This is a genomic window from Streptomyces sp. NPDC001156 (genome assembly GCF_053598275.1).
This window is the reverse complement of the sequence record NZ_JBSFJX010000014.1, coordinates 1-56,397: the sequence shown is the minus strand read 5'-3', so window position 1 is coordinate 56,397 and position 56,397 is coordinate 1. Positions and strand designations below refer to the sequence as shown.

General features: G+C 70.8%; 50 protein-coding genes, 5 tRNA genes and 2 pseudogenes (1 of these 57 only partly in view). 18 read left to right on the top strand and 39 right to left on the bottom strand.

Annotation, left to right across the window (positions count from 1 at the left end; translation table 11 throughout):
* The 5 genes from ffh to nsdA form a co-directional block, all read right to left on the bottom strand.
* Positions 1-823 carry the 5' portion of a signal recognition particle protein gene (gene ffh, locus ACWDA7_RS10325; protein WP_360998383.1) on the bottom strand. The gene continues 725 nt to the left of window position 1, outside the view, so only the first 823 of its 1,548 coding nucleotides appear in the window; its start codon is at positions 821-823; its stop codon lies off the left edge, out of view.
* A 133-nt stretch (positions 824-956) separates the two neighbouring features.
* Positions 957-3,404 carry a [protein-PII] uridylyltransferase gene (locus tag ACWDA7_RS10320; protein ID WP_450603703.1) on the bottom strand — a complete coding sequence of 816 codons (2,448 nt, stop codon included), beginning with the start codon at positions 3,402-3,404 and terminating at the stop codon, positions 957-959.
* Positions 3,405-3,429: 25 nt separating this feature from the next.
* Complete coding sequence (locus ACWDA7_RS10315) at positions 3,430-3,768, bottom strand: P-II family nitrogen regulator (RefSeq protein ID WP_359397163.1); 339 nt, start codon at positions 3,766-3,768, stop codon at positions 3,430-3,432.
* Positions 3,765-5,102 (bottom strand): ammonium transporter, encoded by a 1,338-nt coding sequence (locus tag ACWDA7_RS10310; RefSeq protein WP_359397161.1) that lies wholly within the window; start codon positions 5,100-5,102, stop codon positions 3,765-3,767. The genes ACWDA7_RS10315 and ACWDA7_RS10310 overlap by 4 nt, the downstream gene beginning before the upstream one ends.
* 424 nt (positions 5,103-5,526) lie before the next feature.
* On the bottom strand, positions 5,527-7,002 hold the full coding sequence (gene nsdA, locus ACWDA7_RS10305; protein ID WP_450603702.1) for a transcriptional repressor NsdA: 1,476 nt from the start codon (positions 7,000-7,002) through the stop codon (positions 5,527-5,529).
* A gap of 449 nt (positions 7,003-7,451) precedes the next feature.
* On the opposite strand from nsdA, the gene ACWDA7_RS10300 reads away from it, so the two are divergent.
* The gene (locus ACWDA7_RS10300) at positions 7,452-8,114 is read left to right on the top strand and encodes a bifunctional DNA primase/polymerase (RefSeq protein WP_450603701.1); all 663 of its coding nucleotides are present in this window, start codon (positions 7,452-7,454) and stop codon (positions 8,112-8,114) included.
* A gap of 103 nt (positions 8,115-8,217) precedes the next feature.
* Here ACWDA7_RS10300 and ftsY read toward each other — a convergent pair whose 3' ends face one another.
* Positions 8,218-9,420, bottom strand: a complete 1,203-nt coding sequence (gene ftsY, locus ACWDA7_RS10295; RefSeq protein ID WP_450603700.1) for a signal recognition particle-docking protein FtsY — start codon at positions 9,418-9,420, stop codon at positions 8,218-8,220.
* A gap of 138 nt (positions 9,421-9,558) precedes the next feature.
* On the opposite strand from ftsY, the gene ACWDA7_RS10290 reads away from it, so the two are divergent.
* Positions 9,559-10,530: an LLM class flavin-dependent oxidoreductase gene (locus ACWDA7_RS10290; RefSeq protein ID WP_450603699.1), complete on the top strand. Its 972-nt coding sequence runs from the start codon at positions 9,559-9,561 to the stop codon at positions 10,528-10,530.
* A 147-nt stretch (positions 10,531-10,677) separates the two neighbouring features.
* On the opposite strand, the gene ACWDA7_RS10285 is transcribed toward ACWDA7_RS10290, so the two are convergent.
* The 4 genes from ACWDA7_RS10285 to ACWDA7_RS10270 form a co-directional block, all read right to left on the bottom strand.
* Positions 10,678-12,096, bottom strand: a complete 1,419-nt coding sequence (locus ACWDA7_RS10285) for a sugar porter family MFS transporter (RefSeq protein WP_450603698.1) — start codon at positions 12,094-12,096, stop codon at positions 10,678-10,680.
* 266 nt (positions 12,097-12,362) lie between these two features.
* On the bottom strand, positions 12,363-16,091 hold the full coding sequence (locus tag ACWDA7_RS10280; protein ID WP_450603697.1) for an AAA family ATPase: 3,729 nt from the start codon (positions 16,089-16,091) through the stop codon (positions 12,363-12,365).
* Between the two features lie 217 nt (positions 16,092-16,308).
* Positions 16,309-16,512: a hypothetical protein gene (locus tag ACWDA7_RS10275; RefSeq protein ID WP_450603696.1), complete on the bottom strand. Its 204-nt coding sequence runs from the start codon at positions 16,510-16,512 to the stop codon at positions 16,309-16,311.
* 379 nt (positions 16,513-16,891) lie between these two features.
* Positions 16,892-17,173, bottom strand: coding sequence for an acylphosphatase (locus ACWDA7_RS10270; protein ID WP_450603695.1), 282 nt, complete (start codon positions 17,171-17,173; stop codon positions 16,892-16,894).
* 142 nt (positions 17,174-17,315) lie between these two features.
* Between ACWDA7_RS10270 and ACWDA7_RS10265 the strand changes: the two genes are divergently transcribed.
* A complete protein-coding gene (locus ACWDA7_RS10265; RefSeq protein ID WP_450603694.1) occupies positions 17,316-18,290 on the top strand; it encodes a CAP domain-containing protein in 975 nt (324 codons plus the stop codon).
* On the opposite strand, the pseudogene ACWDA7_RS10260 reads toward ACWDA7_RS10265, so the two are convergent.
* A pseudogene (locus tag ACWDA7_RS10260) lies at positions 18,245-18,590 on the bottom strand (hypothetical protein); the annotation flags it as partial. The gene ACWDA7_RS10265 and the pseudogene ACWDA7_RS10260 overlap by 46 nt on opposite strands.
* A gap of 115 nt (positions 18,591-18,705) precedes the next feature.
* On the opposite strand from ACWDA7_RS10260, the gene ACWDA7_RS10255 reads away from it, so the two are divergent.
* Positions 18,706-19,005: an antibiotic biosynthesis monooxygenase gene (locus ACWDA7_RS10255; protein WP_450603693.1), complete on the top strand. Its 300-nt coding sequence runs from the start codon at positions 18,706-18,708 to the stop codon at positions 19,003-19,005.
* A gap of 21 nt (positions 19,006-19,026) precedes the next feature.
* Here ACWDA7_RS10255 and ACWDA7_RS10250 read toward each other — a convergent pair whose 3' ends face one another.
* Positions 19,027-19,611 carry an N-acetyltransferase family protein gene (locus ACWDA7_RS10250; RefSeq protein ID WP_450603748.1) on the bottom strand — a complete coding sequence of 195 codons (585 nt, stop codon included), beginning with the start codon at positions 19,609-19,611 and terminating at the stop codon, positions 19,027-19,029.
* A gap of 159 nt (positions 19,612-19,770) precedes the next feature.
* Here ACWDA7_RS10250 and ACWDA7_RS10245 point away from each other — a divergent pair, with 159 nt between their 5' ends.
* Positions 19,771-20,157, top strand: coding sequence for a winged helix-turn-helix transcriptional regulator (locus ACWDA7_RS10245; protein WP_450603692.1), 387 nt, complete (start codon positions 19,771-19,773; stop codon positions 20,155-20,157).
* On the opposite strand, the gene mutM is transcribed toward ACWDA7_RS10245, so the two are convergent.
* From mutM to recG, 8 genes are all read right to left on the bottom strand, one after another.
* Positions 20,154-21,038, bottom strand: a complete 885-nt coding sequence (gene mutM / locus ACWDA7_RS10240; protein WP_450603691.1) for a bifunctional DNA-formamidopyrimidine glycosylase/DNA-(apurinic or apyrimidinic site) lyase — start codon at positions 21,036-21,038, stop codon at positions 20,154-20,156. The genes ACWDA7_RS10245 and mutM overlap by 4 nt on opposite strands.
* 177 nt (positions 21,039-21,215) lie before the next feature.
* The gene (rnc, locus tag ACWDA7_RS10235; protein ID WP_432932995.1) at positions 21,216-22,031 is read right to left on the bottom strand and encodes a ribonuclease III; all 816 of its coding nucleotides are present in this window, start codon (positions 22,029-22,031) and stop codon (positions 21,216-21,218) included.
* 19 nt (positions 22,032-22,050) lie between these two features.
* Positions 22,051-22,224 (bottom strand): 50S ribosomal protein L32, encoded by a 174-nt coding sequence (rpmF, locus tag ACWDA7_RS10230; RefSeq protein ID WP_003951102.1) that lies wholly within the window; start codon positions 22,222-22,224, stop codon positions 22,051-22,053.
* A gap of 2 nt (positions 22,225-22,226) precedes the next feature.
* Entirely contained in the window at positions 22,227-22,871 is a 645-nt protein-coding gene (locus ACWDA7_RS10225) for a YceD family protein (protein ID WP_450603690.1), read from the bottom strand.
* 169 nt (positions 22,872-23,040) lie between these two features.
* Positions 23,041-24,117, bottom strand: coding sequence for a cell division initiation protein (locus ACWDA7_RS10220; RefSeq protein WP_450603689.1), 1,077 nt, complete (start codon positions 24,115-24,117; stop codon positions 23,041-23,043).
* Between the two features lie 122 nt (positions 24,118-24,239).
* Positions 24,240-24,719: a pantetheine-phosphate adenylyltransferase gene (gene coaD / locus ACWDA7_RS10215; RefSeq protein WP_359397239.1), complete on the bottom strand. Its 480-nt coding sequence runs from the start codon at positions 24,717-24,719 to the stop codon at positions 24,240-24,242.
* 26 nt (positions 24,720-24,745) lie between these two features.
* Complete coding sequence (gene rsmD / locus ACWDA7_RS10210; RefSeq protein ID WP_450603688.1) at positions 24,746-25,333, bottom strand: 16S rRNA (guanine(966)-N(2))-methyltransferase RsmD; 588 nt, start codon at positions 25,331-25,333, stop codon at positions 24,746-24,748.
* Positions 25,334-25,424: 91 nt separating this feature from the next.
* Positions 25,425-27,623, bottom strand: a complete 2,199-nt coding sequence (gene recG, locus ACWDA7_RS10205; RefSeq protein WP_450603686.1) for an ATP-dependent DNA helicase RecG — start codon at positions 27,621-27,623, stop codon at positions 25,425-25,427.
* A gap of 167 nt (positions 27,624-27,790) precedes the next feature.
* On the opposite strand from recG, the gene ACWDA7_RS10200 reads away from it, so the two are divergent.
* On the top strand, positions 27,791-29,638 hold the full coding sequence (locus ACWDA7_RS10200; protein WP_450603747.1) for an HSP90 family protein: 1,848 nt from the start codon (positions 27,791-27,793) through the stop codon (positions 29,636-29,638).
* Entirely contained in the window at positions 29,635-32,532 is a 2,898-nt protein-coding gene (locus tag ACWDA7_RS10195) for a tetratricopeptide repeat protein (protein WP_450603685.1), read from the top strand. Before ACWDA7_RS10200 ends, ACWDA7_RS10195 begins: the two co-directional genes overlap by 4 nt.
* A gap of 82 nt (positions 32,533-32,614) precedes the next feature.
* Here ACWDA7_RS10195 and ACWDA7_RS10190 read toward each other — a convergent pair whose 3' ends face one another.
* On the bottom strand, positions 32,615-34,291 hold the full coding sequence (locus tag ACWDA7_RS10190; protein WP_450603684.1) for a DAK2 domain-containing protein: 1,677 nt from the start codon (positions 34,289-34,291) through the stop codon (positions 32,615-32,617).
* A gap of 282 nt (positions 34,292-34,573) precedes the next feature.
* Here ACWDA7_RS10190 and rpmB point away from each other — a divergent pair, with 282 nt between their 5' ends.
* A complete protein-coding gene (gene rpmB / locus ACWDA7_RS10185; RefSeq protein WP_003993230.1) occupies positions 34,574-34,759 on the top strand; it encodes a 50S ribosomal protein L28 in 186 nt (61 codons plus the stop codon).
* 187 nt (positions 34,760-34,946) lie between these two features.
* On the opposite strand, the gene ACWDA7_RS10180 is transcribed toward rpmB, so the two are convergent.
* The gene (locus ACWDA7_RS10180) at positions 34,947-35,912 is read right to left on the bottom strand and encodes a thiamine-phosphate kinase (protein WP_450603683.1); all 966 of its coding nucleotides are present in this window, start codon (positions 35,910-35,912) and stop codon (positions 34,947-34,949) included.
* Between the two features lie 206 nt (positions 35,913-36,118).
* Here ACWDA7_RS10180 and ACWDA7_RS10175 point away from each other — a divergent pair, with 206 nt between their 5' ends.
* A complete protein-coding gene (locus ACWDA7_RS10175) occupies positions 36,119-36,352 on the top strand; it encodes an Lrp/AsnC family transcriptional regulator (RefSeq protein ID WP_017947604.1) in 234 nt (77 codons plus the stop codon).
* A 20-nt stretch (positions 36,353-36,372) separates the two neighbouring features.
* Positions 36,373-36,855 carry a DUF3515 domain-containing protein gene (locus ACWDA7_RS10170; protein WP_450603682.1) on the top strand — a complete coding sequence of 161 codons (483 nt, stop codon included), beginning with the start codon at positions 36,373-36,375 and terminating at the stop codon, positions 36,853-36,855.
* 19 nt (positions 36,856-36,874) lie between these two features.
* On the opposite strand, the gene ACWDA7_RS10165 is transcribed toward ACWDA7_RS10170, so the two are convergent.
* The 3 genes from ACWDA7_RS10165 to ACWDA7_RS10155 are packed head-to-tail and all read right to left on the bottom strand — an operon-like array spanning position 36,875 to position 39,869.
* Positions 36,875-38,032, bottom strand: a complete 1,158-nt coding sequence (locus ACWDA7_RS10165) for a D-alanine--D-alanine ligase family protein (protein ID WP_450603681.1) — start codon at positions 38,030-38,032, stop codon at positions 36,875-36,877.
* A 59-nt stretch (positions 38,033-38,091) separates the two neighbouring features.
* Positions 38,092-39,102, bottom strand: coding sequence for an NAD(P)H-dependent glycerol-3-phosphate dehydrogenase (locus tag ACWDA7_RS10160; RefSeq protein ID WP_450603680.1), 1,011 nt, complete (start codon positions 39,100-39,102; stop codon positions 38,092-38,094).
* Positions 39,099-39,869, bottom strand: coding sequence for a lysophospholipid acyltransferase family protein (locus tag ACWDA7_RS10155; protein ID WP_450603679.1), 771 nt, complete (start codon positions 39,867-39,869; stop codon positions 39,099-39,101). Before ACWDA7_RS10155 ends, ACWDA7_RS10160 begins: the two co-directional genes overlap by 4 nt.
* A gap of 232 nt (positions 39,870-40,101) precedes the next feature.
* Here ACWDA7_RS10155 and cofC point away from each other — a divergent pair, with 232 nt between their 5' ends.
* Both cofC and ACWDA7_RS10145 read left to right on the top strand, forming a co-directional pair.
* A complete protein-coding gene (gene cofC, locus ACWDA7_RS10150; protein ID WP_450603678.1) occupies positions 40,102-40,749 on the top strand; it encodes a 2-phospho-L-lactate guanylyltransferase in 648 nt (215 codons plus the stop codon).
* Between the two features lie 64 nt (positions 40,750-40,813).
* Positions 40,814-41,017 (top strand): hypothetical protein, encoded by a 204-nt coding sequence (locus ACWDA7_RS10145; protein ID WP_360998371.1) that lies wholly within the window; start codon positions 40,814-40,816, stop codon positions 41,015-41,017.
* 76 nt (positions 41,018-41,093) lie between these two features.
* Here the strand turns inward: ACWDA7_RS10145 and ACWDA7_RS10140 are convergent, their stop codons facing one another.
* The 4 genes from ACWDA7_RS10140 to leuC form a co-directional block, all read right to left on the bottom strand.
* Positions 41,094-41,729 carry an HU family DNA-binding protein gene (locus ACWDA7_RS10140; protein WP_450603677.1) on the bottom strand — a complete coding sequence of 212 codons (636 nt, stop codon included), beginning with the start codon at positions 41,727-41,729 and terminating at the stop codon, positions 41,094-41,096.
* 126 nt (positions 41,730-41,855) lie between these two features.
* On the bottom strand, positions 41,856-42,086 hold the full coding sequence (locus ACWDA7_RS10135) for an SCO5555 family protein (RefSeq protein WP_359397093.1): 231 nt from the start codon (positions 42,084-42,086) through the stop codon (positions 41,856-41,858).
* A 264-nt stretch (positions 42,087-42,350) separates the two neighbouring features.
* Positions 42,351-42,944: a 3-isopropylmalate dehydratase small subunit gene (gene leuD / locus ACWDA7_RS10130; RefSeq protein ID WP_359397091.1), complete on the bottom strand. Its 594-nt coding sequence runs from the start codon at positions 42,942-42,944 to the stop codon at positions 42,351-42,353.
* A 5-nt stretch (positions 42,945-42,949) separates the two neighbouring features.
* Positions 42,950-44,374, bottom strand: a complete 1,425-nt coding sequence (leuC, locus tag ACWDA7_RS10125) for a 3-isopropylmalate dehydratase large subunit (protein WP_450603676.1) — start codon at positions 44,372-44,374, stop codon at positions 42,950-42,952.
* Between the two features lie 188 nt (positions 44,375-44,562).
* On the opposite strand from leuC, the gene ndgR reads away from it, so the two are divergent.
* On the top strand, positions 44,563-45,279 hold the full coding sequence (gene ndgR / locus ACWDA7_RS10120) for an IclR family transcriptional regulator NdgR (protein ID WP_039656563.1): 717 nt from the start codon (positions 44,563-44,565) through the stop codon (positions 45,277-45,279).
* A gap of 196 nt (positions 45,280-45,475) precedes the next feature.
* Here the strand turns inward: ndgR and ACWDA7_RS10115 are convergent, their stop codons facing one another.
* On the bottom strand, positions 45,476-46,009 hold the full coding sequence (locus ACWDA7_RS10115) for a DUF4188 domain-containing protein (RefSeq protein WP_450603675.1): 534 nt from the start codon (positions 46,007-46,009) through the stop codon (positions 45,476-45,478).
* Positions 46,010-46,098: 89 nt separating this feature from the next.
* Here ACWDA7_RS10115 and ACWDA7_RS10110 point away from each other — a divergent pair, with 89 nt between their 5' ends.
* Entirely contained in the window at positions 46,099-46,743 is a 645-nt protein-coding gene (locus ACWDA7_RS10110; RefSeq protein ID WP_450603674.1) for a MerR family transcriptional regulator, read from the top strand.
* A 71-nt stretch (positions 46,744-46,814) separates the two neighbouring features.
* On the opposite strand, the gene ACWDA7_RS10105 is transcribed toward ACWDA7_RS10110, so the two are convergent.
* From ACWDA7_RS10105 to ACWDA7_RS10065, 9 genes are all read right to left on the bottom strand, one after another.
* Positions 46,815-46,887 (bottom strand) — tRNA-Glu (locus ACWDA7_RS10105).
* A 28-nt stretch (positions 46,888-46,915) separates the two neighbouring features.
* Positions 46,916-46,987: transfer RNA gene (locus ACWDA7_RS10100), tRNA-Gln, on the bottom strand.
* 20 nt (positions 46,988-47,007) lie between these two features.
* A tRNA-Glu gene (locus tag ACWDA7_RS10095) sits at positions 47,008-47,080 on the bottom strand.
* A gap of 62 nt (positions 47,081-47,142) precedes the next feature.
* A tRNA-Glu gene (locus tag ACWDA7_RS10090) sits at positions 47,143-47,215 on the bottom strand.
* Positions 47,216-47,254: 39 nt separating this feature from the next.
* Positions 47,255-47,326 (bottom strand) — tRNA-Gln (locus ACWDA7_RS10085).
* Positions 47,327-47,416: 90 nt separating this feature from the next.
* On the bottom strand, positions 47,417-48,172 hold the full coding sequence (locus ACWDA7_RS10080) for an HAD family hydrolase (protein WP_450603672.1): 756 nt from the start codon (positions 48,170-48,172) through the stop codon (positions 47,417-47,419).
* Positions 48,173-48,293: 121 nt separating this feature from the next.
* Positions 48,294-49,769, bottom strand: a complete 1,476-nt coding sequence (gltX, locus tag ACWDA7_RS10075) for a glutamate--tRNA ligase (protein ID WP_450603671.1) — start codon at positions 49,767-49,769, stop codon at positions 48,294-48,296.
* Positions 49,762-50,538 carry a fumarylacetoacetate hydrolase family protein gene (locus ACWDA7_RS10070; RefSeq protein ID WP_450603670.1) on the bottom strand — a complete coding sequence of 259 codons (777 nt, stop codon included), beginning with the start codon at positions 50,536-50,538 and terminating at the stop codon, positions 49,762-49,764. Before ACWDA7_RS10070 ends, gltX begins: the two co-directional genes overlap by 8 nt.
* 299 nt (positions 50,539-50,837) lie before the next feature.
* Positions 50,838-51,026 carry a hypothetical protein gene (locus ACWDA7_RS10065; RefSeq protein ID WP_432932954.1) on the bottom strand — a complete coding sequence of 63 codons (189 nt, stop codon included), beginning with the start codon at positions 51,024-51,026 and terminating at the stop codon, positions 50,838-50,840.
* Positions 51,027-51,627: 601 nt separating this feature from the next.
* Between ACWDA7_RS10065 and ACWDA7_RS10060 the strand changes: the two genes are divergently transcribed.
* The 4 genes and pseudogenes from ACWDA7_RS10060 to ACWDA7_RS10045 form a co-directional block, all read left to right on the top strand.
* Positions 51,628-55,344 (top strand): nitrate- and nitrite sensing domain-containing protein, encoded by a 3,717-nt coding sequence (locus ACWDA7_RS10060; RefSeq protein ID WP_450603669.1) that lies wholly within the window; start codon positions 51,628-51,630, stop codon positions 55,342-55,344.
* Positions 55,345-55,353: 9 nt separating this feature from the next.
* On the top strand, positions 55,354-55,767 hold the full coding sequence (locus tag ACWDA7_RS10055; protein ID WP_037764993.1) for a roadblock/LC7 domain-containing protein: 414 nt from the start codon (positions 55,354-55,356) through the stop codon (positions 55,765-55,767).
* Between the two features lie 111 nt (positions 55,768-55,878).
* Positions 55,879-56,277, top strand: a complete 399-nt coding sequence (locus ACWDA7_RS10050; RefSeq protein ID WP_103838060.1) for a DUF742 domain-containing protein — start codon at positions 55,879-55,881, stop codon at positions 56,275-56,277.
* Positions 56,258-56,397 (top strand): annotated as a pseudogene (locus ACWDA7_RS10045) (ATP-binding protein); the annotation flags it as partial. The gene ACWDA7_RS10050 and the pseudogene ACWDA7_RS10045, both read left to right, overlap by 20 nt.

Sequence of the window (56,397 nt, the reverse complement as noted above, 5' to 3'; positions counted from 1 at the left end):
CGAACATGATCGGCTTGCCGGTGATCTGGCGAATCGACAGAGCCGCACCACCGCGGGCGTCGCCGTCGAGCTTGGAGAGCACCACACCGTCGAAGCCGACGCCGTCCCGGAAGGCCTCGGCCGTGTTCACGGCGTCCTGACCGATCATCGCGTCGACGACGAAGAGGATCTCGTCGGGCGAGACCGCGTCCCGGATGTCCGCGGCCTGCTGCATCATCTCCTGGTCGATGCCGAGGCGGCCGGCAGTGTCCACGATCACGATGTCGTGGACCTTGGTCCTGGCGAAGTCGATGGAGTCCCTGGCGACCTTGACCGGGTCGCCGACACCGTTGCCCGGCTCCGGCGCGAAGACGGCCACGCCCGCGCGCTCGGCGACGACGCTGAGCTGGTTCACGGCGTTCGGGCGCTGGAGGTCGGCCGCGACCAGCAGCGGGGAGTGGCCCTGCTCCTCGAGCCACTTGGCGAGCTTGCCCGCGAGGGTCGTCTTACCGGCACCCTGCAGACCCGCCAGCATGATCACCGTCGGGGGCTGCTTGGCGAACCGGAGGCGGCGGGTCTCCCCGCCGAGGATGGTGACCAGCTCGTCGTTGACGATCTTGAGGACCTGCTGGGCGGGGTTCAGGGCCCGGGAGACCTCGGCGCCGAGGGCGCGCTCCTTGACGTTCTTGATGAAGGTCCGGACGACCGGCAGCGCCACGTCCGCTTCGAGGAGCGCGATGCGGATCTCGCGCGCTGTGGCGTCGATGTCCGCCTCGGAGAGCCTGCCTTTCCCGCGGAGGTTTTTGAAAGTCGCGCTGAGGCGGTCGGAGAGGGTGTCGAACACGGCGGCGTCGGTCCTCGGAGTCGGGGGCGTTTTGGGCTGTCCTCCAGGGTATCCGGACCGGCGGGCAAATCATCCCCGCCGACGGAAGAGCAGGCCGGGGGCCCGCTCCCGGGCCGGTGGAACCGGCCAGGCCTCAGGCCCGCAGCGTCTCCTCCAGCATCCGTGCCACCGTGGCCGCGTCCTCCCCCGGCAGCGGCATACCCGTGGCAGTCGTCACATAGAAGGCGTCCACGGCGTTCGCGCCCAGGGTGCTGACATGCGCGCTGCGCACCCGTACACCAGACTTCTCCAGCGCCCGCCCGATCCGGAACAGCAGCCCCGGTGCGTCCTGGGCGCGTACCTCGATCACCGTGGCGTGCCGGGACGCCGTGGGGGCGACCGTGACCCGGGGCGGCGGCGCCAGCACGCCCCGGCGGCGGGGGTATGCCGCGTCCCGCTCCGCGAGGCGTGCGCCGATGTCCAGGGAACCGTCCAGGGCCCGTACGAGGTCGGCGCGCAGCCGGGCGGACTGTGGCAGCGAGCCGTACTCCGCCGCGACCCGCCAGTCGAGCAGCAGAACCGAGCCCTCGTGGACACCGTCCGGCAGGTCCAGGGCGCGCAGCTCCGCTGTGCGGACGGCGAGGCGGTGCATCGCCAGCACACCCGACACCGCGGGCAGCACCCCGGGCTGGTCCGGTACGGCGATCAGAAGCTCCACGCCGAGAGGTTCCGGTTCGCCGGAGCGCTCCTCGGACGGCGGCTCGGGCTGCGCGCGCAAGGCGAGCACGGGGCCGCCCGTACGGAACGCCTCGATGGCGAGCCGCTCCTGCTCGACGGTGGGCACGGCCGCCTCCGGGGCGGCGGGCTCGTCGCCCGCCAGCACCGCCGAGACCCGCTTGACCAGGTCGTTCACGAGTGCGCCCCGCCAGGACGACCAGGCGGCGGGCCCGGTGGCCAGGGCGTCCGCCTCGGTCAGCGCATGCAGCAGTTCCAGTGTGCTCTGCGAGCCGACGGCCTCGGCGACCGAGCGCACCGTGGCCGGATCCTCCAGGTCGCGCCGGGTGGCCGTGTCGACGAGCAGCAGGTGGTGGCGTACGAGCGCGGCGAGCACGACGACGTCGTCGCGGTCGAAGCCGACGCGCGTCGCCACGTCCCGCGCGATGATCTCGCCCGCCACGGAGTGGTCGCCGGGCCAGCCCTTGCCGATGTCGTGCAGAAGCGCGGCGATCAGGAGGAGGTCGGGGCGGCCGACCCGGCGCGTCAGCTCGGAGGCGCGCACGGCGGTCTCGATCAGATGCCGGTCGACGGTCCAGATGTGCACGGCGTTGCGCTGCGGGCGGCAGCGCACACGCTCCCAGTCGGGCAGCAGGCGGCTGATCAGGCCCTCGGCCTCCAGTGCCTCCCAGACCTCGACGGTCGGGCGGCCGGAGCCCAGCAGGGTGACGAGCTGTTCCCGGGCCTCGGCGGGCCAGGGCGTCGGCAGCGGGCGCCCGGTGGCGGTCATACGGCGTACGGCGTGCAGGGAGAGGGGGAGGCCGGCCTGGGCGGCGGCAGCGGCGGCGCGCAGGGGCAGCACGGGATCCCGCTCAGGGCGCGCGGCCCGGGCGAGCACCACTTCGCCGTCCTGTTCCACCACGCCTTCGGCCAGCGGGGACCGCTCCGCGACGGGCTTGCCACCGCCCAGCATGGCCCGCAGCCGAGGCCGCACCGCGCGTGACCGCAGGACACGGCCCACCTCACGCCATGTCACATCGCTCGCATACGAGATGACCCGCGCCGCCTCATACAACTGGCGCAGCAGCGTGTCGGCGTCCAGCAGGCCGAGCTCGGCGGCGACCTGGTCCTGCTCCTGCAGCGCCAGCCGGTCGGTGGCGCGCCCGGTGGCCAGGTGCAGCGCGTCCCGTACGTCCAGCAGCCGGCGCCGGGCGTCCGCCAGGCCCTCGCGCGGGGCGTCCGCGACCCAGGAGGCGGCGACCGCGCGCAGGGCGGTGGCATCGCGCAGGCCGCCCCGGGCCTCCTTGAGGTCCGGCTCCAGCAGATATTGCAGCTCACCCTGGCGCCGGGCCCGTTCGGCGCACAGTTCCTGCAGCTCGGGCAGGCGCTTGGGGGCCTGGTTGCGCCAGTCGGCGAGGACGGCCGTCCGCAGGGCCGCGGTCAGCCCGAGGTCGCCCGCCAGGTGCCGCGCGTCCAGCAGGCCGAGCTGCACCTTGAGGTCCTCGCCCGCCGTCCTGCGGGCCTCGGACGGGGTGCGTACGGAGTGGTCGAGGGCGAGGCCGAGATCCCAGACGGGGTACCAGATGCGGTCCGCGAGGGCGGCGACCGCCTTGCTGTCGCCGCCGTCGTGCAGCAGAAGCAGATCGAGGTCGCTGCGCGGCGACAGTTCGCCGCGGCCGTATCCGCCGACGGCGACCAGGGAGACACCGCGCAGGCCCTCGGCACCCGCGGTGAACAGCTCGGCCAGCCAGCCGTCGGTCAGTGCGGCCAGGGCCGAACGGCGCGTCGGCCCGGACTGCGCCCCCTCCTGGAGGAGGCGCAGCCGGGCCGCCGCGTAGCCTCTGGGTCCCGAGCCCTCTGCATCCGTACGCACGTCCGTACTCGTCACCCGGCGACTCCTGTTCCTCGGTGCCTTACAGCGCGTCGGGGCCGCGCTCGCCGGTCCGGACCCGGACGGCCGTCTCGACCGGGAGGGACCAGACCTTGCCGTCTCCGATCTTGCCGGTACGAGCCGCCTTGACGATGACATCGATGAGCGGTTCGGCGTCGTCGTCCTCGGCCAGTACCTCGATACGGATCTTGGGGACCAGGTCGACCGTGTACTCGGCACCCCGGTAGACCTCGGTGTGTCCCCGCTGCCGACCGTAGCCGCTCGCCTCGGTGACCGTCAGACCATGTACTCCGAAGGCCTGGAGGGCCTCTTTGATCTCGTCGAGCCGGTGCGGCTTCACGACGGCGGTGATGAGCTTCATGCGTCCACCTTCTTGGTCTGCGCGGCGGTGAGGGCCGAGGCGACGCTCCCGAGGACACCGCCACCGGCGCCACTGAAGTCGTATGCGGTCTCGGCGTGCTCGGCCTGGTCGATACCGGAGACCTCTTCGTCCTCGGGGACCCGCATCCCGATGGTCTTGTCGAGGAGGAAGGCCAGGATCGCGGAGGCGACGAGGGAGTAGGCGAGGACCGCGAAGACGCCGGCGCACTGCTTCCAGAACTGGTCGAGGCCGCCGCCGTAGAAGAGGCCCTTGACCGCGGACTGGCCCTTGCCGCTGGCGAAGAAGCCGATGAGCAGGGAGCCGATGATTCCGCCGACCATGTGGACGCCGACCACATCGAGCGAGTCGTCGAAGCCGAACTTGAACTTCAGGCCGACGGCCGCGGCGCAGGCGACACCGGCGATGGCGCCGACGGCGATCGCGCCGAGCGGGGAGACCGCACCGCCGGACGGGGTGATGGCGACCAGACCGGCGACCGCGCCGGAGGCGGCACCCAGCGTGGTGAACGCACCGTGGCGGATCTTCTCGTAGGCGAGCCAGGCCAGCATGGCGGCCGCGGTGGCGATCTGCGTGTTGACGAACATCAGCGGTCCGACGCCATCGTCGTTGCCGAGCCACGAGCCGGCGTTGAAGCCGAACCAGCCGAACCACAGGAGACCGGCGCCGAGCATGACCAGCGGGAGGCTGTGCGGACGCATCGGGTCCTTCTTGAAGCCGACACGCTTGCCGATGACGAGGATCACGCCGAGCGCCGCCGCACCGGCGTTGATGTGGACCGCCGTACCGCCGGCGAAGTCGATCACGCCGAGGTCGAAGGCCCAGCCGCCGGTGCCCCAGACCCAGTGGGCGACCGGGAAGTACACGATCGTGACCCACAGCACCAGGAAGATCGCCCAGGCCGAGAACTTCACGCGGTCCGCCAGGGCGCCGCTTATCAGTGCGGGCGTGATGATGGCGAACATCAGCTGGAAGACGGCGAAGACGAAGACCGGGATGGTGTAGCCGGGCCAGAGGTCCATCTTGCCGATGCCGCTGAAGCCGACGAAGTCGGAGGTCCAGCCGACGACCGAGCCCCTGTCGGTACCGAAGGCCATGGAGAAGCCGTAGAGCACCCACAGGATGGTGACGATCCCGAGGCTGATGAAGCTCATCATGAGCATGTTCAAAGTGCTCTTGACGCGGACCATGCCTCCGTAGAAGAAGGCCAGGCCCGGGGTCATGAGCATCACCAGGGCGGAGCAGATGAGCATGAAGCCTGTATTGGCGGACGACAGCTTGGGTGCGTCCGCCGCAAGCATGATGGCTGGTGCCATCGGCGTCTCCTCGTCGGTTGGTACGGCCCCGTGCGGGCGAAGCCTGAGCGGTCCGGTCAGTGAGGGGTGGGCCGGTTATGCGCCATGAGATTGGCGCAGCGCCGTTTCCGTCGAAGCCCCTCGATGTTTCGCCGCAGTGACGAAGGCGCCGGGAGTGTTACGCGTTGATGAACTGCAGGATGCCGACCGCGTTGATCGTTATCGTGACGCAACCTGCCGGGAATGGCATCCGCCCGGGTGCATGCGCCGACGTCGTCGCATGCCGGCTGATCATTCGCGTGATTCCGCCCGGGTAGATCACGGAATGCAGACCGACCGCGACAGCCATCCGATGACCTGGCAGGGGGAGCCGAGTCGGGCAGTTCGGGATGGCGGCCGCGGCCGGGGTCGCATGGGGCCCTTCGAGTGACGGGGCCGGAAGGGGTCAGACCGCCTCGGCGGTCTCGGGCAGGTGGGTGGCGAGGTGGTCGGTCAATTCGACGATCTCGGAAAGATCACCGAAATCGCGTACAGCCGTGTCGACGGTCTTTCGGATACGCGTGTTGACACGTTCGGACCGCACGTGCTTGGCGATTTCCATCGACCGCTTCGCCGGCACCGCGCTCTGCTCGGGCTCGCGCTGCAGGAGGTGCACGGTCGCCATGCCGATGAGGTTGAGTGCGTACGACCGCTGGTGCTCGGACTCATCGGCGAAGAGGTCGACGGCCTTGCGCATCAGGGGCTCGGCGAGAGAGGCGTAGGCGGGGCTGCGGCCCGCGACATAGGCGAGGTCGCGGAACGAGTGGGAGTTCTCGGCGTAGAGCTCGGCCTCGGAGAAGAAGCGGATCCAGTCGGGCTCGGGCTCGTCGAACTCGACCGCGTCGGCGAAGGTGTCCTCGGCCATCCGGACGGCCCGCTTGCACTTGCCGGGCTGGCCCATGTTCGCGTACGCGCGGGCCTCCATCGCATACAGCATCGCCTGGGTGCGCGGGCTCGCGCAGTCCCGGCTCCCGTACTGGGCGAGGTGGATGAGCTCCAGAGCGTCGTCGGGCCGGCCGAGGTGGATCATCTGGCGGCTCATGCTGGAGAGGACGTACGAGCCGAGCGGCTTGTCGCCTGCTTCCTTGGCGGCGTGCAGGGCGAGGACGAAGTACTTCTGCGCGGTGGGCTGCAGCCCTACGTCGTAGCTCATCCAGCCGGCCAGCTCGGCCAGCTCGGCGGCGACTTTGAACAGGCGCCTGGCGGTGGCCTCGGTCTGGGGTTCCTGGAGGAGGTCCGTCACCTCATGGAGCTGGCCGACGACGGCCTTGCGGCGCAGACCGCCGCCGCACTGGGCGTCCCACTTGCGGAACATCACCGTGGTGGTCTCGAGGAGGTCGAGCTCGGGCTTGGACAGCCGGCCCCGGCCCCGCGCGGACGGAACGGGCTCGGGCTCCTCGCGCGGGGCGGTGGGCCCGGGGACCAGCCAGCGCTGCATGGGCTCGATGAGGGCCGGGCCCGCCGACAGGGCGAGCGAGCTCCCGAGGAAGCCGCGCCGCGCCAGCATCAGGTCGCTGCGCGAGAACTCGCTGATCAGCGCCACTGTCTGCGGGCCCGTCCAGGGCAGGTCGATGCCGGACACGGAGGGTGACTGGTGGGCGGTGCGCAGCCCGAGGTCCTCGACCGCGACCACACAGCCGAAGCGCTCCGAGAACAGCTCCGACAGGATCCGCGGGATCGGCTCGCGCGGATTCTCCCCGTCGAGCCAACGACGCACCCGCGAGGTGTCCGTCGAGATGTGACTGGCACCCAACTGGCGGGCCCGGCGGTTCACTTGGCGTGCGAGCTCGCCCTTGGACCAGCCGCTGCGCGCGAACCAGGAGCCGAGCAGCTCGTTGGGGCGCTTGTCAGCGTTCGCACCGCTTCCGCCGTTGTCGCCCACTGGAACGCCCCCATCTGTCAATCCACTTGTGCGCTGTGTGCGCAAAGCCTTACCAGAATGCCGGTGAATACGGCCCCGCGTCCGGCGGTTCTCACCTGTCGAACGGGAACCGGGTTGCCTCCGGCATACCCACGAGTGCGTGCGTCTCCAGGAATCGTGCACTCAAAGTAATCCTACGATCACGCGCGCAGCCATGGCGATTCCAGAATCGCCACCATTCGCCACCCCTTCGGATGAACTCAACGTGGCCTGTGCGCGATTCACTTGACACATGACGGGCGGAAGCGGATGGGGCGGTGCACTCACGGGCGCGCGCCGCCCGGCGCACCACCCGGGACGCAACGGGACGCCGCCCGGACGACGCGGCGATCACCGGCGAACCGGGGACACAGAGTCACGATTTGGTTCCATCGCGTAACCGCCGGTGCGTCGGACCCGTTGGAGGGGGCATGGGCTTCACGATCGGCGGCACACGGGCGATCCGCGACATCAGGCCCGGCGCTCGGCGCCGGGGCCGCTCGTCGGAGTGCACTGCCGTGGCCGAGTACACGGGCCTGTGGGGCTGGGACGTGGTGCCCGGCGCCCGGGCGGCCGCGGGAATGTGCTCATGCGGCAAGCGGGACTGCGACGCGCCCGGCGCGCATCCGCTGGACTTCGCGCCGGCGGTGCGAGCGGGCGCCACGCTCGACGAGGCGACCGAGGTCTGGGCTGAGGTGCCCGGTGCCGCGGTGATGCTGCCCGTCGGCCGGGCGTTCGACGTGATCGAGGTCGCCGAGCCGGCGGGGCGGCGTGCGCTCATTCGGCTGGAGCGCATGGGACTCCCGCTCGGCCCGGTGACGGCCACTCCCGACGGCCGGGCCCATTTCTTCGTCGCCCCGGGCTCCGCGGCGGAGCTCCCCGAACTGCTCTACCGGATGGCGTGGGACGACACGGACCTGGATCTGCACGCCCTGGGCCCCGGTGCCCACATCACCGCTCCACCCTCGGACCGCGGCGGCCTCGGGCCGGTCCGCTGGCTGCGCTCCCCCGCCCTGGACTCGGCCACCCGACCGCCGGCCGCGCGCCTGCTGATCGGCACGCTCGCCTACCTGGCGCACCGCTCCCGCGCCTGACCCGCTGGCTTCGGCACAACAGAAGGGCCCTACTCCATCCGTACGATGGAGTAGGGCCCTCGTCGCGCACGGGTTCGTGACGGCGTACGCCTCGCGGGAACCGTCAGTCGCCGATAAGCGCATCCACGAACGCTTCCGGGTCGAAGGGCGCCAGGTCGTCGGCACCCTCGCCGAGGCCGATCAGCTTCACCGGCACACCCAGCTCGCGCTGGACCGCGACCACGATGCCGCCCTTGGCCGTGCCGTCGAGTTTGGTGAGCACGATGCCGGTGATGTCCACGACCTCGCCGAAGACACGGGCCTGAACAAGACCGTTCTGCCCGGTCGTGGCGTCGAGGACGAGCAGCACCTCGTCGAGCGGGGCGTGCTTCTCCACGACGCGCTTGACCTTGCCGAGCTCGTCCATGAGGCCGGTCTTGGTGTGCAGACGGCCCGCGGTGTCGATGAGCACGACGTCGTAGCCCATCTCCTTGCCTTCCTTGACCGCGTCGAAGGCGACGGAGGCGGGGTCGCCGCCCTCGGGCCCGCGCACGGTGTAGGCGCCGACCCGCTCGCCCCAGGTCTGCAACTGGTCGGCGGCGGCGGCACGGAAGGTGTCGGCGGCACCCAGGACCACGGTGCGGCCGTCGGCCACGAGGACACGGGCGAGCTTGCCGGTGGTGGTGGTCTTGCCGGTGCCGTTGACACCGACGACCATCACGATGCCGGGCTTGCTGGCCTCGGGCTCGGTGCGGACGGTGCGGTCCATGTCGGTGCGGATCAGCGTGAGCAGCTCCTCCCGCAGCAGCCCGCGCAGTTCGTTGGGCGTACGGGTGCCGAGCACCCGCACCCGCTCACGCAGCCGCTCGACCAGCTCCTGGGTGGGCTGCACACCGACGTCGGCGGTGAGCAGGGTGTCCTCGATCTCCTCCCAGGTCTCGTCGTCGAGGTGCTCCCGGGACAGGAGCGTGAGCAGCCCCTTGCCGAGCGCGTTCTGCGAGCGGGACAGCCGGGCACGCAGCCGGATCAGACGGCCGGCTGTGGGCTCGGGGATCTCGATCGGGGGCGCTTCGACGGTGGGCGGCTCCTCGACGACCACAGGAGCCGGACCTTGCGGAAGGTCCACCTCCTCGATCGTCCGGCGCTCCTCGTCGTGCGGTGTCTCGGCCTCTTCGCCGACGTGCGGCTCGGCCGGAGGGGCGGTGATGTCGGGCGTCTTGGGGGGCGCCGGAGGCAGCGGCTTTCTGCGCCGGGTGCCGACGAGGAGCCCGCCGAGCGCGCCGATCACGACCACGGCGATGACTACAGCAAGGATGACGATGTCCATAACGCGTCCCAGTATGCGCGACCGGTCACCGGGCCGTTCGGCGGCGGCTCCGGGGTGCGCACTCCTGGTTATCTGACGCATCGTCAGCTACGGTCCTCCCTGCACACCCGCCCGGCGAACGCGAAGGGGGCTCCTCGCATGCCCGTCACGGTCGTACGTTTCAACCTGGTCGAGCCCGGTGCCACCCGCGCCTCCCTCGGCGCCCGCTACCGGGCGGCCCTGGAGATGGCCGCGTACGCCGACGAGCGCGGGATCACCACGGTGCAGACGGAGGAACACCACGGGGTGGCGAACAACTGGCTTCCCTCGCCCCTCGCATTCGCCGGCGCCGTCTTCGGCGCGACCCGGCGTGTCGCGGTCACCGTCTCCGCCTTCATCGGTCCGCTGCACGATCCGCTGCGGCTGGCCGAGGACATCGCCGTACTCGATCTGCTCAGCGGCGGCCGGCTGGTCACCGTCGCCGGGATCGGCTACCGGCCCGAGGAGTACGCCCTCTTCGACGTCGACTGGACGCGGCGCGGGCAGCTCCAGGACGAGCTGCTGGAGACCCTGCTCAGGGCCTGGACCGGCGAGGAGTTCACCTACCACGGCCGTACCGTACGCGTCACCCCGCGCCCGTACACCAATCCGCACCCCCTGCTGCTGGTCGGCGGCTCCTCGAAGGCGGCGGCGCGCCGTGCCGCGCGGCTCGGCCTGCCGTTCTTCCCCAGCGCTCACCTGCCGGAGCTGGAGGCGTATTACAAGGAGCGGCTCGTGGAGTACGGAACCGAGGGCTGGACCCTGATGCCCGCCGAGGAGACTCCCCTGCTGCACATCGCCGAGGATCCGGAGCTGGCGTGGGCGCACTACGGCGAGCACTTCCTGCACGAGGCGCGTACCTACGCCTCCTGGCAGTCCGGAGACGTCCGCTCGGCGGTGAAGTCGGTGGCCACGACTGTGGACGAACTGCGCGCGGAGGGCGTCTACCGGATCCTGACGCCCGACGACTGCGTCGCGCTGGGCCTGGACAACCACGTCCTGCACCCCCTGGTCGCCGGGATGCCCCTCGACGAGGGCTGGCGCAGCCTGCATCTGTTCTGCGAGCAGGTGCTGCCCCGGCTGGCGGACTGATCCTCGTTTGCCACCGCTGACGGGCAGGGGCGAGCGGAGCCGCACACGACACCGCCGCCCGGCTCGGGCGACCGAGTCGGGCGGCGGTGGGTCCGAGGAGAGGGGCAGCGGGGACTTGACCCTTCTCCTCGAGCTCGAAGCGACGGGTCAGCCCATCTCCTCCAGCGCCTTGCCCTTCGTCTCCTTCACGAACTTGAGAACGAACGGAATGGAGAGCGCGGCGAAGGCCGTGTAGATCACGTAGGTCGCGGACAGGTTCCAGTCGGCCAGCGACGGGAAGCTCGCGGTGATGGCCCAGTTGGCGATCCACTGCGCGGCGGCGGCCACGCCCAGGGCGGCGGCACGGATCTTGTTCGGGAACATCTCGCCGAGCATGACCCAGACGACCACACCCCAGGACAGGGCGAAGAAGAGCACGAACACATGGGCGGCGATCAGGGCGACCCAGCCCTGGGTGGCCGGCAGCTTGCCGTCGACCAGGTGGTACGAGAACGCCCAGGCCTCCAGGGCGAGGCCGACCACCATGCCGACCGAACCGATGATGGCGAGGGGCCGGCGGCCGATGCGGTCCACGAAGAGCATCGCGATCACGGTGCCGACGATGTTGATGATCGACGTCGTGAACGAGTAGAAGAACGAGTCCTTCGGATCGACGCCGACCGACTGCCACAGCGTCGAGGAGTAGTAGAACGCGACGTTGATGCCGACGAACTGTTGGAAGACCGACAGGCCGATACCGACCCAGACGATCGGCTTGAAGAAGAAACCGCCGCCGAGCAGATCCTTGAAGGTGGACTTGTGCTCGCTCTTCATGGCGTGCTCGATCTCGGCGACGCGCGCGTCCAGGTCGGCGTCCTTGCTCTCGACCTCGGCGAGGATCTCCCGGGCGCGCTCATGCTTGCCGACGGAGAGCAGGAAGCGCGGGGACTCGGGGATGGCGAAGGAGAGCATGCCGTAGAGGACCGCCGGGATCACCATCACGCCGAGCATGACCTGCCAGGCCTCGAGACCCATCAGCCGGCCGCGCTGGTCGCCGCCCGCCGCGTTCAGCAGGCCCCAGTTGACCAGCTGCGAGATGGCGATACCGACGACGATCGCGGCCTGCTGGAAGGAGCCGAGCCGGCCGCGGTAGGCGGGCGGGGCGACCTCGGCGATGTAGGCGGGGCCGATCACGGAGGCCATGCCGATGGCGAAGCCGCCGATGATGCGCCAGAAGGCGAGGTCCCACAGGGCGAAGGGCAGCGCGGAGCCGACGGCGCTGATGGTGAAGAGGACCGCGGCGATCTGCATGCACCGGATGCGGCCGATGCGGTCGGCTATCCGGCCTGCGGTGGCGGCGCCGATGGCGCAGCCGATCAGGGCGACGGCGATGACCTGGGCCAGCGCTGCGGAGCCGATGTCGTAGCGGCCCCGGATGGCCTCGACGGCGCCGTTGATCACGGAACTGTCGTAGCCGAAGAGAAAGCCGCCCATCGCGGCCGCCGCCGCGATGAAGATGACGTGCCCGAGATGTTCGGGGTGAGCCGTCCTGGTTCCTGTCTGAGGTGCCTGCGCTGTGCTGGTCACGTGTGTAACTCCTCGGGCCACCGGCAACGCCGCCGGGGGTGGGGGCGAGCCCTTTCAGGGCATGGGGGTGGCATCCAAGTACCCAGAGAGCACCTGCTCACGCCGCTCACACCTGAAGGTAAAAGCAACGTTGCAGAGACTATGTGTTCAAGTTTCGAAGTCAAAAGCCAGCGAGTCTGCGGCTGGACCTGAAAACGATCTGCGCTTGAGTTCAGATGTTGAAGTCTTGGAAAGATGCAAGTCAGAACGGTGTACGTCGCATCTATCTATCGCAGCCGCTGGGAGATGACCTTCGACACACCGTCGCCCTGCATGGAGACGCCGTAGAGCGCGTCGGCGACCTCCATGGTGCGCTTCTGGTGCGTGATCACGATCAGCTGCGAGGCCTCCTGCAGCTCCTGCATGATGCGGATCAACCGCTGCAGGTTGGTGTCGTCGAGGGCAGCCTCGACCTCGTCCATGACATAGAACGGGCTCGGCCGCGCCTTGAAGATGGACACCAGCAGGGCCACGGCGGTCAGCGACCGCTCGCCGCCCGAGAGCAGGGACAGGCGCTTGACCTTCTTGCCCGGGGGCCGTGCCTCGACATCGACGCCCGTGGTGAGCATGTTGTCCGGATCGGTCAGCACAAGCCGTCCGTCGCCGCCCGGGAAGAGCCGGCTGAAGACGCCCTCGAACTCCCGTGCAGTGTCCCGATACGCCTCGGTGAAGACCTGCTCGACGCGCTCGTCGACCTCCTTCACCACCTGAAGCAGGTCGGCCCGGGTCTTCTTGAGGTCCTCCAGCTGCTCGCTGAGGAACTTGTGACGCTCCTCCAGCGCCGCGAACTCCTCCAGGGCCAGCGGGTTGACCTTGCCGAGCTGCTGGTACGCCCGCTCGGCGGCCTTGAGCCGCTTCTCCTGCTCGGCGCGGACGAACCGGCGGGGCTGATTGCGCGGGTGCTCGGGGTCCTCGGGCAGCTCCTCGCCCTCGGCGGGCGGCGAGGGCGGAACCAGCTTGTCGGGGCCGTACTCGGCGATCAGACCCCCCGGTTCGACACCGAGTTCCTCCAGCGCCTTGCCCTCCAGCTGCTCGATACGCAGCCGCTTCTCGGCGCCGAGCACCTCACCCCGGTGGACGGAGTCCGTGAGCTTGTCGAGCTCGGCCTTGAGGTCACGGCCCTCGGAGCGCGCCGCGGCGAGCTCCTGCTCGCGGCGGGCCTTCGCGGCCTCCGCGGCGACGCGCTCGGCCTGGGCCCGGCCGAGGGACACCTCGACATGGGCGAGGAGCTGCCGGGCACCGAAGGCGACGGCTTCCGCGACGGCGGCCTCGTGCCGCAGCCGGGCCCGCCGCTGCTCGGCACGCGCGCGTGCCTCGCGTTCGGCACGGGCGCCCCGGTCCAGGGAGTCGGCCCGTCCGGCCAGGCCCTTGACCCGCTCCTCGTGCGTACGGACCTGGAGCCGGGCCTCCATCTCGGTCTGACGCGCGTTCGCCCCGTCCGCGGCGAGCCGGTCGCGTACAAAGGTGTCGGGCTCCTCCTCGACCGGCATCTCCTCGGCGACGGCGAGCCGCTCGGCGAGTTCCTCCACTTCGCCCAGGCCCCTCTCCAGGGCCTCCTGCGCCCGGGCCGCGGCGGCGGTGGAGCGCTCGGCCTCTCCGGCGGCGCCCCGCGCCTGCCCGGCCAGCCGTCCCAGCTGCTGGGCGACGGACGACTTCTCACGCTCGGCCGCACGCCGCCGCTCCCCCAGCTCCTCCACACCGGCGGCGCACTCCTTGCGGCGCTCCCCCGCGAGCCGCTGCTCCTCGGTCAGCTCCTCGCACCTGACGGCGAGTTCCGCGAGCTCGGCGGCGGCCTCGTCGACGGAGGCCTGCACTTCGAGCAGACTCGGCGCCCCGGCCGATCCGCCCTGTGCGAAATGCGCCCCGAGCAGGTCGCCCTCGGCGGTGACGGCGGTCAGTCCGGGCCGCGCGTAGACGAGTTCCTCGGCGTCCTCGAGGGTGCCGACCACGACGATGCCGCGCAGCAGCCGCCGCACGGCGGGCATCAGAGCGGCGGGACCCCGGACGAGGTCGGCCGCGAAGGGCGGCCCGTCCGCGGATGAGGACCCGGACACGCCGCCCAGGGCGCCCCACGCTGCGGGAACCACGTCATGGGTGCCGGCGATGGGCTGCCCAAACGATCCGGCACCGGCCGCCGGCGAGGGGGCGGTGCCCGGCCCGTCAGTCTCTCCGGTCCCCCGCGGGTTCTCCGCGGCGCCCGCACCCGGGCCCTGGGCCTCGTACGCGGGCTCCTCGGGTGCACCCGCCAGCAGCAGCGCAGCCCGCCCCGCGTCCTGCTTGCGCAGCATCCTGATCGCCTCGGCCGCCCCGGCCGGGCTCGTCACGGCGATCGCGTCGGCGGCGGCACCGAAGGCGGCCGCGAGCGGCACCTCGTATCCCGGGGTCACCGTCAGCAGTTCGGCCGCCGGTCCGAGAAGTCCGGAAAGGCGGTCCTTCGCGCCGAGCAGGGCGCCCGAGCCGTCCTTGCGGCGCAGGCCCAGTGCGAGTGCCTCGTGGCGGGCGGCGACCGCGGCGCGCCGGCGCTCGGCGGTGGTGGCCGCCTCGCGGGCCGCCGACAGGGCCGCCTCCGCCTCGGCGAGGGTCCTCTTCGCCGCCTCATGCTGCTCGGCCAGGTCCGCGTCTCCGGCGTCGAGACCGTCGACCTCGGCCTTGAGGGCTTCGTACTCCTCCTGGGCGGCGACGGCACGCTCCTGCGCCTCGTCGCGGGCGGCGGCCAGACGATCGATCTCGGCCTGGGCAGAGGCGGCGCGGGAACGGGCCGCGTTGACCTGGCCGTTGAGCCGGGCCAGGCCCTCGCGGCGGTCGGCGATGGCGCGGGCCGCGTCCTTCAGACGCCGCTCCTCGATCGCCAGTTCGCGTTCCAGTTCGGCGCGGTGCGCGACGGTGTCGTCCAGTGCGCGCTGCGCCGCTTCGAGGGCCGCCTCGAGCTCGGCCTCCTGCTCGCGGATACGCGCGGCCTCGCGTTCCATGTCCTCGGGGTCGCGGCCCCGCCGCTCCTCCGGCGGCGCGGAGGTCGCACTCTTGACCCGGGCGTCGGCCAGCGAGATCGTGCCGCGCACTCGCTCGGCGAGCTGCGACAGCTCGTACCAGGTCTGCTGGGCGCGCTGCAGACGGGGCGTCAGCCGCCGGACCTCGTCCTCCAGGAGTCCCTCGCGCTGCAGCGCCTTCTTCAGTTCGCCCTCGGCGGCCTCCTTGCGCTCCTTGAGCGCGGCCTCGTCGGCGATCTCGGCCTTGAGCGCCTCGCGCAGCCGGACGAGGTCGTCGGCGAGCAGGCGCAGCCGGGCGTCCCTGAGGTCGGCCTGTATCACGGCCGCCCGTCGGGCCACCGCAGCCTGCCGACCGAGCGGCTTGAGTTGACGGCGCAGCTCGTCGGTCAGGTCCTGGACGCGGGCGAGGTTCGCCTGCATGGCGTCCAGCTTCCTGAGGGCCTTCTCCTTGCGTTTGCGGTGCTTGAGGACGCCCGCCGCCTCTTCGATGAAGGCGCGGCGGCCCATGGGGTCGGCGTGCAGGACGGAGTCGAGCTGCCCCTGGCCGACGATCACGTGCATCTCGCGGCCGATACCGGAGTCGGAGAGGAGGTCCTGGATGTCGAGCAGCCGGCAGGTGTCGCCGTTGATCTGGTACTCGCTGCCGCCGTTGCGGAACATGATCCGCGTGATGGTGACCTCGGCGTACTCGATGGGGAGGGCCCCGTCGGAGTTGTCGATGGTCAGGGACACCTCGGCGCGGCCGAGCGGCGGGCGCCCGGTGGTGCCGGCGAAGATCACGTCCTCCATCTTGCCGCCGCGCAGCGACTTGGCCCCCTGCTCGCCCATCACCCAGCTGAGCGCGTCCACGACATTGGACTTGCCCGAGCCGTTGGGGCCGACGACACACGTGATACCCGGCTCGAACCGGAGCGTGGTCGCCGAAGCGAACGACTTGAACCCACGGAGGGTCAGGGCCTTGAGGTGCACGCCGCTGGACTCTACCTTCCGCCGGGTGTCTCACTGCATGAACCCGCGGTTTCACCCCTGAACGTGCAGGGCACACCATCCGTTAAAGAGAGCGGAAAGGGTGCGCGGGGGCAAAGAAAGAAGGGACGCCGAGGCGTCCCTTGCAACTCTGACAACTGAGCGGTTGATACGGGCAGCCGAACCACTGCGTGTGCTGTCGGGTGGAGCGATGCAGTGATCAGGTGAGCGCAGGCTCCGCCTGGTGTGCGTCGATGCTCGCCATGATCCTGTCGTGAGAAGCGGCAGCCGTCAGCGCGTCGTTCTCCGCCTGGATTCGTCCGAGCTCGGACTCGAGTTCCTGGACGCGCTGCTGGAGCCGTCGCATCTCGGCGAGGAGTCGAGGGTCGGAGCCGCCGACGTAACCGAGAAGCGCCTTTGCCATGATGGATGGTCCTCCACACTGAGTGACCGACCGATGCGGTGTGGGTCGTGAGGGAATTCGCACCCGCGGTGCTTGGCACTCTTGAGTTTTGCGCCGTTCTTACATGCCAAACAGCTAAGGTGCGCGGGGCTTTCAGCGTCTCACCAAAAAGTTTGACGGTCAACACGATCACGCCCTGCATTGGGGGGCGACCCGGGGGCGCGCGGCCCTGGACGGGCTGCGCTGCGGCTCCTGCGGGCCCCTGAGGGCGTGGAGATCATCCTTACCGGCGGAGCCTGCCACGGCAAGCGATTCTTGGCAACCACCAGGCCCTTTCTGCTCACAGTGGGTGCCAAGGGCATGCCCTTCCGCTTCCGCGGGCCCGACCCGGGGTCCGGACTCAGCGGACGGAGAAGCCCTCGTAGCACCCACGAGGCGTGTCCCAAATCTCAGTGACTCCGTCCACACGTCCGGGTGTGTCGTCGCCCCGCAGCCAGTCCAGCAGACCCTCGCAGCCGTCCCGCGCACCCTCGACGACCACCTGGACCCGACCGTCGTCCAGATTGACGGCGAAACCGCTCAGGCCGCCGATCTCCAGCGCCTTGGCCCGGGTGAACCAGCGGAAACCCACACCTTGGACACGTCCGCGCACCCACGCGACGAGCCGTGCTTCGTCGTTCATGGGTGCACGCTAACCGGCCAATGTCACACCAGGCACTTCCTCCCCTTGCGCCATGCGATAGCGTCCCCACTCATATGAATCTCATGTGAAACTCACTCGATCGTGTGAGTTGCGCTGACCGCAAGATCAGGAAGGCCAGCAGATGGGACGCCACCGACGCTCCGCCGCCGGACGCGCCGCCACGGGGGGCCGCGCCACTGAAGTCACGCAGAAGCACCAGCCCCAGCCCCCCGCGGAGGGGTACGGCCCGGAGAACCTCTACGGTTTCGCCGCGGTTCTGGAGGCGGAGCGACTCGCGACCCGCTCGCACCGCAAGAAGAGGGCCGCGACGCCGGTCCGTACGGGCCTCCTCGGCGTCTCCGCGGCCGTCGCGCTCGGCACCGTGGCGGTCGCCGCCGGGGTACTGCCGGGCAGCAACCACTTCACCGTGAGCGGGGACTCCGGCGACGTACAGGCCGGGGGCACCAGCCCGTCGGGCTTCGCGACCGAGCAGGGCGGGACGAACGGCACCGCGGACGGCGGCCGCGAGTCCACCCCCACGAGCCGTGACGCCGACCGGACGACCACACCGACCACGGCCCCTTCGGCCCCCGCCTCCCCGGCGGCGTCGGCGCCCGCGCAGGAGCCCTCGCAGTCTCCGTCCCCGACGGCGACGGAGACGGCCCCGGCTGCCCCGCCGGCGCAGAAGGAGAAGACGAAGGAGCCCAAGGCCACCCCGCCCGGGCATGCGACGACCCCCGAGTCCGCGGCCGAGACCGAAGTGCTCAAGCTGGTCAACCAGGAGCGGGCCAAGGTGGGCTGCAGCCCGGTGACCCCGAACGGCACCCTGCGCAAGCTCGCACAGGCGTTCAGCGAGGACATGGCCGCGCGGAACTTCTTCGACCACACCGATCCCAGTGGCCAGGACCCCTGGGACCGTGCGGCCGCGCTCGGCATAACCGACCTCGGCGGCGAGAACATAGCCCGCGGCCAGGCGACCGCCCAAGAGGTGATGGACGCCTGGATGAACAGCCCCGGCCACCGGGCGAACATACTGAACTGCGACTTCCAGACCCTGGGCGTCGGCGTCCACTACGGGGCCGGCGGGCCCTGGTGGACACAGGACTTCGGGTACTGAGAACTTCGCAGGTCAGCGCCCTCTGAAGTCCCCTGGGCCGCCTCGGGGCCGTCATCGGTAGCCCTCGCGTCACCGAAGACGGCATCGACGGCGGCCCGCGTACGGGTCGCGCTGGACGGCATCAGGTGTATGCAGGTCCGCAGAGTTAAGCCTGGATCATGGTGTCCCAGGTACTCGCTCAAGGGCTTGATACTCTCCCGCGTCCAGGAGCACGGACGCGCAAAAGTGCCGTACCGCGTGCATCCCGTTGTCCCGCACTGTCGCCACACCGACGGCGCGGAGTGCAGGACGCCGCTGCCGACCTCGGTTCATCCCATCCCGGGCAGGCCACCGGCCAGAGGCGCCCACGCCCGCGATACGGTGCTGGCCCGATCAAGGAAATGATCACTGGGCGGATGAAAGAAGAGGTCGCGTCATGTTTGCGGTCATCTACCGGTGGCGCCTACATCAAGGCAGAGAGCAGCAGTTCGCATCGAGTTGGCACCGGATGACAGAAGAGATCCACAACCGGTGCGGCAGCTATGGTTCCCGCCTGCACCAAGCCGATGACGGTACCTGGGTCGCGTACGCACGCTGGCCGGACGCCTCAGCCCGCGAGCGGTGCCAGGGCGTCGATCCGGAAGCCCTTTCATCGATGCGTGAGGCGATCGCGGAGTCCTTCCCTGAGATTCGCTGCCAGGTGATCGACGATCTGCTCGCCGAACCGCTCGGCTAGCCGACGCCGCAGCTCAGCGCGCTATGAGCCTCCGCCCGGGAACGCCCGTCCCCGGCGGAGGTCCAGCATGTAGAAGACCTTGTCGTAGCGGCGCTCGCCAACGGCGACGAAATCGGGCAGACGGCCGTATTCGGTGAAGCCCAGCGACCGGTAGAGGCGCAGGGCATTGCTGTTGTCGCCACGGGCGTCCAGGGTGAGGACTTCGATGCCCGCCCACCGGGCGTCAGCGATCAAGGCGGCGGTCAGCGCCCGGCCTACCCCGCGTCCATGGGCGGCGGCATCCACCGCGATCTTCTCCAGATCGGCGTGCGGCCGATGCGTCGGTCGGGCATAGCGCAGCCAGTACCCCAGTCCGACCAGCCGACGGTCGAGGTATGCGGCACGCAGGGACCCGTCCCCGGTCTTTGCTGCACTCACGACGTGGTCCAGGAGTTCCGCCACCTCGAGAAGCGAGGGTGGTTCGACCCAGCCGAGCGCGGCGCCCCGGCCGACCAGGTCCGCAAGGATCCGGTGGGCCGACTCCGCGAAGCGGGCCTCGAGCTCCGGGTCGGATGTCAGCTCCGTCGCGTCCAAGACGGCCGGCTCGGCCCTTCCGCCGCTGACCATGGACGTATGCACAGCCAGGAGCCTATCCAGAGGTCGGCCGAGCACCTTACTGGGCCACCTTCGCGCATTTCGCCGCGATGTCTCCCGTGCACGCAGGAGGCGCTTTCCTTTGGTTAGTGCAACCTGTCGGTCAGCGCTGTGGTCGCGTACGCTTCCGGCATGACCACCGCGCCGGAGCAGGACCTCCCGTACGACGTGTTCTCCAAGGCGTGCCCCTCTCGCGGCACGCTTGAGCACGTCACGGGACGCTGGGGGGCGCTCACGCTCGGGGCACTGTACGAGGGCTCGTTCCGGTTCAACGGGCTGCGTCGCCGGGTCGCCGGCGTCAGCGAGAAGATGCTGTCCCAGACCCTGCACGCGCTGGAGCGCGACGGTCTTGTGCACCGCGAGGCCCAGCCCACAAACCCGCCGCGGGTGGACTACGAACTGACCCCGCTGGGCCGTGAGGTCGCCGAGCAGCTGCTGAGCCTCATCCACTGCGTGGAGGGGCGCATGGACGAGGTGCTCGAGGCCCGTCGCCGGTACGACGAGGCACGAGCCGGCTAGCCGTCCTCGCCTCTCGACAGCGCGGTCGGCAGGCGCGGAGCGCGCTGGCACTTCGGGCAGAAGTAGCTGGACCGGTTCATCCAGGGGCGGCGGCGCATCGGCATGGCGCAGCGCCGGCAGGGCAGCCCCTCGCGGCCGTACGCGTCCAGCGACCGGTCGAAGTAGCCCGACTCCCCGTTGACATTGACGTAGAGGCTGTCGAAGCTCGTACCGCCCACGGCGAGCGCGGCGCTCATGACGTCCCGTACGTGGCCGAGGAGTTCGGCGGTGCGGGGCCGGGTGAAGTTCGCCGTGGGGCGTTCGTAGTGGACGCCGGCGCGCCACAGGGCCTCGTCCGCGTAGATGTTGCCGACGCCGCTGATCAGCGACTGGTCGAGCAGGGCCCGTTTGATGGTCGTGCGCTTGCGGCGCAGCGCCTGGTGGAAGGCCTCGTCGTCGAAGAGCGGATCGAGGGGGTCGCGGGCGATGTGCGCGATGACGTCGGGCAGCCCGTCGGCGGTGGTGTCGTGCAGCGAGAGGCCGCCGAAGGTGCGCTGGTCGACGAAGCGCAGTTCGGTACCGAGGGCATCGTCGAACCGGAGCCGGATGCGGAGGTGCTTCTCCTGTGCGGCCTCGTGCGGCTGGACGAGGAGCTGGCCGCTCATGCCCAGGTGGGCCAGGATCGCCGAGCCGGTGGTCTCCACCGGGACCCAGAGGTACTTGCCGCGACGGCTGGGCGTGCCGAGGAGCTGACCCTTCAGCCGGTGCGCGAAGTCGTTGCCGCCCGCGGTGTGCCGGCGGACGGCACGCGGGTGCAGCACCTCGACGTCGGCGACGGTCCGGTGGGCGACCCAGCGCTCCAGCCCACGCCGCACGACTTCGACCTCGGGCAGCTCGGGCACGGGGCTCCTCCGAAAGGGTGAACAGGGGCGACGTCCGCAGAGTACCTCGTGATCAATGCCCCTCGGAGGGTTCCTGAGGCGGCGGCCCCGGACGGACGACGGGCGGCCTCGGCAGGGCCCCGGGGATGCGGAACACGCCCCGGCATGTGTGCCGGGGCGTGTTCCGTGGTGAAGGATTCAGGCCGTCGCCTGGGCGGAAGCCGTGTCGGTGCCCCCGTCGGGGGACGACTCCGCCTCGGCCGCCGCCTTCGCGCGTTCGTCGGCGGCGGCACGGATGGAGCGCCAGGCCGACTCCGCGGCCTGCTGTTCCGCCTCCTTCTTGCTGCGGCCGGTGCCGGTGCCGTACGAGACGCCTCCGACGCGGGCGGCAGCAGTAAAGGTCTTCTCGTGGTCCGGGCCGGTCTCCGTGACCAGGTACTCGGGCACGCCGAGTCCCTCGGTCGCGGTCAGCTCCTGGAGGCTGGTCTTCCAGTCCAGGCCGGCGCCGAGATTCGAGGACTTCTCGATCAGCGGGTCGAACAGGCGGTGCACCAGCTCCGCCGCCGAGTCCAGGCCCTGGTCGAGATAGACAGCACCGATCACCGCTTCAAGGGTGTCGGCAAGGATGGACGCCTTGTCCCGGCCGCCCGTGCCCTCCTCGCCCCGGCCGAGCCGGATGAAGGAGCCCAGGTCGAGCCCGCGGCCCACCTCCGCCAGCGCACGCGAGTTGACCACCGCGGCCCGCAGCTTGGCCAGCTGGCCCTCGGGCAGGTCGGGGTGGGTGCGGTACAGCGTGTCGGTGACGACGAGGCCGAGGACGGAGTCCCCGAGGAACTCCAGGCGCTCGTTCGTCGGCAGACCGCCGTTCTCGTACGCATAGGAACGGTGGGTGAGCGCACGCACCAGAAGGGCGGACTCGAGCTTGTAGCCGAGCCGCCCTTCCAGAAGCGTGTGGGACGAGGCTGTGTTGTCCGCCTTCTTCCTGGCGTTTGGATCCGCCTTGGCGTCAGACATCAGACCTCTCACCAGCCGCTCAGACCTCGAGGACCTGGCGCTTGTTGTAGGTGCCGCACGAGGGGCACGCAATGTGCTGCTGCTTGGGCTCGTGGCAGCGCTCGCACGCAACCAGAGTGGGGACCGCAGCCTTCCACTGCGACCGGCGGTGGCGCGTGTTGCTGCGCGACATCTTCCGCTTCGGAACAGCCACGGCTACTTCTCCTGCTTCTCGTCGACGCCCGCTTCGGCGCCGCTCATCTCGTCCTTCTCGCCGTCCTTCATGGTGCCGGCGAGTCCCTTCAGTGCCGCCCAACGGATGTCGACGGCGTCGTGGTGGTGGTCCGGGTCGTCCGCGAGCCGTGCTCCGCACTCGGAGCACAGACCCGGGCAGTCTTCCCGGCACACCGGCTGCATCGGCAGTGCGAGCACCACCGCATCGCGCAGCAGAGGTTCGAGGTCGAAAAGTCCGTCCTCGAGGAAGAACCTGTCCTCGTCGTCCTCGGCGTCGTCGCCCGGTTCCGTGATCACACGGCCCCGGTCGTCGGCGTCAGGGTACGAGAACAGCTCCTGGAATTCCGCTTCGAGCTCCAGCTCCAGCGACTCCAGACACCTTACGCACTCCCCCTCGGCCGATGCACGGGCGGTGCCTGTGACGAGCACCCCTTCCATGACCGACTCGAGCCGGAGTTCGAGCTCCACCGGGGCCCCTTCGGGCACCCCGATGACCCCCTGGATACCCAGGTCCTTCGGGGCGTCGACCGTGCGGGACAGGCGCTGCAGCGCACCAGGACGCCGCCCCAGCTCGTGTGTGTCGAACACGAGGGGGTTGCGGTGGTCGAGGCGGGCGTTCAGGGCCATTCCTGCTTTCGGTCTTCGAGTCCTGGGTCTTCAAGGCTCGGAAGGGACGCCGTCCCGTGGTATTCCGGGCAGCGCCGATCGCGGAAGCTACGCGCGACCGAAGTGCCAGGATACTGGACCTTCCGCTCACGGCCCAATCCGGTGCACTCGCACCCTGGGTCCGCAGCCCTCAGTGACCGCCGCGTCCCTGCTCGTAGGCGCGGAGCTGCTCGGCACTGATCATGCTGGTGTCGAAGAGGCTGGTCTCGTCGAGGGCGTTGCCCTGGGTGTATCCGTGCGCCTGCCCGTGCCCCTGGTCGTAGAGGCCCTGCTGGTCGTACGTCTGCTGCGGGTAGGCGGCGTACGGGTCGGCCTGCTGGTAGCCGTAGGCGTCCTGCTGGGCGTACGTCTGCTGGTAGCCGTACTGGTCGACCTGCTGATAACCGTACGGGTCCTGCTGCTGCGCGTAGACCGGCTCGGCCTGCTGGGCCGGGATCTGGGGGCTCTGGGCCGGGACCGCGGGGGCCTCGGCGGGGCTGTCGGCCAGGGCCGCGAGATCGGCCAGGTAGTCGGCGTCGCTGGAGTGCCGGACGGTCGTCGGGTCCGCGGCGAGGGCGCCGAGGTCATCGCTAGCGATCCGGCCGTGCAGCTTCTGGCGGCCCTTGCCGACGGCATCGAGGGTCTTGGCGAGGACCGCCTCGAAGGCTCCGAGCTTGGCGTCCACGTACGCGTCGGCGTCGCGGCGCAGCGTCTCGGGGTCGTGGCTGCGCTCGGGGGCGTCATCTTCCTCGGGGTCCACGTACCCCTGCTCGTCGAATTCCGGGCCGGTGCCAAGGAGCTTCTCCCGGCCGCGGCCGACGGAGCCGAGCGTCTTGGTGAGGACGACCTCGAAGTTGGCGAGCTTGGAGTCGACGTAGTCGTCGGCCTCGGCCCGGACCTCCTCGGCCTCCCGGCGGGCCTCCGCGAGGATGCGTTCGGCCTCGTTCTGGGAGCGGCGGGCGACCTCGGTGTCGGAGATCAGCGAGCCCCGCTCGGCGTGCGCGGTCTCGATAATCCGCTCGGCCTCCTGGCGGGCCCGCTCGACCATCTCCTCGCGGCCGCCGATGAGCTCCTGGGCCTGGGCCAGAGAGTCGGGCAGGGCCGCGCGCACCTCTTCCAGCATCGAGAGCAGCTCGGCGCGGTTGACCACGCACGAGGCCGACATGGGCATCGACCGGGCGTTGGTGACCATCGCGACGATCTCGTCGAGCTTGTTCTGCACGTCCACCGTGTGCTCGCCACTCTCTACAGCTGTGTTGGAGACGGACGGTTCGACTCTACGACCACTGCTGCCCCGCCCGACACCGGTTGACGAGGTGTCAGATTCCGAGGAATCCGCTGGGAGATCGCTCAGCCCTGCCCGAGGCGCTTGCCCAGGGCCTCGAGGACCTGCGGGGGCACCAGGTGAGACACGTCACCGCCCCATGCCGCGACCTCCTTGACCAGCGAGGAGGACAGGAAGCTGTAGGTGGGGTTGGTGGGGACGAAGAGGGTCTCCACACCGGAGAGGCCGTTGTTCATCTGGGCCATCTGCAGCTCGTAGTCGAAGTCGCTGACGGCGCGCAGCCCCTTGACGATGGCGGGGATGTCGCGCTGCTTGCAGAAGTCCACGAGCAGGCCGTGGTGGGACTCCACGACGACGTTCTCGAACTCCGCCGTCACCTCGCGGATCAACTCGATCCGCTCGTCGACGTCGAAGAGGCCCTTCTTGGACTGGTTCACCATCACCGCGACATAGACCTCGTCGTACAGCTTCGACGCGCGGGCAATGATGTCGAGGTGTCCGTTGGTGATCGGGTCGAACGACCCGGGGCAGACGGCGCGGCGCACTTGTGATCCCTCGCTCTCCGGTCCGGTCATCGTGCGTCTTCGCACGTAGAGGCGGCGCGACCGTACCAAAACGTCCCCTCGCCGTAACGACGGGACCGGATCGCGTCGAAGCCCTGTGGCCACCGGAATTCTCCGCCTCTGGTGCTGCGCTCCACGGTGACGAGGGCTTCGGCCGTGAGCCAGCCCCCGGTGCGGAGTGTGAGCAGAATCTCGCGAAGATCGTCGTCCGAAACGGCGTACGGCGGGTCCAGGAACACGATGTCGTACGACTGTTCAGGCGCCGGTGTCCTGATGATCTGTTCCGCTTTACCTGCCCTGACCTCGGCTCCGGGGAGGCCGAGTGTCCTGACGTTCTCGCGGACGATGCGCACGGCCCGGGCGTCGGCCTCGACGAGGAGAGTGTGACCGGCCCCCCGGGACAGCGCCTCGAGGCCCACGGCACCCGATCCGGCGTACAGGTCGAGGACCCGCTCGCCGCGCAGCGGGCCGCCGAGAAGCGCCTGCCAGGTGGAGAAGAGGCCCTCGCGCGCCCGGTCGGACGTAGGTCGGGTGCCGTTCCCGGGCGGGACGGCCAGACGGCGTCCGCCGGCCCGGCCGGCGATCACGCGGGTCATCTTCGGGTCCTTGTCGGTATGCGGGGGTGCCCGGTTCCACGGGGCGGGTGTGCCCCTCCAGTTTCGCAGGCCGCGCGCCGTGGGCGCTCGGTCACCCCTTGTCGAGGTACTGCTCCCGCTCCTCGTCCAGCAGGGCCTCCAGGGCCGTGCGCAGACCGGGCAGCCGGTCGAGGTCCGGGTCGGCGGCGACCACCGCGGCGGCCTCCTCGCGGGCTTGAGCGATGATCTCCTCGTCCTCGATGACCGCGAGCATGCGCAGCGAGGACCGGGCCCCGGACTGGGCCTGGCCCAGGACGTCGCCCTCGCGCCGCTGTTCGAGGTCGATGCGCGAGAGTTCGAAGCCGTCGAGGGTGGACGCCACGGCGCTCAGCCGCTGACGTGCCGCGCTCGCCTCGGGCATCTCGGTGACCAGGAGGCAGAGCCCGGGCGCCGAGCCGCGGCCGACGCGGCCACGCAGCTGGTGGAGCTGGGAGACCCCGAAGCGGTCGGCGTCCATGATCACCATCGCGGTGGCGTTCGGGACGTTGACGCCGACCTCGATGACCGTCGTCGCGACCAGCACGTCCGTCTCACCAGCGGCAAACCGGCGCATCACCGCGTCCTTGTCGTCGGGCGGCATCCGCCCGTGCAGCACCTCGACCTTCAGGCCCTGGAGCGGCCCTTCGGCCAATCGCCCGGCGATGTCCAGCACGGCGAGCGGCGGCCGCTTCTCGGCCTCGTCCTCAGGGGACTTCTTCTTCGGGGCGTCTTCCTCGTCCCCGATACGGGGGCAGACGACATACCCCTGATGACCGCCGGCCACCTCCTCGCGCACCCGCTCCCAGGCGCGCGCCAGGAAGTGCGGCTTGTCGGCCGCCGGCACCACATGGCTGGCGATCGGGGAGCGCCCGGCCGGGAGCTGGTCCAGGACGGAGGTCTCCAGATCGCCGAAGACGGTCATGGCGACGGTCCGGGGAATCGGCGTCGCGGTCATCACGAGGAGATGCGGCGGCTGCTTGCCCTTGCCGCGCAGCGCGTCCCGCTGCTCCACCCCGAACCGGTGCTGTTCGTCCACCACGACCAGACCGAGGTCGTGGAACTGCACCTTGTCCTCGATCAGCGCATGGGTGCCGATCACGATCCCGGCTTCCCCGGTGACGAGATCGAGCAGCGCCTGCCGCCGCGCGGCGGCCCCCATGGACCCGGTCAGCAGCACCACCTTCGTGCCCTGCTCGGCGCCCCCCAGCATGCCGCCCTCGGCCAGCTCCCCCATCATCTCGACGACGGAGCGATGGTGTTGCTGGGCGAGCACCTCGGTGGGCGCGAGCATGGCGGCCTGACCGCCCGCGTCCACGACGGCGAGCATGGCGCGCAGCGCGACCAGGGTCTTTCCGGAACCGACCTCTCCCTGGAGCAGCCGGTGCATCGGGTGTTCCGTGGCCAGATCGCCGAAGATCTCCTTAGAGACCTTCCGCTGGCCCTCGGTGAGAGTGAAGGGGAGCTTGGCGTCGAAGGCCGCCAGCAGGCCATCGGGGGCGGGGACGCGGGCCACCGCCGGGAGTTGGGCGTCCGCGTGCCGGCGGCGGGCCAGAGCGACCTGGAGAACGAAGGCCTCGTCCCACTTCAGCCGGGAGCGTGCGTCGGCGATGTCCGCCTTGGTGTGCGGGCGGTGGATCTTCAGCAGGGCCTCGGGCAGGGAGACCAGACTCCTGCCGTCGCGCAGGGAGTCCGGCAGCGGGTCGACGGCCTCCTGGGCGCTGGGCAGCACCGTCTGCACCGCCTTGGCGATCTTCCAGGACTCCAATTTGGCCGTGGCCGGGTACATCGGGATCAGGGCGCCCGCCCAGCTGTCGACCGTCTCCGACACGTCGTCGCCGCGCAGCAACTCGTACGCGGGATGTGCCAGTTGCAGCCTGCGGTTGAAGACCGAGACCTTGCCCGCGAACAGTGCGCGAGTGCCGGGCAGGAGCTCGTTGTGGGGCTTGTGCACGCCGTTGCCGAAGAAGACCAGTTGGAGGCGGCCGCTGCCGTCGGTGATCGTGACCTCCAGGCGCTGGCCTTTGCCGCGCGGGGCCTTGGCCGAGGCGAAGGTGTGCAGCCGGGCGTCGGCGACCTGGGCGACCACCGTGACGTGCTCGTCCATGGGGAGGTCGGCGAGATGGGTGAGCTGACCGCGCTCCTCGTATCTGCGCGGGTAGTGGTGGAGCAGGTCTCCGACAGTGTGCAGGCCGAGGTGCTCGGCCATCACCTTCGCGGTGGCGGGGCCGAGCACCTTCTTCAGCGGGTCTTCCAGTGCGGGCACGAGATCCATTGCACACCACCGGACTGACAATGCCGTATACGTCTCGCAAATCCGCTGGTCAGCGGGGTGGCTCCCGTCCTAGGATGGCGCGCCCCGGCTCGTTCCGCGGTCACCGCCCCACCGGGACCGCCCGACCCCCGCGCCGTCGACCTGCCCCCACCCACGGCGCCGTGACGATGGACTCCCAGACCTCACAGTCATCCCAGGCACCTCAGTCACCTCAACCACCTCATACGTTCCAGGTCGACCTGCGCGGTCTGGTGGACCTGCTCTCCCATCACCTCTATTCGAGCCCCAAGGTCTATCTGCGCGAGCTGCTGCAGAACGCGGTCGACGCGATCACGGCCCGCCGGTCCGAACAGCCGGACGCACCGGCCCGGGTCCGGCTGTACGCCGACGGCGGCAGCCTGCGCGTCGAGGACTCCGGCATCGGGCTCACCGAGTCGGACGTGCACGACCTACTCGCCACCATCGGGCGCAGCTCCAAGCGGGCCGAGGGGCTCCAGGAGGCGCGATCCGGCTTCCTGGGCCAGTTCGGCATCGGATTGCTCGCCTGTTTCGTGGTCGCCGAGCGCATCCGGGTGGTGAGCCGCAGCGCCCGTACGCCGGACGCGCCGCCCGTGGAGTGGACGGCCACGGACGACGGGTCCTATGTCGTGCGGACGTTGCCGCCGGACGCCCGGCCCGAACCCGGCACCACCGTGCACCTGGTCGCCCGTCCCGGCGCCGCCGAGTGGCTCTCCGCGGACCGGGTGCGGCTCCTGGCACGGGACTTCGGGTCGCTGCTGCCGTACGACGTCCGGGTCGGCGACGAGACGATCACGGATCTGCCGGCGCCCTGGGACCGCACATACCCCTCCCCCACCACCCGGAGGGTGGCCCTGGCGCGCCACTGCCACGCCCTGTTCGGGTTCACCCCGCTGGACTCGATCGACCTGGACGTCCCGCTGGCCGGGATCCGGGGCGTGGCCTATGTGCTGCCGACCGCGGTCAGCCCCGCGCAGCGGGCGAGCCACCGCGTGCACCTGAAGGGCATGCTGCTCACCGAGCGGGCCGAACAGCTGCTGCCCGACTGGGCGTTCTTCGTGCGCTGTGTGCTCGACACGGACAGTCTGCGGCCCACGGCCTCACGCGAGTCCCTCTACGAGGACGAGACCCTCGCGGCCGTGCGGGAGGCCCTCGGGGAGCGCATCCGGTCCTGGCTGACGGGCCTCGCGGCCGGCGACCCCGAGCGCCTGGCGGCCTTCCTGTCCGTGCACTACCTGGGCGTGAAGTCGCTGGCGCGGCACGACAAGGAGATGCTGCGCACGATGCTGCCGTGGCTCCCCTTCGAGACCACGGACGGACGGCTGTCCCTGGAGGAGTTCGCACAGCGGCACCCCGTCGTGCACTTCACCCGGACCGTGGAGGAGTACCGGCAGGTCGCGCCGATCGCGTCCGCACAGGGCGTCGGCGTGGTCAACGGCGGCTACACCTACGACGCCGAGCTGGTGGAGGCGCTGCCGTCGGTGCGCCCGGGGACGGTGGTCGCGGAGCTGGACGCGGAGACCGTGACCGCGCATCTGGACGCGGTGGACCCGGCCGAGGAGCTGGCCCTGTCGGCGTTCCTCTCCGCCGCGCGCGCCACCCTCGACCCGCTGGGCTGCGACGTGGTCCTGCGTGCGTTCCATCCGCTCTCCGTGCCCGCGCTGCACCTGGACGACCGGGCCGCGCGCCACGAGCAGGCGCGCGCCGAGGCGGAGGAACAGGCCGACGACCTGTGGGCGGGGATCCTCGGGTCGCTGCGGGGCAGCGCGCCCCGCGCGCGTCTGGTCCTCAACCACCTCAACCCGCTGATCCGCAGGATCAGCTCGGTGGACGACCTGGAGCTGATCGGCACCGCCACCGAGTCCCTCTACGGCCAGGCCCTGCTGATGGCCCAGCGCCCGCTGCGGCCCGCCGACTCCGCGCTCCTCAACCGCGCGTTCATCGGCCTCCTCGAATGGGCCACCCACACCAACTCACCCAAGGACGGCTCCCGATGAGCGAGGTCATGGATTTCGACTCGCTGCGCCGGGCGATGGCGGACAACCACGAGCAGCCGGAGGGCCCGGCGCGCAACGCGCGTGCGGAGCAGCTGCTGGTGGAGGCGGAGAAGCTCGACATCCCGCTGGCCGTGATCGAGGCGCTCGGCCACCAGCTGAAGGTCTACAACTACAGCTCCGAGAAGGACAAGATGTTCGTCCCCTTCGCGCGTCTGCTGCGCATGTGGGACGAACGCCCCGAGGACTTCGACGCGTACGAGACCCACTCGCTGTACTGGGTCTTCAAGTGGATGTCGGCGGGCATGCTGGGCCAGCCGCACATCCCGCTCGCCTCCATGGAGAAGTGGCTCGGCGAGATGGAGCACCGCTACCGGCTGGCCGGCCACTCCGAACGGGCCGTGCGCAGCGCCGAGTTCAGCGTCGCCGCGCACACCGGGGACCTGGAGCGGGCCGAGCGGGCGTACGCGGCATGGCTGGCCGCCGACCGCGACGAGATGGCCGACTGCCAAGCGTGCGAGCTGCACGACCAGGGGTGGTGGCAGGCGCGCAAGGGCGAGGACGAGCGTGCGCTGGAGCTGTGGCGGCCGGTCCTCGAAGGCGAGTACGTGTGCGCGCACGAGCCGCACGCCGTGCTCGCCTCCTCCTTGCTGTCGCTGGTGCGTCTGGGCCGCCTGGACGAGGCGCGGGCGCACCATCTGCGCGGCTTCCGGCTGGTACGGGCCATGGAGAGCATGCGCGGTTCGTACGCGGACCACGTGGAGTTCTGCGCGCTGACCGGGAACGAGGCGCGCGGTCTGGAACTGCTGGCCGAGCGGCCCGCCTACTTCACGGACTCCGGGGAGCCGCGCAGCAAACTGGACTTCCTGGCCGTGGTGACGCTGCTGATGGACCGGCTGGTCGAGCGGGGATTCGGCGACCAGGCGGTGCCGGGACCGGCGGGCCGGGAGTTCACCGCACGGGAACTCGCCGCCCACGCGCGCGGGGAGGCGCTGGCGCTCGCCGCACGCTTCGACGCGCGCAACGGCACCTCGTACGTCAGCGAGCGCACCCGGGAGCGGATGGACCGGCGCCCGCTGGTGGACCGGCTGCCGCTGGGCGTGCGCACGACCCGGCCGGCACCCGTGGCAGCTGCGCCGCCGGCCGCCCCGGCCCGGACGGAGCAGGAGTTTCCGGATCTGCTGGCCGAGGCCCGGCGGCTGTCGGAGCGCCTGCACCCGGACGCCGTGGAGGCGTGGGCGGCGGTGGCGCTCGCCGCGGAGGGCCTGGAACTGGACGCCAGGGACCGCGCGGACCTCGTCGACCACGAGGCGCTGGGCCGGGGTCCGGAGGGTGCCGAGTCCTTCGAGCGGGCTGCCGGTCTGTACGCCGAGGCGGGCGACCCCGGTGAGGCGCTGGCGGCACGGGCGCGCGGGGCATACGTACGCGCCCTGACCGGTCACGCGGACGAGGCGCTGGAGACCGTCACCGGGCTGTGCGAACAGGCTCTCGCCCTCTTCGAGGACGGTGGCACCGGTGTACGGCAGACGGCGTCCGTGCTGGTCGGGCGGGCGCGCATCCTGATGCACCGGCTGCACGAGGGCGAGGGCTCCCCCGAGGCCGCGGAAGAGGCCGTACGGGAGCTGCTGGCGTTCGCCGGGCCGCACACCTCTCAGGTGCGTCTCGCGTACCGGGCCGCAGAGGCGAAGGCCATGCTCGGGGAGCTCGCGGCGCACGCCGGGGACGGCGGGGCCGCGGTGGAGCTGCTGGCGCAGGCGGCCGAGGAGTACATAGCGGCGGACCTGCCGTGGTTCGCGGTCGAGCACGAGGTGCGGCTCTCCCAGACAGCCCGGCAGCTCGGCGACGCGGAGACGGCGCAGCGGGCCGCGCGCGACGCGCTGGAGCACGGCCGGGAGCTTCTCGAGCCGGTCGTCCAGGCGCAGCTGCACCTTCAGCTGGCGGATGCGCTGGGAGCCTCGGGTCAGTTCACCGAGGCCGCCGAGCACGCCCTGGAGGCGGCGCACTGGGCGGACGAGGCGGACGAGGCCGCGACGCTGGGCGCGTGGGCGAGACACCAGCTGGGCGGGTTCCTGCTGCGCCAGGGCCGCTGCGCCGAGGCGGCCGAGGTGCTGGAGTCCGCGCTGCCCGATCTGACCGCCGAGACGCACGGTGACGGGGCGATCGTGCAGACGCTGTGGTGGCTCGGCGACTGCCACACCGAATTCGGCGAGCACCGCGCCGCGGCGGAACGGTGGCTGCGGGCAGCGGAGATCGCCCGGCACTGGCCGGAGCAGCGGGACCACGCGATGCTGGCCCATCTGGCCGCCGAGGCGCTCGGACATGCCGAACTGCCCGCGGAGGCGGACCGGGCGTACGCCCGTGCCGCCGACCTGTGGCGCGAGCTGGGCAACACGCACGGGCTGGTGCGCGCGCTGCGCGCCCGCGCGTGGCTGGCGGCCGGCGGCGACGCCGGCCTGGAGGCGGCCCGGGAGCTGATGGCACAGGCGGCACAGGAGTGCGGGTCCGCCGCGGCCGCCGCCGAGGACGCCGAGGCGCGGGCCGGGCTGACCATGGAACTCGGCCACTCGCACCGTCAGTTCGGCGAACTGATCGCCCGGTCGGCCGACGACGAGGACGAGGAGATACGCACTGCCTTCGAGGAGGCCCTGACGCACCTCACGGAGGCGATCGAGACGTTCGCGTCCCTCGGCGCGGACGCCCTCGACGTCCGCACCGGCGCGGAGTTGACGGCGGCCCGCCTGGAGGCCGACCTCGGCCGCCAGGACGAGGCGGCGGCACGCGCGCGTGCGGTGCTGTCGGCGTACGAGGAAGCGGACGGCGCGTCCGAGGCGGCCGGGACACGGCGGGCCGAGGCGGAACGGCTGCTGGAGCTGCTTCAGGCGCCCCGGGAACGGTGAGGAGCGCGCCGGGTGCCCGCGACTTCGGCGGGCACCCGGCGGCTCACGCCTTCGTGTCCCTCACCACCGCACGCACGTCCCGTCACTCCACGCCGATCAGCAGCAGTGCCCCCTGGCGGCCGCCCCGGTAGACCACCGTGTCGACCGCGAGGTACGACTCCCGCACCCGCGACTCCAGACGCTCCGAGATCGACTCCGGGACCTCGTCGCCCAGAACCAGCGTGACCAGTTCCCCGCCCGCCGCGAGCATCCGGTCCAGGACCGACTCGGCCGTCGCCGTGACGTCCGAGCCGATGACCGCGACGTCTCCGTCGATCAGGCCGAGGACGTCGCCGGCCTGGCAGATCCCGGCCGTCGTCCAGGACTGCAGTTCCGCGACCACGACTTCGGCGTACCGTGTCGCCCCCGCCGCCGACGTCATCGCCACGACGTCCTCGTCGAACCGCCGTTCCGGTTCGTGCACGGCCAGCGCGGCGATGCCCTGGACCGCGGACCGGGTCGGGATCAGCGCCACACGTACGCCTTCGGTGCGCGCCTGCTCGGCCGCGGCGGCCGCGGTGTGGCGCAGGTCCGCGTCGTTCGGAAGAAGCACCACCTCGCGCGCGTGCGCCCGGCGCACCGCCTCCACCAGTTCACCGCTCGCGGGCGGTTCCCCGGCCCGGGCGAGCACGGTGGTCGCCCCGGCCTCCTGGTACAGCCCGGCCAGGCCCTCCCCCGGCACGACCGCCACCACCGCGCGCTGCACCCGCTCGCGCGGCGGCCGTCCGGCGCCCCCGGTGTGCACGTCGCCCTCGGCGAAGTGCGTGATCCGGATCCGGTACGGGCGCCCGGCCTCGACCCCCGCCTCCACGGCGGCTCCCGCGTCGTCGGCGTGCACATGGACGTTCCACAGCCCGTCCCCGCCGACCACGACGAGGGAGTTCCCGAGAGCGTCGAGCCGGCGCCTCAGCCGCGCCACGGCCGCGTCCTCGGCCTCCAGGAGATAGATCACCTCGTACGCGGGCCCGCCTCCGTCGGCCGGGACGTCCGGGCACTCCCCGGAAGCGAGGGGCGTGACGCCGTCCACGCGCGCATGGACGATCCGGCCGGTGCTGTCCGGCAGCCGCGGCGCCTCGCCGGTGAACGTCTCCACCAAGGCCGCGAGCACCGCCACCAGGCCCCGGCCGCCGGCGTCGACCACACCGGCGCGCTCCAGGACCGCCAGCTGCCCGGGCGTCGCCGCCAGCGCCGCCCGCGCGCCGTCGTACGCCGCCCGCGCGACGCCCGCGCAGTCGCCCTCGGTGCCGGTCACGGCGTCCGCGGCGGCCGAGGCGACGGTCAGGACGGTGCCCTCCACCGGGTGGGCGACGGCCTGACGGGCGGAGTCGGCCGCCCGGTGGAGCGCGAGCCGCAGTCCCTGCGCATCGGTGTGAGCAGTCTCACCGTCGGCCAGCACCTGGGCCATGCCCCGGAGCAGCTGGGCCAGGATCGTCCCGGAGTTGCCGCGGGCCCCGATGAGCGCTCCGTGCGCCATGGCCCGGACAGCGTTGGCGAGCGTCGGGCGCTGCGTGCCGCCCGCCTCGTATCCGGCGAAGACCGCCTCGACGGCGGCGGCGGCCGATTCCACGGTGAGATAGAGGTTCGTGCCGGTGTCCCCGTCGGCCACTGGATAGACGTTGATCGCGTCGATCTCCTCGCGCGTCCGCCCCAGCTCCTGGAGCGCGAGCCCGCACCAGGTGCGCACCGCGAGAGCATCCAATGGCTGCGGCACCTGCGCCACCTGCGCCTCCTTGAGCTGCTGGACGTGGGACGCAGCGTAGACCCAGAGTGGTCGGGGTCCGGAAGAGGGCTGGACGGATCCCGGGCGCCGGGCCCGTGGGCGAGCGCCTCCGGGCCACGGCAGCCGTGGTAGTTTCGTTCTACGGGAGCAGGCGTTGTATGCTGCTCCGGTTGCCCGATCCCGATCGGGCCTTCCCCCTGGCAGCGCCACTCAGATCCTATGATCTCGATCCCGGCATGCCGGGATCAACCGTAAGTGCATCTGAAGTCTTTGGAGTGACCCGTGGCTGCCAACTGCGACGTCTGCGGCAAGGGGCCGGGCTTCGGCAACAACATCTCGCACTCGCACCGCCGTACGTCCCGCCGCTGGAACCCGAACATCCAGCGTGTGCGTACCGTGGTGGGCGGGACGCCGAAGCGCGTGAACGCTTGCACCTCGTGCATCAAGGCCGGCAAGGTCTCGCGCTGACGCCAGTTAAGCGCGCGGCCACAGCTGGTTCGCTGCACAGAGCCGGTCCACGAATGTGGACCGGCTTTTTGCTGTGCCCGCACGCCCACGGGAGCGCCTGAGCGGCGAGGCGCGCCCGGGAACGATGCCGCGACGAGCGGACGGACGCCGAAGCGGCCGTCGTCGGCGCCTGCGTCCGCCCCTCGCCCTACGACTCGATGCCCCCGAAGTGGTCCCAGCCGCCCTTGCTGGTCCACGGAGCACCGTCGACCGTCACCTGGGGCAGCGCCGACGGGTTGAGGACCTCGCCGATCACCTTCCAGCGCGCCGGCAGCTTCACGTCCGACGGGAAGGTCGCGACGAGCGCGTGGTCCTCACCGCCCGTGAGCACCCACTGGATCGGGTCGACGCCCAGAGCCTGCCCGATGTCGTTCATCTGGGACGGGATGTCGATGGTCCCGGAGCGGATGTCGATCCGCACCTTGCTCGCCTCCGCGATGTGCCCGAGGTCGGCGATCAGCCCGTCGCTGACGTCGCACATCGCGGTCGCGCCGAGCCCGGCGGCGGCCGGGCCCGCGTGGTACGGCGGCTCGGGGCGCCGGTGCGCCTCGACGAACGCGCGCGGCGAGCGGAAGCCGCGGGAGAGCACCGCGTAGCCGGCCGCGGACCAGCCGAGCCAGCCGGTGACGGCGACGACGTCACCGGGCTGGGCGCCGCCCCGGGTGACCGGCTCATGGTTGCGCAGATCACCGAGCGCGGTGATCGAGATCATGATCGTGTCGCCGCGGACGACGTCACCGCCGACCACCGCCGCCCCCGCCACCTGGCACTCGTCGCGCAGGCCGTCCATCAGCTCGGTGGGCCAGGTGACGGGCAGTTCGGCGGGGACGACGAGGCCGAGCAGCAGCGCGGTCGGCACGGCACCCATCGCGGCGATGTCCGCGAGATTCTGCGCGGCCGCCTTGCGGCCGACGTCGTAGGCCGTCGACCAGTCGCGGCGGAAGTGCCGCCCCTCCAGGAGGATGTCGGTGCTCGCCACCACCCTGCGGTCGGGCGCGGAGACCACCGCTGCGTCGTCGCCGGGGCCGATCCGGACCGCCGGGGTGGTGGTGAGCCGGGAGGTGAGCTCCCTGATGAGCCCGAACTCGCCCAGCTCGCCCACGGTGCCCTTCATCGTCGTTCGTCCCCTTCTGTTCCCTGCTGCGCCCGGTCGCGAGCCCTCGTGGTCCTCGATACGGTCGAGTCGACCGTCAACTTGTGTCGCCGGAGTTCCCCGGCGCTCACGCCACAGCCTCCGCGGGTCTCCCCGCGGCGAGCGGCGACGCGATACCGTGGCGTCCCTTCTCCCCACATGATCCTCGTGGCCGCCCTGGAGGTTCCGTGGTACAGGCGTACATCCTGATCCAGACGGAGGTCGGCAAAGCGTCGACCGTCGCCGATACGATCAGCAAGATCCCTGGGGTCATCCAGGCCGAGGACGTGACGGGTCCCTACGACGTCATCGTGCGCGCCCAGGCGGACACCGTCGACGAACTCGGCCGGATGGTGGTCGCGAAGGTCCAACAAGTGGACGGCATCACCCGCACCCTGACCTGCCCGGTCGTGCACCTCTAGCCCCCGTCTACGCTTGGCCGGTGGATTTCTTCCGTCACCGGCGACTCGGTCTACCCGCCCTCGCCCTGCTGATCGCCACGACGGGCTGTTCCTCAAGCGACGACAGCCCCTCGGCCGCGGTTCCCAGCCCGGACGCGAAGGTCACGAAGCTGTGCCAGAACCTGGACCAGGCGCTGCCGCGGAAGGTGGACGGCCTCGAGCGGAACGATCCCGAGCCCCGGTCCGCGCTGACGGCGGGCTGGGGAAGCCCGGCGATCATACTGCGCTGCGGTGTCGAGAGGCCCGCCGAGATGAACGATCCGGAGGCGGACGGGCTGGAAGCGAACGGCGTCGGCTGGCTGCTGCACAAGCGCGACGACGGCTCGTTCCTCTTCACCACGACGCTGCGCCAGGCGTATGTCGAGGTGAACCTCCCCAAGGACCGGACCGGCGACGGCGTCGGGCCGCTCGCCGATCTGGCCCCGGCCGTCACAAAGGCGATCCCCAAGGGGATCGCCTCGTGAACTCGGTGCCGGACGCCCTCTAGCGCAGTCCGGTGGAACGGCGCAGGGCCGCCTGGATCAGACGGTCCACCAGCTCGCCGTAGCTGATCCCGCTCGCCTGCCACATCTGCGGGTACATGGAGATCGGGGTGAAGCCGGGCAGCGTGTTGATCTCGTTGATCACGAACTCCCCGTCCTCGGCGAGGAAGAAGTCCGCGCGCACCAGGCCCTCGCAGGAGGCGGCCTCGAACGCGTCCACCGCGAGCCGCTGGACCTCGGCGGTCTGCTCGTCGGTCAGCGGCGCGGGCACGATGCCGGGCGTCGAGTCGATGTACTTGGCCTCGAAGTCGTAATAGGCGTGCGCGTCCGGCGGCGGGATCTCGGCCGGCACCGAGGCGCGCGGGCCGTCCTCGAACTCCAGGACACCGCACTCGATCTCGCGGCCGCGCACCGCGGCCTCCACCAGGATCTTCGGGTCGTGCCGCTGGGCCTCGGCGATCGCCTCGTCAAGACCCGCGAGGTCCTCGACCTTGGTGATGCCGATCGACGAACCGGCGCGGGCGGGCTTCACGAACAGCGGCCAGCCGTGCTCGCCCGCGAAGTCGATGATCTTCTTGCGGGCGGCGGCCTCGTCGCGCTCCCACTCGCGCGGCCGGATCACCACGTAACGGCCGACCTTGAGCCCGAACGAGGTGAACACCCGCTTCATGTACTCCTTGTCCTGGCCGACGGCGGAGGCGAGCACGCCCGCGCCCACGTACGGGACACCGGAGAGCTCCAGCAGGCCCTGAAGGGTGCCGTCCTCGCCGTAGGGGCCGTGCAGCACCGGGAAGACCACGTCGACCTCGCCGAGCGCCTTGGGCACCGAACCGGGCTCGCTGTAGACGACTTCGCGGTTCGCGGGGTCGACGGGCAGCACGACGCCGCCCTCGTGGGACTCCGCGAGCTCCTCGACGCTCGGCGTACGGCGGTCGGTGATCGCCATCCGCTCGGGTTCGTCGGCGGTGAGCGCCCAACGGCCGTCCCGGGTGATACCGATCGGCAGCACGTCGTACTTCGTCCGGTCGATGGCGCGCAGCACGGCACCGGCGGTGACCACGGAGATCCCGTGTTCGGAGCTGCGGCCGCCGAAGACAACGGCAACGCGCGGTTTGCGGGACGGCTGCTCAGGGCTCTGGGGGAGGTTCTCGGTGCTCATATCGCGATGAGACTACCTGCCCGTAGGGCCCTGAGACAGCGTCTGCCCGGCGCGTTCGCTCAGCGTCGCTCGGGCTTCGCGCTGCGCGACATCAGCTCCTTGAGCGCCACCACCGGCGGCTTGCCCTCGTGGACGATGCCGACGACCGTCTCGGTGATCGGCATGTCGACGCCGTGCCGGCGGGCCAGATCCAGCACCGACTGACAGGACTTGACGCCCTCGGCGGTCTGGCTGGTGACCGCGATGGTCTCCTCGAGCGTCATGCCCTTGCCCAGGTTGGTGCCGAAGGTGTGGTTGCGGGACAGCGGCGAGGAGCAGGTGGCCACCAGGTCGCCCAGGCCGGCGAGCCCGGAGAAGGTCAGCGGGTCGGCGCCCATGACGAGTCCGAGCCGGGTGGTCTCGGCGAGCCCGCGCGTGATGAGCGAGCCCTTGGCGTTGTCGCCGAGCCCCATGCCGTCCGCGATGCCGACGGCCAGCCCGATGACGTTCTTGACCGCACCGCCGAGTTCGCAGCCGACGACGTCGGTGTTCGTGTACGGCCGGAAGTACGGGGTGTGGCAGACGGTCTGGAGCCGCTGCGCGACGGCCTCGTCGGAGCAGGCGACCACGGCGGCGGCCGGCATGCGGGCGGCGATCTCCCTGGCCAGGTTGGGGCCGGTGACGACCGCGACGCGTTCCGGTACGACCTTGGCGACGTCCTCGACGACCTCGCTCATCCGCATGGCGGAGCCGAGTTCGACGCCCTTCATCAGGGAGACGAGGACGGTGCCGCGCGCGAGCAGCGGCGACCATTCGGCGAGGTTTCCGCGCAGCGTCTGCGACGGGACCGCGAGTATCGTGAAATCGGCGTCGCGCGCGGCCTCGGCGGGGTCCGTGGTGGCCCGCAGGTTCTCGGGGAGTTCGACGCCCGGCAGGTAGTCCGGGTTCGTACGGGTGGAGTTGACCGCCTCGACCAGTTCGGCGCGGCGTGCCCACAGGGTGACGTCGCACCCCGCGTCGGCGAGCACCATGCCGAAGGCGGTTCCCCACGATCCCGTTCCGAACACGGCCGCCTTGACCGGCTTGCTCACTGGCCCTGCCCCTCCTTCTGCCGCGCCTTGTCCTGTTCGGCACTCCGACGGCGCTGCTCGATGCGCACGTCGCGCGGGTCGTACGGCTTCTCGGGCGCCTTCTCGCCGCGGATCTCCTCCAGATGGCGGGTGATGGCGGCCATGATGACCTCCGTCGCCTCCTTCAGCAGCTCGGGGGACATGTCCTTGTCGTAGAAGCGCGCGAGGTCCACGGGCGGACCGGCGAGGACGTGGTGGGTCTTGCGCGGCAGGACCTGGGGCTTCTTGGCGTATGGCGGCAGGAGCTCGTTCGCGCCCCACTGGGCGATGGGGATCACGGGGCACTTGGTCTGGAGCGCGACGCGGGCGGCACCGGTCTTGCCGGTCATCGGCCACTGGTCCGGATCGCGGGTGATGGTGCCCTCGGGGTAGAAGGCGACGCACTCGCCCCGCTCGACGGCGTCGATCGCGGCCCGGAAGGCGCTGAGGGCGTCCGTGCTCTCGCGGTAGACGGGGATCTGTCCGGTGCCGCGCATCACGGCGCCGACGAATCCCTTCTTGAAAAGACCGCTCTTCGCCAGGAAACGAGGAACGCGCCCGGTGTTGTACTGAAAGTGTCCGTAGGCGAACGGGTCCACATGTGAATTGTGGTTCACCACGGTGATAAAGCCACCGTCGGCCGGAATGTTCTCCATTCCGCGCCAGTCCCGCTTGAGCAGAACCAACAGCGGCGGTTTGCCGAGGACCGCTGCGAAGCGGTACCAGAAGCCGATTCTGCGGCGGGGCACGCGGACACCTTCCTCTAGGGACCGGGCGGAGGCCCGGGGCTGGGGCTGTGGGCCGCACAAGTGTCGCCCCAGGCCGCCCGTCTGTCGAGAACACGGTACGCCCGCCTGTCACCCACCACGGCGCATGGATGTGGATCGCACACCTTCCCGATGTGCCGCCGCCCGAATCGGCGTCGCCCGTCACCGGTCGGACGGGGTGAGAATGGACCGACAAAACAGGGACGGAGCGCTCGTGCAGTGGACTGTGGTCGTACCCCTGAAGGCCTTGGCGCGGGCCAAGAGCAGGCTCTCGGACACCGCCGGGGACGGACTTCGTCCGGGGCTCGCGCTCGCGTTCGCGCAGGACACGGTGGCCGCGGCGCTCTCCAGTGCCGCGGTGCTCGATGTGGCGGTCGTCACTGACGACCCGCTGGCCGGGCGGGAACTGGCCGCCCTCGGCGCCCGCATCGTCCGGGACGAGCCGGCGGGCGGTCTGAACCCCGCGCTCGCCCACGCGGCGGCCGTCGTACAGGAGCTGCGCCCCGGCGGCCCCGTGGCGGCCCTCAACGCCGATCTCCCCGCCCTGCGCACCGTGGAATTGACCCGGGTACTCGATGCCGCCGCCGAATTCCCCCGCGCATTTCTGCCCGACGCCGCCGGAATCGGTACGACGCTGTTGAGCGCGGCCCCGGGCCTGGAATTGCTGCCCGCATTCGGCACGGATTCCCGTGTACGGCACCGGGCCTCGGGCGCGGTGGAACTGGCGCTCGAGTCGGTGGATTCGGTGCGCCAGGACGTGGACACCGGCGACGATCTGCGCGCGGCGCTGGCGCTCGGCGTCGGACCGCGCACGGCAGCGGCGGCGGCACGGCTGCTGATCCCCGGGCAGCACGGCGCGTGATGCGGCAGGGCCCGCCGCAGACGCGCCCGGGGTGGGCCCGCGGGGCGGTCGATAGGCTGCGGTCATGCAGGCGACGGCGTACACCTACGACCCCGAGACGCACACCGGTCAGGTGCTGCTCGACGACGGCACTCCCGTCCCCTTCGACGCACGGGCCTTCGAGGCGGGCGGGCTCAGGCTGCTGCGCCCGGGACAGCGGGTGCGGATCGAGACCGAGGGCGAGGGCGAGGCCCGGCACGTCACGCTGGTGACCCTGTACACGTTCTGAGCACAGTCCTGGGCAGACCGCGGGCCGGGCTCCCCAGGGGAGTCCGGCCCGTCGCGTGAGTGTCCGTGCGGCCCGTTCAGCTGCGGGCCGTGGTCTTCTTGGCGGTGGTCTTGCGTCCCGTCGCCTTCTTGGCCGGGGCTTTCTTCGCCGGGGCCTTCTTCGCAGCAGCCTTCTTGGCAGTGGTCTTCTTCGCAGTGGTCTTCTTGGCGGCCGCGGTGGTCTTCTTCGCGGTCGTCTTCTTGGCAGCCGTCTTCTTCGCGGCGGCAGTCGTCTTCTTGGCAGGGGCCTTCTTGGCGACGGCCTTCTTCGTGGGCGCCGCCTTCTTGGCAGCGGTCTTCTTGGCAGCGGCCTTCTTGACCGTGGCGGCGGCACCGCCGGCCTGGAGGCTGCCCTTGGGCGCCTTCTTGACCGCGACCTCACCACCGCGCGGCAGCTTCTTCGTGCCGCTGACCAGGTCCTTGAAGCCCTGACCCGCGCGGAAGCGCGGCACAGAGGTCTTCCTGACCCGAACCCGCTCACCCGTCTGGGGATTGCGGGCGTAACGGGCCGGCCGCTCAACCTTCTCGAACGAACCGAAGCCGGTGACCGAGACCCGGTCGCCTCCGACAACCGCGCGGACGATGGCGTCCAGGACCGCGTCGACAGCGTCGGCGGCCTGCTGGCGGCCGCCCATCTTGTCGGCAATCGCTTCTACGAGCTGCGCCTTGTTCACGTCTTCCCCTTCGGAGACATCGCCAGAACGAAAGTGTTCAAGCTTTTTCGCACGTTAGGCAGATATATACCGCAAATCAAACACGAAACGGGCTAATCACCCTCGTGCCGCAACAGACTCGGCGTCTCAGAGTTCCTCTTCGGGGATTCGCTCCTCGTCGAGGTCGGTCATGAACCGCTCGAGACGCCTGGTCGCTTCGGCGGGATCGTGCTTGGCCGCGGCCGTAATGACCAGCAGCTTCCGGGTCAGCGCCATCCGTACGCCCTCCGGGACTTGCAGTGCGCGCACCCTGGCGTGCGCTTCCTTGAGTTGGGTCGCGACCGCCGTATAGAGCTCGAGTTGGCCGTCGTCGTCCATGCACAGATTGTGCCATCTGGGGCGAGTTGTCGCCCGCGCTGGGGGCAACTGTCGGCTCCGCCAGTCTTTTCGAGCGCCCCGGCGCGGCACGGCTCCGGGGTCCGCGCACCCCGGCAATCACCCTTGTAACCAGGGCAGTTGCTGCTGAGCGAGGCGGCGCGCCGGGCCTGTTCGGGGCAGACACGGCTGTACCCCCAACCGTCCACGATTGGGGGTACAGAGTGGCGTTGCGGTGGCCGAAACCAGCCCTTGCGGGGCCGGGCGTCAGGCCTGGAGCGTCCGCGGCTTGTACGAGGGGCGCCGGGCCTCGTAGGCGGCGATGCCGGCCTCGTCCTGCAGCGTGATGGAGATGTCGTCCAGGCCGTTCAGCAGCCGCCAGCGGGAGTTCTCGTCCAGCTCGAAGGGGGCGGTGATGCCCTCGGCCCGCACCTCACGCGCCTCAAGGTCCACGGTGACCTCAGCCGTCGGGTCCTTCTCCGTGAGCTCCCACAGGGCGTCCACGATCTTCTGCTCCAGGACCACCGTGAGCAGGCCGTTCTTGAGCGAGTTGCCACGGAAGATGTCGGCGTAGCGGGAGGAGATCACGGCCTTGAAGCCGTAGTTCTGCAGGGCCCAGACGGCGTGCTCGCGGGAGGAGCCGGTGCCGAAGTCGGGGCCCGCGACCAGCACCGTGGCGCCCTGGCGCTCCGGTCGGTTGAGCACGAACTCCGGGTCCTTGCGCCAGGCCTCGAACAGCCCGTCCTCGAACCCGTCCCGGGTCACCTTCTTGAGCCAGTGGGCGGGGATGATCTGGTCGGTGTCGACATTGCTGCGGCGCAGCGGGACGGCCCGGCCGGTGTGGGTGGTGAAGGCTTCCATGGTTCTCAGACTCCAGCGGGCACGGGGACGTCGGACAGGTCGGCCGGGGAGGCCAGGTGGCCGAGGACCGCCGTGGCGGCGGCGACCTGCGGCGATACCAGGTGGGTACGGCCGCCCTTGCCCTGCCTGCCCTCGAAGTTGCGGTTGGAGGTGGACGCGGAGCGCTCGCCCGGGGCCAGCTGGTCCGGGTTCATGCCGAGGCACATCGAACAGCCGGCGTGCCGCCATTCGGCGCCGGCCTCCTTGAAGACCACGTCCAGGCCCTCGGACACGGCCTGCAGACCCACCCGCGCGGAGCCCGGGACGACCAGCATCCGTACGCCGTCGGCGACTTTGCGGTCCTTGAGGATGGAGGCCGCGGCGCGCAGGTCCTCGATGCGGCCGTTGGTGCAGGAGCCTACGAAGACGGTGTCCACGTCGATGGAGCTCAGCGGCTGTCCGGCCGTCAACCCCATGTACTCCAGGGCCTTTTCCGCGGCCAGGCGCTCCGAAGCGTCCTCGTACGAAGCAGGGTCGGGGACGGACGCCGAAAGCGGCGCTCCCTGGCCCGGGTTGGTGCCCCAGGTGACGAACGGCGAGAGGGCCGCGGCGTCGATGCGGACCTCGGCGTCGAATTCCGCGTCGCCGTCGGACCGCAGGGTCTTCCAGTACTCCACCGCGGTGTCCCAGTCGGCGCCCTCGGGGGCGTGCGGACGGCCCTTGAGGTACGCGAAGGTCGTCTCGTCCGGAGCGATCATGCCCGCACGGGCGCCGGCCTCGATGGACATGTTGCAGATGGTCATCCGGGCCTCCATCGAGAGCTTCTCGATGGCGGAGCCGCGGTACTCCAGGATGTAACCCTGTCCGCCGCCGGTACCGATCTTCGCGATGATCGCCAGGATCAGGTCCTTGGCGGTGACCCCCTCGGGCAGCTCGCCGTCGACCGTGATGGCCATCGTCTTCGGACGGGCCATCGGCAGTGTCTGGGTCGCCAGCACGTGCTCGACCTGGGAGGTGCCGATACCGAACGCGAGCGCGCCGAAGGCACCGTGCGTGGAGGTGTGCGAGTCGCCGCAGACCACGGTCGTGCCCGGCTGGGTCAGGCCCAGCTGCGGGCCGACGACGTGTACGACGCCCTGCTCGACGTCTCCCAGGGGGTGCAGGCGCACACCGAACTCGGCGCAGTTCTTGCGCAGCGTCTCCAGCTGGGCGCGGGAGACCGGGTCCGCGATGGGCTTGTCGATGTCGAGGGTGGGGGTGTTGTGGTCCTCGGTCGCGATGGTGAGGTCGAGCCTGCGCACCTGGCGGCCGCTCTTGCGCAGGCCGTCGAAGGCCTGCGGGCTGGTCACCTCGTGCAGCAGGTGCAGATCGATGTAGAGGAGGTCGGGCTCGCCCTCGGCGCGCCGGACGACATGGTCGTCCCAGACCTTCTCCGCGAGTGTCCTACCCATCGCTTTCCCTTCGGCCGGCGTGGTGGGCCGACCCAACTAGAGATCTTGGGGTGGCAGCGCCCGAGCCTCTGGTTCGCGGGCGTGTGCCTCCGGGCCCGTCGGTCCGCAGGCCGCCGTGCCTTCCAGGGTGGCCCCTTCCACGGAAAATTGAACTTGCGTTTCACAGAGTGAGACGCGAGTATCGTTGCATGGACAACAGTAGCGGCGTCGGCGTTCTGGACAAGGCGGCCCTCGTCCTGAGCGCTCTGGAGTCCGGTCCGGCCACCCTCGCGGGCCTGGTCGGCGCCACCGGACTGGCACGACCCACGGCCCACCGCCTGGCCGTGGCGCTGGAGCACCACCGCATGGTGGCGCGTGACATGCAGGGCCGTTTCATTCTCGGCCCCCGGCTGGCCGAGCTGGCCGCGGCGGCGGGTGAGGACCGGCTGCTGGCGACGGCGGGGCCGGTGCTGACCCACCTGCGCGACATCACGGGCGAGAGCGCCCAGCTCTACCGCCGCCAGGGAGACATGCGTATCTGCGTCGCCGCCGCGGAACGTCTGTCCGGCCTTCGGGACACCGTCCCGGTCGGCTCCACCCTCACCATGAAGGCGGGTTCGTCCGCACAGATCCTGCTCGCCTGGGAGGAGCCGGAGCGCCTGCACCGGGGCCTGCAGGGCGCCCGCTTCACGGCGACGGCCCTGTCGGGCGTACGGCGCCGCGGCTGGGCCCAGTCCATCGGAGAGCGCGAGCCGGGCGTGGCGTCCGTGTCCGCTCCCGTACGCGGCCCCTCGAATCGCGTGGTGGCCGCCGTGTCCGTCTCCGGCCCCATCGAGCGCCTGACGCGCCACCCGGGCCGTATGCACGCCCAGGCCGTCATCGACGCGGCCGCCCGCCTCTCCGAGGCCCTGCGCCGCTCCGGCTGAGCGATCGCCACGTCACCGGCAGTGGGCCGGCCTCAACGCCGCGGCAGGCCCACTTCCAGGACGACGAGTCACACAAGGGGGCGCGGCTCGCGCGCACCACGGACGCGATCAACTGCGCACGTACACGCATGATCCACACCCGTCGCCCGGCAGGTCGGCCCGGCGAGAGAGATCAAGACCGGTCGCGGACCGGGCACTACGCCAAAGACGACGGTGCCCGGCCGGGCTTCGTCCCGGACCGGTACGCGAAGCGGTCCATCGCCCGGCGTTGCCGCCGTTCCAACGGCACCTGCCCGTGCGCCGCCGCGAGGCCGAACGCCGGCATGTCCGCGTAGATCGACTCGTACGAGCCCTCCGGCACCACATAGGTCTCGTGCCAGATCCCCACGTGCCCTTGGGCCTTCCCCGCCTTCTCCTTGCGGTTGATCATCGCCCACGCCCGGTGGTGGAACATGTCGGACGCCGAGGCGTACGCGTAGAGCTTCTTCTTGGACTCCCAGTACTGGACGACGTAGTAGGTCCGCGGGGATGCCGTCAGCAGGACATGGCCGAGCAGCCCCCGGGCGGGGTCCTTCCCCAGCTCGCGCAGCATGCGCGGCATCGCGAGGAACGCCGGCAGCCAGTGGTGCACCGCCCAGAAGTGGTTGATCCTCATGCCGATCAGCAGGACGACGACGTCCCCTTCGGCCGCCGCGGTGGTGCGGCCTGCGGCCATGGGCTTCCCGAACATGACGCCCTCCTCGGCCCAACATTGGCTAGCAGCACTATCCGAGCGCCTCGTGCTTGGATAGTGGCGCCACCCGAGGAGAGGCGCAAGGGATGCGGCTGTCGGAGTTGAGCGAGCGCAGCGGTGTGTCCACCGCGACGATCAAGTACTACCTGCGTGAAGGGCTGTTGGCACCGGGCCGCCAGGTCAACGCGACGACGGCCGAGTACGACGAGAGCCATTTGCGCCGGCTGCGACTGGTACGCGCACTGATCCAGGTGGGCCGGGTGCCGGTGGCGACCGCCAAGGAGGTCCTCTCGCACGTCGGCGACGAATCGCTCGGCCGTACGATCCGGCTGGGCGCGGCCCTGTGGGCACTGCCGCAGGGGCCGGAGCCGGACGAGGAGGACCCCGCGGTGGCGGCCGCCCGCCGGGAGGTGGACACGTTGCTGCGGGGGCTCGGCTGGGAGACAGCGCGCGAACTCGCGCCCCTGTCGCCCGTGCACCGCTCGCTGGTGGTGGCGGTGGCCACGCTGATGCGGCTCGGTTATCGCTGGGACGCCGAACTCATGGCACCATACGCGGAGTTGATGCGGCAGGTCGCACAGCGCGACCTCGACTTCATGGAGACGCACACCTCGGAAGAGGAGAAGGTCGAGACGGCGGTCGCCGCGGCCGTGCTCTTCGAGCCGGTGCTGCGTGCGCTGCACCGACTGGCGCAGGAGGAGGAGTCGGCGCGGCGCTACGGTCTGGAGTGAGGCGCCCGGCGTCCGAGAGGCACTCAGAAATGCCGCAGGGCCCCCACCGAAGTGAGGGCCCTGCGTCCACGTACCCCCGACCGGATTCGAACCGGCGCTACCGCCTTGAGAGGGCGGCGTGCTAGGCCGCTACACAACGGGGGCGAGGATCTTGCGTTTCCGCAGATCCGAGCTGGTCTACCTGGACTCGAACCAAGACTAACTGAACCAGAATCAGTCGTGCTGCCAATTACACCATAGACCAATGTGGTTTAGACCAGTTCGTACCCCCGACCGGATTCGAACCGGCGCTACCGCCTTGAGAGGGCGGCGTGCTAGGCCGCTACACAACGGGGGCCCTGGCGATCCTGCATCGAAACCAGCGGGAGCGACCCAGCTGTCCTCGACGGGAAGGATCTGTACCCCCGACCGGATTCGAACCGGCGCTACTGCCTTGAGAGGGCAGCGTGCTAGGCCGCTACACAACGGGGGCTCGCGGATGAGATCCGCGGGTGCAGATGAGCTCTGCGAGCTGGCCTACCTGGACTCGAACCAAGACTAACTGAACCAGAATCAGTCGTGCTGCCAATTACACCATAGGCCACTGGAACGCAAGCCCCAAAGGGGGTTTTGTTCTAGCTTGCGCCCTCGGTTCCGGCCTTTCGGCCCGCTCCCCGGCGGCGCAGGAAGAACATTACCCGAAGGTGGACGGCGCTCCAAAACGGGTATCCGCGCCGAGGACCGCGGGGAGTTCGGCGAGGGAGGCAATCCGGTGCGGACCGGCGGCTCCTTCCGCCTGCGGCGGGGTACGCCCGTCCGGGACGGCGCTCACCGCGCTGCGATCGATCCACACGGACATGAGCCCGGCCTCGGCCGCGCCGCGGCCGTCGATCTCCGGGTGGTCCCCGACGTACGCCACATGGTGCGGAGCGAGGCCCAGGGCGTCGCAGGCCGCGCGGAAGGCACGGGCGTCCGGTTTGGACACGCCCAGCTCGGCGGCACACAGAACGGACTCGAAGCGGTCGCGGACCCCGAGCGTGCGCAGCTTGCGCTCCTGCACGTGCAGGCTCGAGTTGGACAGCACCGCGTGCCGGTGACTCGCGGCGAGTGCGTCCAGGACGGGCAGGACGTCCGGAAAGAGAGCCCAGGCGGCCTCGTAGTGACCCAGATAGCGCGCGAACCAGGCGTCGGCCGCCGCGTCGGTCAGCTCCTCGCCCACGAAGACCCGGACCCGGTCCCTGCGCTGGTTCTCGAAGGAGGTCTCCCCCGCCGCGAACCGCGCCCACTGCTCGTCGGTGATCTTCCGCCACCGCACGAGCGCGTCCTCCACGGTCCCGAACCCGCCGAGCAGCCCCTCGGTGGCCAGGTGCCCCCGCATGCCGACACGATCGGCGGTCGTGTAGTCGAAGAGAGTGTCGTCGACGTCCCAGACGACGGCGCTGATGCTCATGCTCCGACGGTATCCCGGGGCCGGCGGCCCTGTCCGTCCCTTTCCACCGGCCCGGCGGACCACCGCGGAAACACAGCAGGGGCGGCACCCGTTCGGGTGCCGCCCCTCACGTACGGAAGGGTCAGGCGGCCAGCCTGGCCAGCGCCGCGTCGATGCGGCCCAGCGTCTTCTCCTTGCCCAGGACCTCCAGGGACTCGAAGAGCGGCAGGCCCACCGTGCGCCCGGTGACCGCGACGCGGACCGGGGCCTGTGCCTTGCCGAGCTTGAGGCCGTGGACCTCACCGGCGGCCAGGACGGCCTCCTTCAGCGACTCGGCGGAGGTCCAGTCGGCGCTCTCCAGCTTCTCGCGGGCTGTGCTCAGCAGGGCGTCGCTGCCCTCCTTCATCGCCTTCGCCCAGGACGTCTCGTCGGACACCGGCTGCGCCAGGAACAGGAAGTCGACGTTCTCCGTGATCTCGGACAGCGCCTTGAGCCGGGTCTGCGCGTGCGGGGCGATCGCGTGCCACTTCGCCTCGTCGAAGTCCTCCGGCGCCCAGGGCGCGAACGGGGCCTTCAGCCACGGCCGGCAGCGCTCCGTGAAGTCCTTCACATCCAGCAGGCGGATGTGGTCGGCGTTGATCGACTCGGCCTTCTTCAGGTCGAAGCGGGCCGGGTTGGGGTTCACGTCCGAGATGTCGAAGGCGGCGACCATCTCCTCGACCGAGAAGATGTCGCGGTCCGGCGCGAGCGACCAGCCCAGCAGAGAGAGGTAGTTGAGCAGGCCCTCCGGCAGGAAGCCGCGCTCGCGGTAGAGGTTCAGCGACGACTCCGGGTCGCGCTTGGAGAGCTTCTTGTTGCCCTCGCCCATCACATACGGAAGGTGACCGAAATCGGGCACGGCCTTCGCGACGCCCAGCTCGATCAGCGCCTTGTAGAGCGCGATCTGGCGGGGGGTGGAGGAGAGCAGGTCCTCGCCGCGCAGCACGTGGGTGATGTCCATCAGCGCGTCGTCGACCGGGTTCACGAGCGTATAGAGGGGCATCCCGTTCGCCCGCACGATGCCGTAGTCCGGCACGTTCTCCGGCGTGAACGTCAGCTCGCCGCGGACCAGGTCCCTGAAGGTGATCGTCTCGTCGGGCATCCGGAAGCGGACGATGGGGGTGCGGCCCTCGGCCTCGTACGCCGCCACCTGCTCGGCGGACAGGTCGCGGCAGTGCCCGTCGTACCCGGACGGCTTGCCGGCGGCGCGGGCGGCCTCGCGGCGGGCGTCCAGCTCCTCTGTCGTGCAGTAGCAGTGGTAGGCGTATCCGCCGTCCAGGAGCTTGCGCGCGACGTCCTTGTAGATGTCCATCCGCTCCGACTGGCGGTACGGCGCGTGGGGGCCGCCGATCTCCGGGCCCTCGTCCCAGTCGAAGCCCAGCCAGCGCAGCGAGTCCAGGAGCTGGACGTACGACTCCTCGGAGTCGCGGGCAGCGTCCGTGTCCTCGATGCGGAAGACGAACGTGCCGCCGGTGTGGCGGGCGAACGCCCAGTTGAACAGGGCGGTGCGGACCAGGCCCACATGGGGGTTGCCGGTCGGGGAGGGACAGAAACGTACGCGGACGTTCGCGTTAGCCACGCTTGATCACCTTGTTGGTGAGAGTGCCGATGCCTTCGATGGTGACGGCGACCTCGTCGCCGACACTGAGGGGGCCGACCCCCGCGGGGGTGCCCGTGAGGATCACGTCGCCGGGGAGCAGCGTCATGGCCTCGGTGATGTTCACGATCAGATCCTCGATCGAGTGGATCATCTCGCTGGTACGGCCGAGCTGGCGTTGCTGCCCGTTGACCGTGAGCTGGATGGTCAGATCGCTGGGATCGAGGTCGGTCTCCACCCAGGGGCCCAGCGGGCAGGAGGTGTCGAAGCCCTTGGCCCGCGCCCACTGCTTCTCGCGCCGCTGGACGTCGCGGGCGGTGACGTCGTTGGCGCAGGTGTAACCGAGGATCACGTCCTTGACGCGCTCACGGGGCACCTCGCGGCACAGACGGCCGATCACCACGGCCAGCTCGGCCTCGTGGTGCAGCTCCTGGGAGAAGGGCGGGTAGGCGATCTCGTCGCCGGGGCCGATCACGGAGGTGGACGGCTTGAAGAAGGCGAACGGAACGTCGGGGACCTCGTTCCCCAGTTCGCGCGCGTGCTCCGCGTAGTTGCGGCCGAAGGCCACGACCTTGTTGGGCAGCACCGGCGGCAGCAACCTGACCTTGCTCAGCGGCACCTTGGTGCCGGAGAGCTCGAAGTCCGCGAACGGGATGCCCTTGATGATGTCGAGGACGAGTTCGTCCGGCTTGTCGCCCTCGACCGCGCCGAAGGCGACATTCCCGTCGATGGAGAATCTGGCGATGCGCACGGGATCCTTGCGCCCCTAACTGAGCCGGCTGGAGTCTGACGCTCCAGGCTAACGCGGCAAGGGGCGGGGACCTCGCGCATTACGGCGGACCGCCGGGCCCCGCCGGCCGCTCGCCCGCGGACGCCGGAGTCGCGCGATCGGTCGCCCACCGGTCGCAGGAGCCGCCGTGCGATCGGTCACCCCGCCGTCGCCCGGGCCGCGTGATCGCTCGCGTCGCGGTGCGCATGAGCGCCGCGGCGTGGCCGCCACGCTCTCCTCCTGCGGAATCGCGGTTGAGCGGGCGGCGCCTGCGGCGCGTACTACTCGGCGGCGGAGGCCTGGACCGGGACCTCCATGAGAACGGTGCGCCTGGGGTTGGCGGTCTGAGCGGGAAGGTCGACGGACCGTTCCGGCGTCGCCGGTGCCTGCAGCTCTTCGGCGTCGGCGAGGTGCGCCAGCGTCGTGCGCCGCGGGTTGGCTATCGTGCGGAACATCATCGTGGTCTTCACTGTTGTCGTTGACCTTGTCCTTGCGGGCGCCCGGCAGGCCTCTGAGGCCTTCCACGGGGCGCGGGTTGTCGGATTCGCCGTCCCTGTAAAGCGTCAGGCTAAACATGCAATTCCCACCGGAAGCCGGAAGAGGGCATGAGCTAGGTGTGAGTTTGCTCACTACGTGACGAACAAAAGGGGCAATGTGGGCCGCGACTCCACCCTCTCGAAACGGACATTGGCCTATTGAAGCCCGCATTCCGCTCCTGATCATGGCGACTGGGACACCGGGCATGGACCAGCGGTTCGCCGCCTTAAGTCCCTTATGAGGGAGACGGCTTTCTACAGCTCGTGACAGCGCACTCACAAGCTGTCACGGCGGTCACGGGCTGGACCATTGGCCTTGTTGGAGATCCGCCACTGTGCTGGAATTCCACGGACCGCCGCGGGATCGCACCGGCGCTCAGGGGGCGCAACGCAGCGCCGAGCAGCGGCGGGCAGGGGGAGCCAGCGCCGGTCACTCACGACCACCAGGGGGGCGTATTCAGGACGCCCCCTCACGACGCCGACACCGCCCCGTCGCTTGCGCGGAGGGGCGCCTGGTCCAGAGGTTGCGACGCTAGTGCAGGGACGTTTCAAGAGGGATGGCAGCGCTTCGGCGGAGCCGGAGCCGCACGGCGGGACCGACCGTGGTTCCTCGCCCCAGCACGCCCAGAACCCGGGACCGGCACCGTCCGGCGGCGGCTCCGAGCGGCCTGGGCGCACCGGCGTGACTGCGGCCCCCATACCGCCCGCCCCACCCAAGATCACCAACTCGACCGACCCCGGCCCGCGCGTAGCCCTGCGCAACTGGCGCATCTCCACGCGTCTGGTCTCGCTGCTCGCGCTCCCCGTGGTCGCCGCCACGTCGCTCGGTGCCCTGCGCATCAACGACAACCTGGACCAGATCCAGCAGCTGGACAACATGAAGCTGCTGACGGACATGACCAAGCAGGCGACACAGCTGGCCGCCGCCCTCCAGGAGGAGCGCGACCAGTCCGCCGGCCCCCTCGCCCACGGCGCGTCGGCGAACGACGACTTCGAGGTCAAGGGCGCCCGCGACAAGACGAACCGCGCTCGCGCCTCCTTCCTGGAGGGCACCCAGGAGATCAGCGACGCCTCCGACAGCGGCAAGCTCTCCGGCGTCCGCGAGAGCGTCGTCGGCATCGCGAGTCAGCTCAACAACCTCAGCTCCATCCGGGCCACCGCCTACAAGGACCCGAAGAACTCCACGCAGACGGTCGAGGCATACCACCGCCTGATCACCCAGCTGCTCAGCCTGTCCCAGGACATGGCGGAGGCGACCAGCAACCCGGAGATGATCCAGCGCACCCGCGCCTTGGCGGCCTTCTCGACCGCCAAGGAGTACGCCTCGGAACAGCGCGCGGTCATCGCCGCGGCCCTGCCGGTGACTAACACCACGTTCGGCAACATCTCCGAGAACGACCGCCAGTACGCCAAATCGGCCCTGGAGAGCGAGAAATCCGAGCTGGACAGCTTCCACAGCGTCTACGGCGACGGCGCCGAGGAGCTCACGAAGCCGATCGACCAGGGCAGCCCGACGATCGAGTCGGCCGACACCTACGCCACCCGCGTCCTGCAGAACGCCTCCGGCATCAGCAACCAGGACAAGCGCTCGTACAAGGACTGGATCGACGACGACACGGCCAAGATCGAGCAGATGAAGAAGATCGAGGGCACGCTCCTCGAGGAGATGGAGCAGAAGGCCCGCGAGCTGCGCAGCGCCTCCGAGCGCGAGGCGCTGATCTCCGGTGCGCTGATCCTCCTCGTCCTCGGTGTCTCCCTCGTCGGCGCCTTCGTCGTGGCCCGGTCCATGATCCGCTCGCTGCGCCGTCTGCAGGACACCGCGACCAAGGTCGCCCAGGACCGACTGCCCGAGCTGGTCAAGCAGCTGTCCGAGTCCGACCCGCAGGACGTCGACACCTCCGTCGAGTCGGTCGGTGTGCACTCCCGGGACGAGATCGGCCAGGTGGCCGCGGCCTTCGACGACGTGCACCGCGAGGCGGTCCGCCTCGCCGCCGAGCAGGCCCTGCTGCGGGGCAACGTCAACGCGATGTTCACCAACCTCTCACGCCGCTCCCAGGGTCTGATCCAGCGCCAGCTGTCGCTGATCTCCGAACTGGAGTCCCGCGAGGCCGACCCGGACCAGCTGTCCTCGCTCTTCAAGCTCGACCACCTCGCGACGCGTATGCGCCGTAACGGTGAGAACCTCCTCGTCCTCGCCGGTGAAGAGCCCGGCCGGCGCTGGACCCGCCCGGTCCCGCTGGTCGACGTGCTCCGCGCCGCCGCGTCCGAGGTGGAGCAGTACGAGCGCATCGAGCTGGCCGCGGTCCCGGCCACCGAGGTCGCCGGCCGGGTCGTCAACGACCTCGTGCACCTGCTCGCCGAGCTGCTCGAGAACGCGACCTCGTTCTCCTCGCCGCAGACCAAGGTCAAGGTCACCGGTCACGCCCTGCCCGACGGCCGGGTGCTGATCGAGATCCACGACACGGGTATCGGCCTGTCCCCCGAGGACCTCGCCCAGATCAACGAGCGACTCGCCTCGCCGCCCACCGTGGACGTGTCGGTGTCCCGGCGCATGGGTCTGTTCGTGGTCGGTCGTCTGTCGCAGCGCCACGGCATCCGCATCCAGCTGCGCCCGTCCGACTCCGGCGGTACGACCGCACTGGTCATGCTCCCGGTCGACGTCGCCCAGGGCGGCAAGAAGCCGGCCGGCAAGCCGGGCCAGGGCGCCCCACAGAGCGGCGGCCCGGCCGCCGCGCAGGCCGCCGCCGGTGTGGCCGCGGCCCGTCGGCAGGCCCAGCAGAGCGGCTCCTCGTTCGGTGCCGGCGGCGCCGGTCTCGGTGCCGCCCCGCAGCGCGGTCAGGTGGGCGCCGGGCAGGGCCCGCGCGCCGCACTGCCCGGCAGCGCCCCGGGCGGACGTCCCGGCGGCCCGCAGGCCCCCGCCTCCCCGCAGCAGGGCCGGCCCGCCCCGGCGGGCGCGGGTACCGGTGCCTTCGGTCAGGGCCAGGGCGGTCCCCAGGCGGCCCAGGGCGCGCAGGAGACGAGCTCCCGCCAGGGCGGCTTCGGCGACGGCGCCCCGACTGCCGAGCCTCAGCAGCCCCAGCAGAAACAGAAGCAGCACAAGCAGCCCAAGGAACGCGGCTCGCGCCGCCGTCCGCAGCTGCCCGGCCGCGGCGGTCCGCGTGCCGAGCTGCCCGGTGGCAACCAGCAGCGCACCCCGAGCTGGAGCGACGAGAACGCCCAGCCGCCGGTGCCGCGGGCCTCGCTGGACACCCCGCGCGGTCACGAGGAGCCGGACGCCCTGTCCTCCACCTCGCCCATGCCCCGCATCGACGACCGCCAGGGCCCCGCTTCCACCTCCGAGTTCCCGCGGCCGGACTTCAACGCCCCGCGTCCCGGGGCGGGTGCGCCGAACAACGGCGGGCAGTACGTCCGCCCGGACGTCTACGGCACCCGCGACCAGGGCAGCCCCACGGGCCAGTACCAGGCGCCCGGCCGGGCCCAGGGTCCCTCCTCCACGGGCCAGTTCGCCAATCAGGGCTACGACGGCTCCAACACGGGTCAGTTCGCCGCTCCGGGCTACGACGGCTCCAACACGGGCCAGTTCAGCGCCCCGGGCTACGACACCTCCAGCACGGGCCAGTTCGCCGCCCCGGGCCACGGGAATCCGCAGGACCCGTCCTCCACCGGCCAGTTCAAGCGGCCACAGGCCGGCGCCAACGGCTACGGGGCCTCCCGGCCGCCGGCCCCGCAGCGTCCCCAGCAGCCGCAGCAGCCGCAGCAGCCGCCGCGCCGTCAGGCGCCGGAGGCGCTGCCGCCGGCGCCGGGCCCCGGCGACGGGCGTACGCCGCTGTACGACACGCTCGAGACCAACTGGTTCCGCGGCGGACAGGGACAGCAGCCGCAGAGCAACGGCTACGCGCCGCGGGCTCCGCAGCAGCCTCCCGCCGCCCCGCCTCAGCGTCCGGCCGCCACCGCGGCCTGGCGCACCTCGCCCAACGACGAGCTCGTCCGCCAGGCCGAGCGAGTACGCCAGCCCGCCGCGGGCGGCGTGACCACCTCCGGCCTGCCGCGCCGGGTCCCGCGCGCGAACCTCGTGCCGGGCACAGCCCAACAGCAACAGCACCACACCGGTCCGCAGGTCTCGCGTGCGCCCGATGACGTACGCGGCCGGCTGACCAATCTCCGACGGGGCATCGCTCAGGGTCGCCAGGCCGGCACCGGTCCCCACCAGACCGGCAGCTACCCGAGCCCCACTCACCAGCAGGAGCGTTAGTTGAGCCCGATGAGCCAGGCGGCACAGAACCTCAACTGGTTGATCACCAACTTCGTGGACAACACCCCCGGGGTGTCCCACACCGTCGTCGTGTCCGCCGACGGACTCCTTCTGGCGCTGTCGGAAGGCTTCCCGCGCGATCGCGCGGACCAGCTCGCGGCCGTGGCCTCCGGGCTCACCTCGCTGACCGCCGGCGCCTCTCGCATCTTCGAGGGCGGCACCGTGGCGCAGACGGTCGTCGAGATGGAACGCGGCTTTCTCTTCCTCATGTCCATCTCGGACGGTTCGTCGCTCGCCGTACTCTCACACCCCGAGTGCGACATCGGCCTCGTCGGCTACGAGATGGCACTCCTGGTCGACCGCGCGGGTGCGGTGCTCACCCCGGACCTTCGCGCCGAACTCCAGGGCAGTCTGCTTCACTGATCGGCCCCGGCACCACCTGTCTCACCAATTCACCGTCCGGCCGCCACAATCCCCCCACCGGCCCCGTCAGACGGCACGACTGACCGACTTGCTGTCCCGCCCGGAGGATTCATGACCCCGCCCACCGCCTCTCACGATCCGTACGCAGAGCCGTACGGGGACGAGGGCGACCAGCCGCTGGTCCGTCCGTACGCGATGACTGGCGGCCGGACCCGGCCGCGCTATCAGCTCGCCATCGAGGCACTGATCAGTACTACGGCCGACCCGGCGCAGCTGATGGGGCTGCTGCCGGAGCACCAGCGGATCTGCCACCTGTGCCGTGAGGTCAAGTCGGTGGCCGAGGTGTCGGCGCTGCTGGCCATGCCGCTCGGTGTGGCACGGATCCTCGTCGCGGACCTCGCGGAGGCCGGCCTCGTCGCCATCCACCAACCGGGTGGCGACGAGAACAACGGCGGCGCGCCGGACGTGACACTGCTCGAAAGGGTGCTCAGTGGACTTCGCAAGCTCTGACGGTGGTCGGGCGACCACCTCCGCCAAGATCGTGGTGGCGGGCGGCTTCGGCGTGGGCAAGACCACGTTCGTCGGCGCCGTCTCGGAGATCAACCCGCTGCGCACCGAGGCCGTCATGAC

What these genes read in the sequence shown, in the direction of transcription:
- ACWDA7_RS10315 (WP_359397163.1), bottom strand. Translation starts at nt 3,768, where the DNA reads ATGAAGCTCATCACCGCCGTCGTGAAGCCGCACCGGCTCGACGAGATC.
- ACWDA7_RS10310 (WP_359397161.1), bottom strand. Translation starts at nt 5,102, where the DNA reads ATGGCACCAGCCATCATGCTTGCGGCGGACGCACCCAAGCTGTCGTCC.
- ACWDA7_RS10300 (WP_450603701.1), top strand. Translation starts at nt 7,452, where the DNA reads ATGGGCTTCACGATCGGCGGCACACGGGCGATCCGCGACATCAGGCCC.
- ftsY (WP_450603700.1), bottom strand. Translation starts at nt 9,420, where the DNA reads ATGGACATCGTCATCCTTGCTGTAGTCATCGCCGTGGTCGTGATCGGC.
- ACWDA7_RS10290 (WP_450603699.1), top strand. Translation starts at nt 9,559, where the DNA reads ATGCCCGTCACGGTCGTACGTTTCAACCTGGTCGAGCCCGGTGCCACC.
- ACWDA7_RS10275 (WP_450603696.1), bottom strand. Translation starts at nt 16,512, where the DNA reads ATGGCAAAGGCGCTTCTCGGTTACGTCGGCGGCTCCGACCCTCGACTC.
- ACWDA7_RS10270 (WP_450603695.1), bottom strand. Translation starts at nt 17,173, where the DNA reads ATGAACGACGAAGCACGGCTCGTCGCGTGGGTGCGCGGACGTGTCCAA.
- ACWDA7_RS10265 (WP_450603694.1), top strand. Translation starts at nt 17,316, where the DNA reads ATGGGACGCCACCGACGCTCCGCCGCCGGACGCGCCGCCACGGGGGGC.
- ACWDA7_RS10255 (WP_450603693.1), top strand. Translation starts at nt 18,706, where the DNA reads ATGTTTGCGGTCATCTACCGGTGGCGCCTACATCAAGGCAGAGAGCAG.
- ACWDA7_RS10250 (WP_450603748.1), bottom strand. Translation starts at nt 19,611, where the DNA reads ATGGTCAGCGGCGGAAGGGCCGAGCCGGCCGTCTTGGACGCGACGGAG.
- ACWDA7_RS10245 (WP_450603692.1), top strand. Translation starts at nt 19,771, where the DNA reads ATGACCACCGCGCCGGAGCAGGACCTCCCGTACGACGTGTTCTCCAAG.
- rnc (WP_432932995.1), bottom strand. Translation starts at nt 22,031, where the DNA reads ATGTCTGACGCCAAGGCGGATCCAAACGCCAGGAAGAAGGCGGACAAC.
- ACWDA7_RS10225 (WP_450603690.1), bottom strand. Translation starts at nt 22,871, where the DNA reads ATGGCCCTGAACGCCCGCCTCGACCACCGCAACCCCCTCGTGTTCGAC.
- rsmD (WP_450603688.1), bottom strand. Translation starts at nt 25,333, where the DNA reads ATGACCCGCGTGATCGCCGGCCGGGCCGGCGGACGCCGTCTGGCCGTC.
- recG (WP_450603686.1), bottom strand. Translation starts at nt 27,623, where the DNA reads ATGGATCTCGTGCCCGCACTGGAAGACCCGCTGAAGAAGGTGCTCGGC.
- ACWDA7_RS10200 (WP_450603747.1), top strand. Translation starts at nt 27,791, where the DNA reads ATGGACTCCCAGACCTCACAGTCATCCCAGGCACCTCAGTCACCTCAA.
- ACWDA7_RS10195 (WP_450603685.1), top strand. Translation starts at nt 29,635, where the DNA reads ATGAGCGAGGTCATGGATTTCGACTCGCTGCGCCGGGCGATGGCGGAC.
- ACWDA7_RS10180 (WP_450603683.1), bottom strand. Translation starts at nt 35,912, where the DNA reads ATGAAGGGCACCGTGGGCGAGCTGGGCGAGTTCGGGCTCATCAGGGAG.
- ACWDA7_RS10165 (WP_450603681.1), bottom strand. Translation starts at nt 38,032, where the DNA reads ATGAGCACCGAGAACCTCCCCCAGAGCCCTGAGCAGCCGTCCCGCAAA.
- ACWDA7_RS10145 (WP_360998371.1), top strand. Translation starts at nt 40,814, where the DNA reads ATGCAGGCGACGGCGTACACCTACGACCCCGAGACGCACACCGGTCAG.
- ACWDA7_RS10135 (WP_359397093.1), bottom strand. Translation starts at nt 42,086, where the DNA reads ATGGACGACGACGGCCAACTCGAGCTCTATACGGCGGTCGCGACCCAA.
- leuD (WP_359397091.1), bottom strand. Translation starts at nt 42,944, where the DNA reads ATGGAAGCCTTCACCACCCACACCGGCCGGGCCGTCCCGCTGCGCCGC.
- leuC (WP_450603676.1), bottom strand. Translation starts at nt 44,374, where the DNA reads ATGGGTAGGACACTCGCGGAGAAGGTCTGGGACGACCATGTCGTCCGG.
- ndgR (WP_039656563.1), top strand. Translation starts at nt 44,563, where the DNA reads ATGGACAACAGTAGCGGCGTCGGCGTTCTGGACAAGGCGGCCCTCGTC.
- ACWDA7_RS10115 (WP_450603675.1), bottom strand. Translation starts at nt 46,009, where the DNA reads ATGTTCGGGAAGCCCATGGCCGCAGGCCGCACCACCGCGGCGGCCGAA.
- ACWDA7_RS10110 (WP_450603674.1), top strand. Translation starts at nt 46,099, where the DNA reads ATGCGGCTGTCGGAGTTGAGCGAGCGCAGCGGTGTGTCCACCGCGACG.
- ACWDA7_RS10080 (WP_450603672.1), bottom strand. Translation starts at nt 48,172, where the DNA reads ATGAGCATCAGCGCCGTCGTCTGGGACGTCGACGACACTCTCTTCGAC.
- ACWDA7_RS10055 (WP_037764993.1), top strand. Translation starts at nt 55,354, where the DNA reads ATGAGCCAGGCGGCACAGAACCTCAACTGGTTGATCACCAACTTCGTG.
- ACWDA7_RS10050 (WP_103838060.1), top strand. Translation starts at nt 55,879, where the DNA reads ATGACCCCGCCCACCGCCTCTCACGATCCGTACGCAGAGCCGTACGGG.